52 protein-coding genes, 1 pseudogene and 1 riboswitch (1 of these 54 running past the window's edge) are annotated in these 55778 nt (G+C 74.2%); of the genes and pseudogenes, 23 read left to right on the top strand and 30 right to left on the bottom strand.

Features of this window, described 5'->3' with window-relative positions; all coding sequences use genetic code 11:
* Window positions 1-69: the beginning of a M15 family metallopeptidase gene (locus tag ACFWIS_RS29365; RefSeq protein ID WP_380458322.1), read on the bottom strand. Its footprint begins 585 nt before the window's first position; 69 of the gene's 654 nt are visible here — the first part of the coding sequence; the start codon lies at window positions 67-69; the stop codon falls past the left edge of the window.
* An 85-nt stretch (window positions 70-154) separates the two neighbouring features.
* Window positions 155-3487, bottom strand: a complete 3333-nt coding sequence (locus ACFWIS_RS29360; protein ID WP_380458324.1) for a BTAD domain-containing putative transcriptional regulator — start codon at window positions 3485-3487, stop codon at window positions 155-157.
* A gap of 186 nt (window positions 3488-3673) precedes the next feature.
* On the opposite strand from ACFWIS_RS29360, the gene ACFWIS_RS29355 reads away from it, so the two are divergent.
* The 6 genes from ACFWIS_RS29355 (at window position 3674) to ACFWIS_RS29330 (ending at window position 8384) form a co-directional block, all read left to right on the top strand.
* Complete coding sequence (locus tag ACFWIS_RS29355) at window positions 3674-4075, top strand: hypothetical protein (protein WP_380458326.1); 402 nt, start codon at window positions 3674-3676, stop codon at window positions 4073-4075.
* 125 nt (window positions 4076-4200) lie between these two features.
* Window positions 4201-4662, top strand: a complete 462-nt coding sequence (locus ACFWIS_RS29350) for a hypothetical protein (protein ID WP_380458327.1) — start codon at window positions 4201-4203, stop codon at window positions 4660-4662.
* Window positions 4663-4736: 74 nt separating this feature from the next.
* Window positions 4737-5255, top strand: coding sequence for an RICIN domain-containing protein (locus tag ACFWIS_RS29345; protein ID WP_380458329.1), 519 nt, complete (start codon window positions 4737-4739; stop codon window positions 5253-5255).
* Window positions 5256-5456: 201 nt separating this feature from the next.
* Complete coding sequence (locus ACFWIS_RS29340) at window positions 5457-6191, top strand: leucine-rich repeat domain-containing protein (RefSeq protein ID WP_380458417.1); 735 nt, start codon at window positions 5457-5459, stop codon at window positions 6189-6191.
* Between the two features lie 228 nt (window positions 6192-6419).
* Window positions 6420-7703 carry a threonine--tRNA ligase gene (thrS, locus tag ACFWIS_RS29335; protein WP_380458331.1) on the top strand — a complete coding sequence of 428 codons (1284 nt, stop codon included), beginning with the start codon at window positions 6420-6422 and terminating at the stop codon, window positions 7701-7703.
* A gap of 138 nt (window positions 7704-7841) precedes the next feature.
* Complete coding sequence (locus ACFWIS_RS29330; protein ID WP_380524043.1) at window positions 7842-8384, top strand: hypothetical protein; 543 nt, start codon at window positions 7842-7844, stop codon at window positions 8382-8384.
* Window positions 8385-8483: 99 nt separating this feature from the next.
* Here ACFWIS_RS29330 and ACFWIS_RS29325 read toward each other — a convergent pair whose 3' ends face one another.
* Window positions 8484-8894, bottom strand: a complete 411-nt coding sequence (locus ACFWIS_RS29325; protein WP_380458335.1) for a VOC family protein — start codon at window positions 8892-8894, stop codon at window positions 8484-8486.
* 67 nt (window positions 8895-8961) lie between these two features.
* Here ACFWIS_RS29325 and ACFWIS_RS29320 point away from each other — a divergent pair, with 67 nt between their 5' ends.
* Window positions 8962-9510, top strand: coding sequence for a MarR family winged helix-turn-helix transcriptional regulator (locus ACFWIS_RS29320; RefSeq protein WP_380458337.1), 549 nt, complete (start codon window positions 8962-8964; stop codon window positions 9508-9510).
* Between the two features lie 59 nt (window positions 9511-9569).
* Here the strand turns inward: ACFWIS_RS29320 and ACFWIS_RS29315 are convergent, their stop codons facing one another.
* A complete protein-coding gene (locus tag ACFWIS_RS29315; protein WP_380458339.1) occupies window positions 9570-10232 on the bottom strand; it encodes a C40 family peptidase in 663 nt (220 codons plus the stop codon).
* A gap of 209 nt (window positions 10233-10441) precedes the next feature.
* On the opposite strand from ACFWIS_RS29315, the gene ACFWIS_RS29310 reads away from it, so the two are divergent.
* Window positions 10442-10846 carry a RidA family protein gene (locus ACFWIS_RS29310; RefSeq protein ID WP_380458341.1) on the top strand — a complete coding sequence of 135 codons (405 nt, stop codon included), beginning with the start codon at window positions 10442-10444 and terminating at the stop codon, window positions 10844-10846.
* An 82-nt stretch (window positions 10847-10928) separates the two neighbouring features.
* Here the strand turns inward: ACFWIS_RS29310 and ACFWIS_RS29305 are convergent, their stop codons facing one another.
* The gene (locus tag ACFWIS_RS29305; protein ID WP_380458342.1) at window positions 10929-11423 is read right to left on the bottom strand and encodes an SRPBCC family protein; all 495 of its coding nucleotides are present in this window, start codon (window positions 11421-11423) and stop codon (window positions 10929-10931) included.
* A complete protein-coding gene (locus ACFWIS_RS29300; protein WP_380524041.1) occupies window positions 11423-11914 on the bottom strand; it encodes an ArsR/SmtB family transcription factor in 492 nt (163 codons plus the stop codon). The genes ACFWIS_RS29305 and ACFWIS_RS29300 overlap by 1 nt, the downstream gene beginning before the upstream one ends.
* A 366-nt stretch (window positions 11915-12280) precedes the next feature.
* Here ACFWIS_RS29300 and ACFWIS_RS29295 point away from each other — a divergent pair, with 366 nt between their 5' ends.
* The 3 genes from ACFWIS_RS29295 to ACFWIS_RS29285 all read left to right on the top strand — a co-directional run bounded on the left by ACFWIS_RS29295 (window position 12281) and on the right by ACFWIS_RS29285 (window position 16379).
* Entirely contained in the window at window positions 12281-13003 is a 723-nt protein-coding gene (locus ACFWIS_RS29295) for a ScbR family autoregulator-binding transcription factor (protein WP_380458346.1), read from the top strand.
* A gap of 260 nt (window positions 13004-13263) precedes the next feature.
* Window positions 13264-15348, top strand: a complete 2085-nt coding sequence (gene ligA, locus ACFWIS_RS29290; RefSeq protein ID WP_380458348.1) for an NAD-dependent DNA ligase LigA — start codon at window positions 13264-13266, stop codon at window positions 15346-15348.
* A 239-nt stretch (window positions 15349-15587) separates the two neighbouring features.
* On the top strand, window positions 15588-16379 hold the full coding sequence (locus ACFWIS_RS29285; RefSeq protein ID WP_380458350.1) for a putative protein N(5)-glutamine methyltransferase: 792 nt from the start codon (window positions 15588-15590) through the stop codon (window positions 16377-16379).
* A 120-nt stretch (window positions 16380-16499) separates the two neighbouring features.
* On the opposite strand, the gene ACFWIS_RS29280 is transcribed toward ACFWIS_RS29285, so the two are convergent.
* Entirely contained in the window at window positions 16500-17519 is a 1020-nt protein-coding gene (locus ACFWIS_RS29280; protein ID WP_380458351.1) for an SDR family NAD(P)-dependent oxidoreductase, read from the bottom strand.
* A 98-nt stretch (window positions 17520-17617) separates the two neighbouring features.
* A complete protein-coding gene (locus ACFWIS_RS29275) occupies window positions 17618-18817 on the bottom strand; it encodes a glycosyltransferase (protein ID WP_380458353.1) in 1200 nt (399 codons plus the stop codon).
* 63 nt (window positions 18818-18880) lie between these two features.
* Between ACFWIS_RS29275 and ACFWIS_RS29270 the strand changes: the two genes are divergently transcribed.
* Entirely contained in the window at window positions 18881-19567 is a 687-nt protein-coding gene (locus ACFWIS_RS29270) for a response regulator transcription factor (RefSeq protein ID WP_380458355.1), read from the top strand.
* A gap of 109 nt (window positions 19568-19676) precedes the next feature.
* Window positions 19677-21032 carry a sensor histidine kinase gene (locus tag ACFWIS_RS29265; RefSeq protein ID WP_380458419.1) on the top strand — a complete coding sequence of 452 codons (1356 nt, stop codon included), beginning with the start codon at window positions 19677-19679 and terminating at the stop codon, window positions 21030-21032.
* A gap of 132 nt (window positions 21033-21164) precedes the next feature.
* On the opposite strand, the gene ACFWIS_RS29260 is transcribed toward ACFWIS_RS29265, so the two are convergent.
* Together ACFWIS_RS29260 and ACFWIS_RS29255 are read right to left on the bottom strand one after the other, a co-directional pair.
* Complete coding sequence (locus ACFWIS_RS29260) at window positions 21165-21593, bottom strand: PPOX class F420-dependent oxidoreductase (protein WP_380458357.1); 429 nt, start codon at window positions 21591-21593, stop codon at window positions 21165-21167.
* A gap of 335 nt (window positions 21594-21928) precedes the next feature.
* Window positions 21929-23326, bottom strand: a complete 1398-nt coding sequence (locus ACFWIS_RS29255) for a pyridoxal phosphate-dependent decarboxylase family protein (RefSeq protein ID WP_380458359.1) — start codon at window positions 23324-23326, stop codon at window positions 21929-21931.
* 534 nt (window positions 23327-23860) lie between these two features.
* Between ACFWIS_RS29255 and ACFWIS_RS29250 the strand changes: the two genes are divergently transcribed.
* Complete coding sequence (locus ACFWIS_RS29250; protein ID WP_380458361.1) at window positions 23861-24148, top strand: hypothetical protein; 288 nt, start codon at window positions 23861-23863, stop codon at window positions 24146-24148.
* A gap of 21 nt (window positions 24149-24169) precedes the next feature.
* Here ACFWIS_RS29250 and ACFWIS_RS29245 read toward each other — a convergent pair whose 3' ends face one another.
* From ACFWIS_RS29245 to ACFWIS_RS29180, 14 genes are all read right to left on the bottom strand, one after another.
* A complete protein-coding gene (locus ACFWIS_RS29245) occupies window positions 24170-24574 on the bottom strand; it encodes a hypothetical protein (RefSeq protein WP_380458363.1) in 405 nt (134 codons plus the stop codon).
* A gap of 171 nt (window positions 24575-24745) precedes the next feature.
* On the bottom strand, window positions 24746-27625 hold the full coding sequence (locus tag ACFWIS_RS29240) for a poly(A) polymerase (protein WP_380458365.1): 2880 nt from the start codon (window positions 27623-27625) through the stop codon (window positions 24746-24748).
* The gene (locus ACFWIS_RS29235) at window positions 27625-29367 is read right to left on the bottom strand and encodes an RNA ligase family protein (protein ID WP_380458367.1); all 1743 of its coding nucleotides are present in this window, start codon (window positions 29365-29367) and stop codon (window positions 27625-27627) included. The genes ACFWIS_RS29240 and ACFWIS_RS29235 overlap by 1 nt, the downstream gene beginning before the upstream one ends.
* 88 nt (window positions 29368-29455) lie before the next feature.
* Window positions 29456-30817, bottom strand: coding sequence for a M1 family metallopeptidase (locus ACFWIS_RS29230; RefSeq protein WP_380458369.1), 1362 nt, complete (start codon window positions 30815-30817; stop codon window positions 29456-29458).
* A 54-nt stretch (window positions 30818-30871) separates the two neighbouring features.
* Window positions 30872-31357, bottom strand: a complete 486-nt coding sequence (locus tag ACFWIS_RS29225; protein WP_380458371.1) for a hypothetical protein — start codon at window positions 31355-31357, stop codon at window positions 30872-30874.
* A 5-nt stretch (window positions 31358-31362) separates the two neighbouring features.
* On the bottom strand, window positions 31363-32040 hold the full coding sequence (locus ACFWIS_RS29220) for a class I SAM-dependent methyltransferase (protein WP_380458372.1): 678 nt from the start codon (window positions 32038-32040) through the stop codon (window positions 31363-31365).
* 22 nt (window positions 32041-32062) lie between these two features.
* Window positions 32063-33919: a hypothetical protein gene (locus tag ACFWIS_RS29215; protein ID WP_380458374.1), complete on the bottom strand. Its 1857-nt coding sequence runs from the start codon at window positions 33917-33919 to the stop codon at window positions 32063-32065.
* Between the two features lie 52 nt (window positions 33920-33971).
* A complete protein-coding gene (locus ACFWIS_RS29210) occupies window positions 33972-35327 on the bottom strand; it encodes an MFS transporter (RefSeq protein WP_380458376.1) in 1356 nt (451 codons plus the stop codon).
* The gene (locus tag ACFWIS_RS29205) at window positions 35324-36784 is read right to left on the bottom strand and encodes an ATP-dependent carboxylate-amine ligase (protein ID WP_380458378.1); all 1461 of its coding nucleotides are present in this window, start codon (window positions 36782-36784) and stop codon (window positions 35324-35326) included. The genes ACFWIS_RS29210 and ACFWIS_RS29205 overlap by 4 nt, the downstream gene beginning before the upstream one ends.
* Window positions 36781-37962 carry a DegT/DnrJ/EryC1/StrS family aminotransferase gene (locus tag ACFWIS_RS29200; protein WP_380458380.1) on the bottom strand — a complete coding sequence of 394 codons (1182 nt, stop codon included), beginning with the start codon at window positions 37960-37962 and terminating at the stop codon, window positions 36781-36783. The genes ACFWIS_RS29205 and ACFWIS_RS29200 overlap by 4 nt, the downstream gene beginning before the upstream one ends.
* Window positions 37959-39119, bottom strand: coding sequence for an arginine 2,3-aminomutase (gene blsG / locus ACFWIS_RS29195; protein ID WP_380458382.1), 1161 nt, complete (start codon window positions 39117-39119; stop codon window positions 37959-37961). Before blsG ends, ACFWIS_RS29200 begins: the two co-directional genes overlap by 4 nt.
* 34 nt (window positions 39120-39153) lie before the next feature.
* Window positions 39154-40230, bottom strand: a complete 1077-nt coding sequence (gene blsF / locus ACFWIS_RS29190) for a CGA synthase-related protein (RefSeq protein WP_380458384.1) — start codon at window positions 40228-40230, stop codon at window positions 39154-39156.
* Window positions 40218-41219 carry a cytosylglucuronate decarboxylase gene (blsE, locus tag ACFWIS_RS29185; RefSeq protein ID WP_380458386.1) on the bottom strand — a complete coding sequence of 334 codons (1002 nt, stop codon included), beginning with the start codon at window positions 41217-41219 and terminating at the stop codon, window positions 40218-40220. Before blsE ends, blsF begins: the two co-directional genes overlap by 13 nt.
* Before the next feature lie 55 nt (window positions 41220-41274).
* A complete protein-coding gene (locus ACFWIS_RS29180) occupies window positions 41275-42504 on the bottom strand; it encodes a hydroxymethylcytosylglucuronate/cytosylglucuronate synthase (protein WP_380458388.1) in 1230 nt (409 codons plus the stop codon).
* A 303-nt stretch (window positions 42505-42807) separates the two neighbouring features.
* Between ACFWIS_RS29180 and ACFWIS_RS29175 the strand changes: the two genes are divergently transcribed.
* Window positions 42808-43599 (top strand): class I SAM-dependent methyltransferase, encoded by a 792-nt coding sequence (locus tag ACFWIS_RS29175; RefSeq protein WP_380458390.1) that lies wholly within the window; start codon window positions 42808-42810, stop codon window positions 43597-43599.
* A 70-nt stretch (window positions 43600-43669) separates the two neighbouring features.
* Here ACFWIS_RS29175 and ACFWIS_RS29170 read toward each other — a convergent pair whose 3' ends face one another.
* Window positions 43670-43927, bottom strand: a complete 258-nt coding sequence (locus ACFWIS_RS29170; protein WP_380458392.1) for a hypothetical protein — start codon at window positions 43925-43927, stop codon at window positions 43670-43672.
* Between the two features lie 128 nt (window positions 43928-44055).
* Window positions 44056-44198, top strand: a riboswitch (SAM riboswitch).
* Window positions 44199-44397: 199 nt separating this feature from the next.
* On the opposite strand from ACFWIS_RS29170, the gene ACFWIS_RS29165 reads away from it, so the two are divergent.
* On the top strand, window positions 44398-45111 hold the full coding sequence (locus ACFWIS_RS29165) for an IclR family transcriptional regulator (RefSeq protein WP_380458394.1): 714 nt from the start codon (window positions 44398-44400) through the stop codon (window positions 45109-45111).
* An 81-nt stretch (window positions 45112-45192) separates the two neighbouring features.
* Here ACFWIS_RS29165 and ACFWIS_RS29160 read toward each other — a convergent pair whose 3' ends face one another.
* Entirely contained in the window at window positions 45193-45879 is a 687-nt protein-coding gene (locus tag ACFWIS_RS29160) for a hypothetical protein (RefSeq protein ID WP_380458396.1), read from the bottom strand.
* A 351-nt stretch (window positions 45880-46230) separates the two neighbouring features.
* Here ACFWIS_RS29160 and ACFWIS_RS29155 point away from each other — a divergent pair, with 351 nt between their 5' ends.
* The gene (locus ACFWIS_RS29155; protein WP_380458398.1) at window positions 46231-48261 is read left to right on the top strand and encodes an N-acetylmuramoyl-L-alanine amidase; all 2031 of its coding nucleotides are present in this window, start codon (window positions 46231-46233) and stop codon (window positions 48259-48261) included.
* On the opposite strand, the gene ACFWIS_RS29150 is transcribed toward ACFWIS_RS29155, so the two are convergent.
* The 3 genes from ACFWIS_RS29150 to ACFWIS_RS29140 all read right to left on the bottom strand — a co-directional run bounded on the left by ACFWIS_RS29150 (window position 48171) and on the right by ACFWIS_RS29140 (window position 49589).
* Window positions 48171-48416: a polysaccharide deacetylase family protein gene (locus ACFWIS_RS29150; RefSeq protein WP_380458400.1), complete on the bottom strand. Its 246-nt coding sequence runs from the start codon at window positions 48414-48416 to the stop codon at window positions 48171-48173. The genes ACFWIS_RS29155 and ACFWIS_RS29150 overlap by 91 nt on opposite strands.
* 88 nt (window positions 48417-48504) lie before the next feature.
* The gene (locus ACFWIS_RS29145; protein WP_380458401.1) at window positions 48505-49053 is read right to left on the bottom strand and encodes a hypothetical protein; all 549 of its coding nucleotides are present in this window, start codon (window positions 49051-49053) and stop codon (window positions 48505-48507) included.
* Between the two features lie 29 nt (window positions 49054-49082).
* Window positions 49083-49589, bottom strand: coding sequence for an RNA polymerase sigma factor (locus ACFWIS_RS29140; protein WP_380458403.1), 507 nt, complete (start codon window positions 49587-49589; stop codon window positions 49083-49085).
* A 256-nt stretch (window positions 49590-49845) separates the two neighbouring features.
* Between ACFWIS_RS29140 and ACFWIS_RS29135 the strand changes: the two genes are divergently transcribed.
* Entirely contained in the window at window positions 49846-50346 is a 501-nt protein-coding gene (locus ACFWIS_RS29135; protein WP_380458405.1) for a DUF3995 domain-containing protein, read from the top strand.
* A gap of 72 nt (window positions 50347-50418) precedes the next feature.
* Here ACFWIS_RS29135 and ACFWIS_RS29130 read toward each other — a convergent pair whose 3' ends face one another.
* A complete protein-coding gene (locus tag ACFWIS_RS29130; protein WP_380458407.1) occupies window positions 50419-51990 on the bottom strand; it encodes a sialidase family protein in 1572 nt (523 codons plus the stop codon).
* Between the two features lie 260 nt (window positions 51991-52250).
* Here ACFWIS_RS29130 and ACFWIS_RS29125 point away from each other — a divergent pair.
* The 5 genes and pseudogenes from ACFWIS_RS29125 to ACFWIS_RS29105 all read left to right on the top strand — a co-directional run.
* A pseudogene (locus tag ACFWIS_RS29125) lies at window positions 52251-52433 on the top strand (hypothetical protein); the annotation flags it as partial.
* A gap of 303 nt (window positions 52434-52736) precedes the next feature.
* Window positions 52737-53609 (top strand): SIS domain-containing protein, encoded by an 873-nt coding sequence (locus ACFWIS_RS29120; protein WP_380458409.1) that lies wholly within the window; start codon window positions 52737-52739, stop codon window positions 53607-53609.
* Window positions 53606-54526, top strand: coding sequence for an ROK family protein (locus tag ACFWIS_RS29115; RefSeq protein ID WP_380458411.1), 921 nt, complete (start codon window positions 53606-53608; stop codon window positions 54524-54526). The genes ACFWIS_RS29120 and ACFWIS_RS29115 overlap by 4 nt, the downstream gene beginning before the upstream one ends.
* Window positions 54523-55485, top strand: coding sequence for a 1-phosphofructokinase family hexose kinase (locus tag ACFWIS_RS29110; protein WP_380458413.1), 963 nt, complete (start codon window positions 54523-54525; stop codon window positions 55483-55485). Before ACFWIS_RS29115 ends, ACFWIS_RS29110 begins: the two co-directional genes overlap by 4 nt.
* Complete coding sequence (locus tag ACFWIS_RS29105) at window positions 55473-55706, top strand: hypothetical protein (RefSeq protein ID WP_380458415.1); 234 nt, start codon at window positions 55473-55475, stop codon at window positions 55704-55706. Before ACFWIS_RS29110 ends, ACFWIS_RS29105 begins: the two co-directional genes overlap by 13 nt.
* Window positions 55707-55778 lie beyond the last annotated feature (72 nt).

Raw genomic sequence — 55778 nt, 5'->3', positions numbered from 1 at the left:
CGGCTCCCCGCAGTCGTCCAGCGGGACGGCCGCCACGCGGGGGTCGGCGAGAGTGATGATGTCGGTCACACGACGATGCTCGCCGGGGGCTCTGCAGATTCCCTGTAGATGCTCTGTACGTGCCCAGCGGCTCCCCGGCGGTGCCGGGGGCCGGTCAGTCGCGCTCCTCCCACGCCTCCCGGCTGCCGAAGGCCAGGAAGGCCGAGTGCGCCTGGCGGCGGGCCAGTTCGGCGCCCGGGCGGTCGCCGTGCGCCGCGTGCACCTCGGCCAGGTCCCGCAGGGTGCGGGCCCGCCAGAGCGGCAGGGCGAGCCGTTCCCACAGGGCCAGCGCCTCCCGCAGCGGGGCCTCCGCGGCGTCCGGGTCCCCCGCCGCGAGGTGCCACTCGCCCCGGGTGCGCAGTACCAGGGCCTCGCCGAAGCGGTCCCGGCGCTCCCGGGCCACGGTCAGGCAGCGGTCGAGCCGCTGGTCCGCCGGGTCGAGCAGGCCCTGCCTCAACTCGACCTTGGCCAGAGCCTGTTCGGTGTACATCAGACCGAAGGTGTCGCCGATGGCAGTGAAGACGCGCAGTGCCTCCGTGAGCAGGCCGGTGGCCTCGGTCAGCGCGCCGCGGGCCCGCTCGCACAGGGCGATCGAGCGCAGGGTGATGGCCTCGCCCTGGCGGTCGCCGAGCCGCCGGAACAGCGCCAGGGACCGGCTCAGCACCTCCCGGGCCTGGTCGCCGCGGCCCTGCTCGCGGTGGACGTAGCCGATCCCGTACAGGGTGTGGGCCGTCCCCGCGTCGTCGCCGATCGTCCGGTACCGCTCCAGGGCGGCGGCGAGTGCCTCGGACGCCTCGCCGAACCGGGCCTGTTCGCGGCGGATGGTGCCGATGGCGACCAGGGCGGTGGCGCTGCCCCGCAGGGCGTCGCGCCCGGTGCCGTCCGGGGAGCCGGCGGTGCGGTCCGGGGGTGCGGCGGTGCCGCGCGGGCAGGCGGTGTCGTCCGTGGCCGGCGCCGGTGCGTCGAACAGGCGTCGCGCGCGGTCCAGGAGGGTGTACGCCTCCTCGAACCTGTCCTGCTCGTAGCGGAGTTGACCGAGGCCGAGGAGGAGCCACGGTTCGCCCTCGCCGTCCCCCTCGCGGCGTACCGCGTCCAGGGCGACGGTGTGGGTCTGCGCCCAGACGTCGAAGCGGTTGTAGAGGGCGGCGGAACTGGCGATCAGGGCGCCCGCCAGTTCGCGCGCGTCCCGGGTCATGCCCTGAGCGGCGCAGTGGTGGACGGCCGCGACCAGGCAGCCCTGTTCGGCGGCGAACCAGGCGGCTGGCCGGGGCAGCAGCCGGTCCTGCACCCGGGGATCGAGGCGGTACTCCGGGCGCGGCGGCGGCAGCAGCCAGGAGACCCCGCCCGGTCCCTCGACCGCCGCGCGGTCGGCGAGAGCCAGCCAGCAGGCGACCAACCGCCGCACCGCGCGCCGGCGTTCGGCGGGGGCCTCCTCGGCCAGGCAGCGCTCGCGGGCGTGTTCCCGGACGAGGTCGTGGATCCGGTACCGGTTCTCGCCGGTGCCGTCGGTGCCCACGGCCTCGATGAGGTGGCAGTCGACGAGCCGCTCGACGGCCTCCTCCGCCTCCGCGGTGTCGATGTCGAGGAGCGGCGCGGCGATCCAGGCGGCGAAGTCGGGCAGGTCCATCAGGGCGAGGCGGCGCAGCGCCCGGCGTTCGGGCGGGTCCAGTTCGGCGTAGCCCAGTTCGAGGCTGGCGCGCACCTCCAGGTCGCCGGCGCGGAGTTCGTTGAGGCGCCCGCGCTCGTCGCGCAGCCGCCCGGCGAGCTGCCCGGGGGTCCAGTGCGGTCGGGCGGCGAGCCGGGCGCCCGCGATCCGCAGGGCCAGCGGGAGCTGGCCGCACAGGGAGACGATCTCGTCGAGGTCGCCCGGCCCGGGCTCCGGGCGGGGACGGCCGGCGACCGTGGTCAGCAGGCGCAGTGCCTCCCCGGGATCGGGCACCGACAGGTCGAGCCGGACCGCGCCCTCCAGCGCGGTCAGCCGTCGGCGGCTGGTGATCAGCACGGCCGACCCGGGGCCGGGCGGCACCAGGGGTCGCAGCCGGGCTTCGCTGGGGGCGTTGTCCAGGATCAGCAGGATCCGTCGTCCGGCCAGCCGGGACCGGTAGAGGCCGAGCAGGTCGTCCGGGCCGGCTCCGGCACCGGGGTCGACGCCGAGCGCCCGCAGCAGCCGGGTGAGGGCGTCGGTGGTGGTGAGCGGGGCGGTGTCGGAGGCGCGCAGGTCGAGGAAGAGACGGCCGTCGGGGAAGAGGTGGGCGGCGCGGTGGGCGGCGTGGACGGCGAGCGTGGTCTTGCCCATGCCGGGGCGGCCGGAGATGACCGCGATGGGCGGGGCGGTCCTGGCGGTGTCACGGGCCCGGCCCAGGAGCGTGGTGACCCAGCCGACCTGGCGGGTCCGGCCGACGAAGTCGGCGACGTCCGGCGGGAGGTGGGAGGGCGGGCTGACCGTCCGGCTGCCGACTGCCAGGCTGACCGCGGGGCTGGTGGTCGCGGGGCTGGTGGTCGTGGGGCTGGTGGTCGTGGGGCCGGTGGTCGTGGGGCCGGTGGTCGTGGGGTTGCGGGTCGAGGGGCTGCCGGGACCGGCCGCAGCGGCGGGCGTCGTCACGTGCGAGTCCACCGGGCGCACCGGACCGCGGGGCGTGCGGCCGGGTCCGCCGGTCGTGGCCGCTGCTCCGGTCGCCCCGGCGGGCCCGACGGCGAGCGCGGGGTCGTTGCGCAGTGCGGCGAGGTGGAGCGCGCGCAGTTCGGGGCCGGGGTCGAGACCGAGGTCGGTGCGGAGGATGTCGCAGCCCTCCTGGAAGACCCGCAGCGCGTCGGGCGCCCGGCCGGCCCGTAACAGGGCGGTCATCAGCTGGGCGCGCGGCCGTTCGCGCAGCGGGTGGGCGGCGACGTGGGCGAGCAGCGGGGCGACCACCTCGGTGTCCTGCCGCAGCCGCAGCCGCAGCGCGTAGAGGTGCTCCTGGGTGACCAGGCGCAGTTCGTTCAGACGGGCGGCCTCGATCCGGGCGAACGACTGGGTGAGGCCTTCCAGGGCGTCCTGTCCGTGCCAGAGGGCGAGGGCATCGGTGAACAGGTCGAGCGCCTCGCCGTCGCGGCCCTCGTCCGAGGCCCGCCGCCCGGCCGCCAGCAGCCGTTCGAACCGGCTGGCGTCGACCTGGCCGGGCGCGAGGTCGGCCAGGTAGCCGGGGGCCCGGGTGCGGATCATCGGGGCGGCGCCGGCCGGTGCCAGGGCGCGGCGGACGGCGGCGACGTGGGTGGCGACCAGCGCGCCCGCCGTCGCGGGGGCGCTGTCCTCCCAGACGAGGTCCACCAGCCGAGCGGTGGAGAGGACTTCGCCCAGGTGCACGACCAGCGCGGACAACAGCGCGACGGGTCTCGATCCGCCCAGGGGCAGCCGCCTGCCCTCGTCGTCCCGCACCTCGACCGGGCCCAGCAGGCGTACTTCGATCATCGTTCCCCGTCAAGCAGCTCTCCGCGCGAAAGGTACCTGACAACGATATCCCCCGGGCCGGGCGAGGGCCTCGGGAAATCCCGGGCGGAAGCCCGCCGGCAACGGCGGCTCGCGAACGGTGCTCATACGGAACGTGAGCGCGGCCCGTCGACGGTGTGACGAGGGTTCACCGAGCGAGGAGTCGACATGACGAAATCCCTTCGCACCGCCGCCCGTTCACTGGGGCGCGCGCTCCCGGCCGGCGTCGTCGCGACGGCGGCGACGCTTCCCCTGCTGCTCCCCGGAGCGGCCCACGCGACGACGACGGATGCCCGGTTGTACGTGTGGGCGACCGGCGTGAACGTCCGGGCCTGTGCGGGCACCTCCGCGTCCTGCCCGCCGATCGAGGGCGCGCAGATCGGCCGGCGGTGGGTGACGGCGTTCTGCCAGGGCCAGAGCACCGAGGTCGTCGACGGCCCGTACCGCAACAACTGGTGGGTGCAGGTGGACGCGGGCGGCCCGGTCGGCTGGATCAGCGCGGTGTACGTGCGCGGGGGCGACAACGACCAGCCGGTGCCGGGGCTGTCCCTGGAGTCCGACTGCCACTGACCCGGAGCCACGGCGGTGCGGATGCTCATACGAACGGCCGCCGGACGCCGTCTCCCGGGTGACGCGTCCTGTTCCTCCGTCTTCTTCCGTCTTCTTCCGTCCAACCACCGAGAGGGGCACCCATCGTGTCCGGAAAGTCCACCACCCGCCTGTTCCCGCTGCGAGCGCTGGGGGCCGCCGTGCTCGGCCTGACGGCCGTGCTGGGGGTGACGGCGGCGCCCGCGCAGGCGCAGACGTCCGCGTCCGCGTCCGCGTCCGCGTCGGCGTCGGCGTCGGCCAGTCTCACGAACTCGACCGTCCACATCTGGGCCAGCCAGGTGCGGGTGCGTGAGTGCACGGACACCTCCTGCGGACTGGCCACGCAGGAGCGGCTCACCAACGTCAACGTCCAGGCGTTCTGCCAGCGCTGGGGCGGCAACGTCACCGACGGGTCCTACTACAACCACTACTGGGTCGAGATCGTGACGCCGGGGGGCTGGCTGGGCTGGGTGAGCGCCGTGTACGTCAGCGGCGGCTCCAATGACGGCCCGGTGCCCGGAGTGCCGGTCGAGACCAACTCCAGCCCCGTGTACTGCGAGTACCCGTAGGCGTGCCCTGGGGGCCGGCAGCAGCAAGGCGCACCGAGGAGCGCGGCACCACGCGCCACAGGAAAGGGAACACGATGAACGCACAGAACCCGACGCTCGGACGGCGGTTCCGCCGGACGGCCGTCGTCCTCGTCTCCGCCGCCTGCCTGGGCGCGGCCGTGACCGGCGTCGCCGGGGCTGCGACCGGTGATCCGTCGCCCACGGGGAACCGGGCCGCCGCGTTGGCGGCGGTCGAGCACTTCGGCAACATGGCGACCGGCGGCTGCCTCGACGACAGCTTCGCGTACGGCTTCCGGGGCTTCGGCTGCAACAACAGCGACTTCCAGAACTGGAACGTGCGGATCTGGCAGGAGGACGGCACCCGCCAGTTCCGCAACATCGCCACCAACCGGTGCATCTACGGCGGTGTGGGGGCCGGCGTCCACCCGGACACCCGGGCCTGCGACTCCTCCAAGGAGCAGAGCTGGTGGGTGCACGCCCGGGGCGACCAGGTGAGCTTCGAGAACCAGGCCAACGGCCTGTGCCTCGACGACAGCGAGTACGGCCTGCGCATGATGCCCTGCACCTACAACCGCTACCAGACCTGGCGCTGAGCGCGCGCCGGGGGTCCGGCGCCGGGGGCCCTGGCGACCCCCGGCGCCGGCCCGTACCTCCGGGCACCGTACGGGGATCGGGGCCCGGGGTGCGGCGGGTGCCGGTTTCGGCTCGGCTCGGCTCGGCCCGGCGCGGTTCGGCTCGGCTCGGCCCGGCGCGGTTCGGTTCGGCGGGGGCGGACAATGGCGGACGTGACAGACATGACGCTCAACCTCTGGCGGCAGCCGCTCGGCCCGGTGGCCGCCGAGGCGCTCACCCTGGCGTGGGAGCACACCGAGTTGACCGTGCTCATCCTCGCCGAAGGCGCGCTCTCCGAACTCCCGCCCGGCATCAGCAGATTGATGCGACTGCGGACCCTCGACCTCGGACACAACCTGTTCACCGAGGTGCCCGCCGAACTGACCCGGCTCACCTGGCTCCGGGACTTCCTCTACCTGCACGACAACCAGCTGACCAGTCTGCCGGACGGCCTCGGCCTGCTCACCCGGCTGCGCTACCTCAACGTCGGCGAGAACCGGCTCACCGAACTCCCCTTCTCCATCGGCAAGATGGCCGAGCTGGTCGAACTGCGTGCCCAGCACAACCGGCTCACCGCCCTGCCGGAGTCCATCGGCGCCCTCGGTGAACTGCGCGAACTGTGGCTGCGTGGCAATGAGTTGACCGCCCTGCCGGCCTCTTTCAAGCTGCTCTCCGAACTGCGCGAGCTGGAACTGCGGGAGAACGCCCTCGGCGAACTGCCCGCCGTGCTCGCCGGGCTGCCGAAGCTGCGCCGGATCGACCTCCGCACCAACGGGATCACCGAACTGCCCGACTGGCTGGCCGATCCGGCGGCGCTGCCCGCGCTGGAGAAGCTCGACCTGCGGTGGAACGACGTGCAGGTGCCGGACCACCTGATGGAGGCGCTCACCGAGCGTGGCTGCATGGTCCTGATGTGAGCCGGCCTGATGTGAGCCGGCCCGTGAAGATCAACGCGGATAAAGATCAACGCGGGCGCAGGCGAGCTGCTAGCGTGGAAGGCATGAAGCGCGCTGCACTCGCCACGACGACGCCGGAAAGAGTCCCGGCGCGCTGACTGCTGACCAAGTCCGAAGCCCCGGGGCGAGTGCCCCGGGGCTTCGTCGTTCCCGGCTCCACTCGCCCACCCGTCCCGAGTGGAGACCACCATGAACGCGCAGCCCGTCCAGCCCGTCCAGGACCGGCCCGTCAACGACCGGCCCGCAAACGACCACCGCAGGCTCGGCCGCGAGCTGGACCTGTTCGACACCGACCCGCTGATGGGCTCCGGCCTGCCGTACTGGCTGCCCGACGGCGCCGCGATCCGGCACACCCTGGAGGAGTTCATCCGTGGCCGGGAGCGCCGGGCCGGCTACCGCCACGTCTACTCGCCGGTGCTCGGCAAGCGCGAGCTGTACGAGATCTCCGGCCACTGGGACCACTACCGCGAGGACATGTTCCCACCGATGGAACTCGGCTCGGAGGAGATGGTGCTGCGGCCCAGCCTGTGTCCGCACCATGCGCTGATCTTCCGCTCCCGCCCGCACAGCTACCGGGAACTGCCGCTGAGGATGGCCGAGTTGGGCGGCATGTACCGCTCCGAGCTGTCCGGCGTGCTCGGCGGGCTGACCAGGGTCCGGGCGATCCAGCTGAACGACGCCCACGTCTTCTGCACCCCGGAGCAGGCCGCCGACGAGGCGGTCGCCGCCCTGGAGCTGATCGGCGAGGCGCACCGCGCGCTCGGCATCGTGCCGGTCCGCTACCGGCTCTCGCTGCCAGGCGAGGGCGGCAAGTACGTCGCCGACCCGGAACTGTGGCGCCGGGCCACCGCACTGCTGACCGATGTGCTGGAGCGCTCCGGGGTGCCGTTCGAGGCGGCCGAGGGCGAGGCCGCGTTCTACGGGCCCAAGATCGACGTGCAGATCGCCGACGGCGCCGGGCGCGAGTTCACCCTCTCCACCGTGCAGATCGACTTTCACCAGCCCGAGCGCTTCAACCTGCACTACATCGGCCCGGACGGCGCCAAGCACCGCCCGGTGATGGTGCACCGCAGCGTGATCGGCAGCGTCGAACGGGTGGTCGCCCATCTGATCGAGCTGTACGGCGGGGCGTTCCCGGCCTGGCTGGCACCGGCCCAGGTGGTGCTGGTGCCGATCTCCGAGGCCGAGGTTCCGCAGGCCGAGCGGCTGCGGCAGCGCTGCCTGGACCTCGGGCTGCGGGCCGAGGTCGCCGGGCCCGAGCACGGCACCCTCGGCGCCCGGATCCGGGAGGCCCGGCTGGTGCCCTACCAGGCGGTGATCGGCGCCATGGAGGCGGCGGACGACCGGGTCGCGCTGCGGCTACGGGACGGCCGCCGGCTGGAGCCGATGCCGGCCGAGGAGGCCTGGAGCCGGATCGGCGCGCTGGTCGCCGATTGCAGCGCCGAGCTGTGGCGGCACGCTGCGGCCCGGTGAGCCGGGAGCATACGTACGACTAGTGCGGTGAGCGGTGTGTCGGCGGGGCCGGGGGCGGCGGCCGCCCGTCGAATGGGTGCGGCGGGCCGGTCCACGGCCGCCGCCGTCCCCGTGCGTCCCATCGTTCCGGAGGTGTCCATGCGCGGCTCGCGCAGGTTCGTCGCTCCCGTCCTCACCGTCTGTCTCGCCCTCGCCGGTGCCGTCGCAGCGGCCTCGCCGAGCTCGGCCGGGCTCCGCCCGCTGCCGATCCCGGAGGTCCAGTACTGCGCCGCCGTGCTCGGGCATCTGCCCGGTGTCGGCGGCGCCTCCCCGGTGCTCGGCCGGGCCTGCTCGTCGGACTCCCGCGCCGACGCGCTCGCCCGGGCCGACGGCCGCACCCGCACGGCCGAGGAGCCGGCCGACCGGACGCTGCTGCTGGAGGAGTTCAAGGACGTCGACTACGGTGGCGGCGTCATCTACTCCTTCTTCGGCGACGCCGGCGGCTGCGACGGCACCGGCTACCACCTGGTCAACTACTTCGACGTGGCGCTGAGCGTCTCCTCGATGAAGGGCTACAACAACTGCAACGCCGTCCACCTCTGGTCGACCCTCAGTGTGGAGAAGACCATGGACCTTCCGGCGGCCCAGCTGGGCGCGAACTTCAACGACGCGGTCCGTGAGCTGCAGGTCTTCCACCGCTGAGGCTCCGACCGCGATCGCGGCGATGGCCGTGGCCGTCCGTGGCCGTCCGTGGACGGCCACGGTCCCGGTGGTCCCGGTGGTCCCGACGGCCCCGTACGGTCAGTAGGACTGCAGCTCGATCAAGTGGCCCTCGGGGTCGCGCAGATGGGCGCTGCGCAGGCCGGGGCCCCATTCGGGGCGGTCGGCGGCCGGGGCGGCCAGGGTGCCACCGTGGGCGAGGCAGAGGGCGAGGGCCGCGTCGACGTCCTCGACCCGCAGGACCAGCATCGCAGAGTCCTGGACGGGGGCCTCGGGGCGGGCGGGCAGGCCGGTGGTGCCGAGGACGGCGGCCATCGAGGCGCGGTCGAAGAGGGTCAGCACGGCCTGCTCGTCGACGTCCCAGTTGGCGTACGGGCCTTCGGGCGTGCCCTTGACCAGGGTGGCGCCGGTGAGCGCGGGGAGCACGGCGCGGTAGAAGCCGAAGCAGTCGGCGAAACGGGTGACGAGCAGTCGGGGGTAGAGGGCGTCCACGGGTGAACTCCTGAGCCGGGAATAGTGGGTCGGCGCCCACTGTAGGGAGTGGCCATAGAATGTCGCCATGGCCTCCGAGCACCCCGAGCACCCCGAGCGTCCAGAGCACTCCGAGCGTCCAGAGCACTCCGAGCTTTCCGAGAACCCCGGGTACCCCGCCCCGAGCGACGCACTGCCGCCGACCCTGGTGGACCTCAGCACCTTCCTGCTGGCCCGGATCGGCCGGACGGCGCGCGGCCGGCTCGCCGAGCAGCTCGCCGAACGCGGGCTGCGGCTCTGGGACATGGCCGTGCTGGCCGCGCTCGCCGACTTCGGGCCGCATGCCCAGCGGGACTTGGTGCGGCGACTCGGCGTCGACCCGAGCGACCTCGCGAAGGTCGCCGACCAGCTCGGCGCGGCCGGGTACGTCGAACGCACCCGGGACCAGGCGGACCGGCGGCGGGTCTCCGTCTCGGTCACGGACACCGGGCGGGCGCTGCTGGCCGAACTGGAGGCGCAGGCACGGTGGGTGCAGGACGAGGTGCTGGCGCCGCTGGTCCCGGCGGAGCGGCTGCTGCTGCAGGAACTGTTGCTGAAGGTGAGCCAGGGGCCGGCGTTGCGGCGCGGCGCGGTGTGACCCCGAGGGCGGGGCGCGCTCCTCGGGGCCGCGCGTACTCCACGGGCCGCGCGTACTCCTCAGCCGGAGGCCGCCCCGGGGCGGCGGGCGCCCGCGAACTCGCCCGCCCAGCGCGGGAGGTCGAGCACCTTCTCGAGCCGGGCCACCAGGGTGCCGGTGCGCTCGGCGTGGATCATCGCGCCGTCGCCCGCGTAGATGCCGACGTGGTGCAGCGGCGCGTCCGGGCGGGAGAAGAACAGCAGGTCGCCGGGGGCGAGCGCGTCGCGTTCGACCGGGGCGCTCCGGTTGAACTGGGCCACCGTGTAGTGCCCGAGTTCGACGGTGCCGTGGCTGGCGCGGTACCAGCAGTACAGGGACAGCCCGCTGCAGTCGAAGCCGACCGTGCTCTCGCCCTGGCACACGCCGTTGAGGTAGCCGTTCTCCTCGTCGCAGAAGCCGAGGCTCGGGCCCAGCCGGTCGCCGCCGCCCCAGGCGTACGGGATGCCGACCTGCGCCTCGGCGACGTCGGCGACCAGGCGGCCGAGGGTGGCGGCGGTGAGTGGGTCCGCGGCGGAGCCGGACGCGCCTGCGGCGAGGGCGGATTGGGCCCCGGCGGGTTGAGCCCCGGCGGGTTGGGCCCCGGCGGCGAGGGCCGGAGCGAGGCCCGCACCGAGGGCGAGGCCGAGCATGCGGCGGCGGGCGACTCCGGAGGCCTGGTCGTGGCCGGGCGGTCGGGATTCCATTGGTCGGCTCTCCTGGGCTGGTCGCGGGAAATGGGCACGGGCCGCACCAGGATCGCGGTCCGGCGGCATCGTCCGCCATCACCCGTAACGGTGAATCGTGGTCACACGGGCCTTGGCGGGAGCGGGAGTTCACCGGAAAACGGTTTGACGGTCGTTCGGGAGGGACCAACGATGGGCGCGAACGTTCGGTGACGATCCTCGGAGGCCTCATGAACAACGTCGTCAAGCTGGTCCGCAATACCCGGCTGACCCAGGCCGTCGACTACGCCTACGCGGCGGTGGTCGACGCCCCGACGCGCTCGCTCTGGCTGGCCGGGGCCTGCCCGCTGGACGAGGAGGGGCGCACCGTCGCCGTCGGGGACTACGAGGGCCAGGCCCACCAGGTGATGCGCAATCTGATAACCGTGCTGGAGGACGCGGGTGCGGGAGTCACGGACATCGCCCGGACCACCGTGTACGTCGCCTCCGGCGATCAGGCGGACTTGGTGAAGGTCTGGAACGTGTACCGGGAGTACCTGGGGGCGCATGACGCCCCCAGCACTCTGGTCGGCGTTTCGGTGCTCGGCTACCACGACCAGCTGGTGGAGGTGGAGGCGGTGGCCGTGCTGCCCTGACGGGCCCGGGGGGTCGGGGCTCAGGAGCTCGGGGGCTCCGTCGGTCCCGGCTGGGTCGGTCCTGGCTCGGTCGGTCCCGGGCTCAGGAGGAGGCTGCGGCGAGCAGGGCGTCCAGCTTCCGGTAGCCCTCTACCACGCCGCGCTCCATGCCGCTGGCCAGGATCGCGTCCCGGGCCGCCAGGCTGTCGACCACCGACAGGATGGTGACGCGGGTGCGGCCCTCACCGACGGGTTCGAAGACGGCGGTGTCCAGCGAGACGCCGTCCGGCACGCCCTCGAAGGTGAAGGTCTGGACGAGCCGGGTGGCCGGCCGGACTTCGTGGAAGGAGCCGTAGAAGGCGGCGACCGGTCGGCCCTCGCGGTGCATGGAGTAGCGGTAGTGGCCGCCGGTGCGGGGCTCCCAGTCGTCGATCTTCATGTCGAGGTCGTCGGGGCCGAGCCACTGGGCGACCAGCTGGGGCTCGATCCAGGCCCGGAACACCCGATCCTGCGGGGCGTCGAACTCGCGGACGATCCGGATGGTGGGCAGCGTCGGGTCCGCCTCGATGCGGGTCTGGTGACCGGTGGTGGAGGTCATCACGGGGCTCCTTCGGTGTGCCGGGGACGGTCGGGGTGGCTGGAGGTGTCCGGGGCGTGCGGACCGGCCGGCTTCGGTTCCGCGCCGGTGCCGGCCCTGGTGTACGCGCCGGTGTCCGGGCCGGGTTCCGCGTCGACCTCCGGGTCGGCTTCGGCCATGGCCGCGAGGACGGCATCCAGGCGGCCGAAGCGGGCCTCGGCCTGGCGGCGGTAGCGCTCGATCCAGCCCGTCATCAAGTCGAACACCTGCGGCTCCAGGTGGCACGGCCGCCGCTGGGCGTCCCGGCTGCGGCTGACCAGTCCGGCCTCCTCCAGCACCTTGAGGTGCTTGGAGACGGCCTGCACGGACATCGCGTAGGACTCCGCCAGTTCACCCACGGTCGCGTCCCGGACCGAGAGCCGGGCCACGATGTCGCGCCGGGTGGGATCGGCCAGGGCGACGAACGCCCGGGAGAGCTGGTCGACGGCCACCGCACACCTCTGTTCATCCACAACCGATTGGTTGAGGACAACGCTACTCCGGCCCGTCCCCTTCCTCAACCGTTTGGTTGCGGAAGGGGTGGAGGTGGGTTTCAGGTGGAAGTAGTTCACAGGAAGAAAACCGATCGTTCGGTTTCTGGGTGATAGCGCCGGGCGGTAGCCGTGTTCGTCGGCGGATCTCCGGTGAGGTGGAGGTGTGACTTCCGGTTGTCCGGTCGGGATCTGACGGACTGTAGGAGAGGGCATGTGGGACGAGTGGGGAAGGAGAGAAGGAGTCGGCTGATTCCTCGACATCGTCTTGTCGCCCGTAGGTGGCCCATAGCTAAGATACGGGGTGTTTGGTTTTGTTTTTCCGGAACTCAGGGCGGGGTGGTCGCGGTGGTACGGCAGGAACGGGCGCTCCGGACCCGTCGGCTGATCCTGGAGGCCGCGGCGTCGGTGTTCGACGAGTTCGGCTACGAGGGTGCCACCATCGGGGAGGTGGTCTCCCGGGCGGGTGTGACGCGAGGTGCGGTGTATTTCCACTTCGCCTCGAAGCGGGATCTCGCGCACGGCGTCGTCGAGGAGCAGTTCGTCCAGGACGGAGTGCCCGAACGCAGCTGCAAACTCCAGGAGTTCGTGGATACCGGAATGGTGGTCGCGCATCTGATGCCGCGTGACCCGCTGCTCAGTGCGGGCGCCCGGCTCACGCTCGGCCAGGACGTGTTCGAGGACCTCGGCGGCGGTGCGATCCCCGGTTGGATCAGCCGGATGGAGGCGCTGCTGGTGGCCGCCGGCGAGCGCGGCGAATTGCTGCCGCACGTCGTCCCAGCCGACACGGCATGGCTGATCACCGCGGCCTGGACGGGAGTTCAGATCCAGTCGCAGAAGCTCTCCGCTCGGGCCGACCTGGAACTCCGGGTGTCCGGCCTGTTCCAGCACCTGATGCCGAGCGTCGCGGTGCCCGGGGTGCTGGGCTCGCTGCAGATGGGGCCGGACCGTGGCGCCCAGGTGGTCGCCGAGGTCGCGGCGGCCGGGCGGGCGGAGGAGGGCGGCGACGGCCGGCCGGTGCAGTCGGGAGCCGAGGTCGGGGCGGTCGCGGGCGGGGTCGGCGTGGGCTGACCGGACCGGCGGGCGAATTGGCGGCGGCGCGGGATCCACGGGGGTCCGACGCCGCCTTCGGTGTGCCCCGGCGTGGTCGCGGTGGGTGACGATTCGCTGGCGGTGGGCGCCCTGGGGGCCTTGCTGCTGCCCTGCCTCGTGCCGCCGGGTACCTCGGGCGGGTACCTCGGGCGGCCGCTGGTGCCCAGCCGGCCTCAGGCCGTCCGCGGCCGTCCGCGGCCGAGGGGTCGAATGTCAGTGCGGCTCGCCATGATGGCGGTATGAAGGACGCAGCCGCCACGGCCACCACCCCTGCCGCTCCAGCCACTCCTGCCGCTCCCGCAACGTCGGAGGCCTACGCCGACGCCGTCGCCACCGCCGTACGGGCGGCCGCGGCGTACTACGCCGACGGCTCCACGCCGCTGGGGGACGACGAGTACGACGCGCTGGTCCGGGCGATCGAGGCCTACGAGCGCGAGCACCCCGACCAGGTGCTGCCGGAGTCGCCCACCGGCAAGGTGGCCGGCGGCGCGGCCGTCGGCGACGTCCCGCACAGCACGCCGATGCTCTCGCTCGACAACGTCTTCTCGGCCGAGGAGCTGGAGTCCTGGGCCGCAGGGCTGGAGCGCAGACTCGGCCGACCGGTCGCCGCCTGGTGCGTCGAGCCCAAGCTGGACGGCCTAGCCGTCGCCGCCCGCTACCGGGCCGGCCGGCTCACCCAGGTGCTCACCCGCGGCGACGGCCTGGCCGGGGAGGACATCACCCACGCGGCGGACGCCGTGCTCGGCCTGCCCGCCCGGCTGGCCGAACCACTCGACGTCGAACTGCGCGGCGAGGTGCTGCTCACCCACGAACAGTTCGAACAGGCCAACGCCGTCCGCACCGCCCACGGCGCCACCCCGTTCGCCCACCCGCGCAGCGGCGCCGCCGGCACCCTGCGCGCCAAGGACCGCCCCTACCGGGTAGAACTCACCTTCTTCGGCTACGACGCCCACGGCCTGCCCGGACTCGGCCACGCCGAGTTGCTCGCCCGCGTCGCCGAACTCGGCGCCAACACCGCCGCCACCACCCAGGCCGCGCCCCGCCGCTGCGCGACCCTCGCCGAGGCCGAGCAGCGGGTCGAGGAGATCGCAGCCCTGCGCGCCGCGCTGCCGTTCGGCATCGACGGTGTGGTCGTCAAGGCGGACGCGGTCGCCGACCAGGAGCAGGCCGGCTCCGGCTCCCGGGCGCCGCGCTGGGCCGTTGCCCGCAAGCTCCAGGCCCAGCACAAGGTCACCCGGCTGCTCGGGGTGGAGTGGAACGTCGGACGCACCGGGATCATCGCGCCCCGGGCAGTGCTCGACCCGGTGGTCATCGACGGCGTCACCGTCACCTACGCGACCCTGCACAACCCCGCCGACATCGAGCGCCGCGGGCTGATGATCGGCGACCAGGTGTTCGTCTACCGCGCCGGGGACGTCATCCCGCGGGTGGAGGCGCCGCTGGTCGACGAGCGCACCGGCGCCGAGCAGCCGATCGCCTTCCCCGAGGTCTGCCCGCGCTGCGGCGACGCCATCGACCGGGCCGAGCAGCGCTGGCGCTGCGTGCGCGGCCGGGGCTGCCAGGCCGTCGCCTCGGTGATCTACGCGGCCGGGCGCGACCAGCTCGACATCGAGGGCCTCGGTGGCACCCGGGCCGTCCAACTGGTCGAGTCCGGGCTGGTCGCCGACCTCGCCGACCTCTTCACCCTGACCAAGGAGCAACTGCTCACCCTGGAGCGGATGGGCGAGACCAGCGCCGACAACCTGCTCGCCGCCGTCGAGACCGCCCGCACCCGCCCGCTGAACCGGGTGTTCTGCGCGCTCGGCATCCGCGGCACCGGTCGGACGATGTCCCGCCGGATCGCCGCGCACTTCGGCAGCATGGCCGCGATCCGGGCCGCCGACGCCGAGGCGCTGGCGGGTGTGGACGGCATCGGGGCGGAGAAGGCGGCCGTGATCGTGGCCGAACTCGCCGAGGTGGCGGCGCTGTTGGACCGGCTGACGGAGCAGGGCGTGGGGACGGAGGTCACCGAGCCGGTGGTCGCGGTGGCGGCAGCGGCGGCTGCGGGCCCGGCGGCGGAGGGGGCGGCGGCCGGCCCGCTGGCAGGGCAGAGCGTGGTGGTGACCGGCAGCATGACCGGCGCCCTCGCCGACCTCTCCCGCAACGAGATGAACGAGCTGATCGAACGCGCGGGCGGCAAGGCCTCCTCCTCGGTGTCCAAGCGCACCAGCCTGCTGGTCGCGGGCGAGAAGGCGGGCTCCAAGCGTGCCAAGGCGGAGGAGCTCGGGGTGCCGGTCGCCACCCCGGAGGAGTTCGCCGTCCTGGTGGCCGACTTCCTGGGGTGAGGCCGTCGGCCGGAGGCCCGATCATGGTCGGTGCGGGTGCGGTAGGGTGACCGACGCTGAACACGATTGCGAACCAGGGAGGTGAGACCCATTACCGGTATGTCCGAGCGGGTGCTCCCGGAGCGCGGCCGTGCGGGCGCACCGCGCGGATAGCGCGGGCGCGCCGACGCGGCGTCGGCCCTGGCGGGAGCCCTGACGGAGTCCTCCGTTCTCCTCCTGTTCTGCCCAAGGGGTTCCCTTTGCCGATCTTCGCCTCCGCTGCTCTCCGTTCCTCCGTCGTCTCCCGACTGCGCACCGCCGGTTGTGTGTTCGCCGAGGACGAGGCGCGGATCCTGCTCTCCGCCGCCGCCACACCCGCCGAACTGGCCGTCATGGTCCGAGCCCGCGCCCAGGGTCGGCCGCTCGAGCACGTCGTCGGCTGGGCCGAGTTCGCCGGGCTGCGGATCGCCGTCGACTCCGGCGTGTTCGTGCCGCGCCGGCGCAGCGAGTTCCTGGCCGCCGAGGCCGCCCGACTGGCCGGGCCCGGCGCCGTGGTGGTCGACCTGTGCTGCGGCAGCGGCGCCCTCGGCGCCGCCGTGGCGGCCGGCGCCGGACACCCCGTCGAGCTGTACGCCGCCGACCTGGACCGGTCCGCCGTCCACTGCGCCCGCCGCAACCTGGCCGGCACGGGCGCCCGGGTCTTCGAGGGCGACCTGTTCGACGCGCTGCCCGACGCGCTGCGCGGGCGGGTGGCGGTGCTGATCGCCAACGTCCCGTACGTACCGACCGGCGACCTCGAACTGCTGCCGCCCGAGGCCCGGTTGCACGAGGCGAGGCCCGCGCTGGACGGCGGGGCGGACGGATTGGACGTGCTGCGCCGGGTGGCCGTGGCGGCGCCGGGGTGGCTGGCGGCGGGTGGGGCGCTGCTCTTCGAGACCAGTGAGCGCCAGGCAGTCGCCGCCCTGGCGGTGGTCCGGGCGGCGGGCCTGGCGGCGGAGGTGAGGCGCGAGGAGGAACTGGACGCCACCGTGGTCATGGCGACGAGGAGCTGACCAGTCGGCCGCCCGCGCCGGCCCGTAGCCGGTGCCTCCCGTAGCGGGCGCAGCCCGGGCCGGTGCCGGGTCGGGCCCGCCGGGTAGCACCCCGGCGGGCCCGGGCACGGTGTTGCGCCGTCAGACCTGGTAGCGGTTCGGGGCGAGCAGGTGCAGGTGCTCGGCGACCCAGTCGGAGGTGCGCCGCAGCCCCTCGTCCAGGCCCACCAGCGGCTGCCAGCCCGCCAGTTCGCGCGCCTTGCGGTTGTCGGACAGCAGCCGCTCGACCTCGCTGCCGCCCGGGCGCAGCCGGCTCGGGTCGACGACGATCTCGGCGTCCCGGCCGGAGGCGACGATCAGGGCCTTGGCGAGGTCGCCGATGGACACCTCGCTGCCGGTGCCGAGGTTGACGACCTCGCCGAGCGCGCGGTCGGCCCGGGCGACGGCCAGGAAGCCCTCGGCGGTGTCGGTCGCGTAGGTGAAGTCGCGGGTCGGGGTGGTCGAGCCGAGCCTGACCTCCCGTGCGCCTGAGTGGAGTTGGGCCAGCACGGTGGGGATCACCGCGCGGGCGGACTGCCGCGGGCCGTAGGTGTTGAACGGGCGGACCACCGCGACCGGCAGCTCGAAGGTGTGCCAGTAGGACAGCGCCATCATGTCCGCGCCGATCTTCGAGGCGGAGTAGGGGGACTGCGGCTGGAGCGGGTGCCGCTCGTCGATCGGCGCGGTGATCGCCGTCCCGTACACCTCGCTGGTGGAGGTGTGGACCAGTCGGGCGCCGTGCCGCAGGCAGGCGGCGGCGACGTTGTGGGTGCCGACGACGTTGGTCTGCACGTACGCCTCGGGCGCCTGGTAGCTGTAGGGGATGCCGATCAGCGCGGCGAGGTGGAAGACGGTGTCGCAGCCGGCGACCGCGTCCAGGACCCGGCCGTAGTCCCGGACGTCACCGGCGTACATCTCCACGGAGGGGTCCGGCTGGGCCAGGTAGTGGGCCAGGTACCCGCGCTCGGCGTACGGCTTGTAGTGCACCAGGGCCCGGACGCGGGCGCCGCGGGCGACCAGCAGGTCGACCAGGGTGCTGCCGATGAAGCCCTCGGCGCCGGTGACGAGGACGCTCCGCCCGCTCCAGTCCTGTGCCACGTCGGGGGTGTCGAAGTCGGTCATGGGGGTTCCTCCGTAGGGTGTTCGGAATCGACCGGGCGTCGATCGGCCGGGTGTCGATCGGCCGGGTGTCGATCGGCCGGGTGTCGATCGGTCGGGAGTCAGTGGACGGACGGGGTGGTGACGGAAGGCTGCTCGGGCTCGGGCGCCGGCGTGCGGCCGATGACGCGCAGCACCTTGGCCGCCAGCAGGTCGGCGGCCCGGGCGTGGTCGCCCGGATCGGCCGCCCGCTCCATCGCGGCCAGTCGGGCCGGGTCGGCGAGCAGCGGCTCCACCAGCGCGGCCAGTCGGTCGCCGGTGCACTCGCCGTCCGCCAGCAGCAGGCCGGCGCCCGCGTCGGAGAGGACGCGCGCGTTGTGGGTCTGGTGGTCGTGCGGCGCGTGCGGATAGGGCACCAGCACGGCGGGGATCCGGAGGCTGGACAGTTCGGCGACGGTGGCCGCGCCGGAGCGGCACACCATGAGGTCGGCCGCCGCGTAGGCGAGGTCCATCCGGTCCAGGTACGCGACCGCGTGCGCCGTCGGGTTCCCCGCCAGCGCGGCCGTCACCTGCGCCAGCGCGGCCGGGCCGGTCTTGATCAGCAGCCGTCGGTCGGTGCGGTGGCGCCAGCGCGCGGCCAGCTCGACGGCGGCCGCGGTGAGCCGGGCGGCGCCGAGGCTGCCGCCGTTGAAGACCAGCAGCCGCACGTCGTCCGGAACGCCGAAGTGCCGCCGGGCCTCGGCCCGCAACGCCGCCCGGTCGAGCCGGGCGACGGCGCCGACCAGCGGCATTCCGACGGTCTGCGCCGACCGGCCGGCGGGCAGGTGCTCGCGGGTGCGGTCGAAGGCGAGCGCGATGTGCGGGGTGAGCCGGGCGGCGAAGCGGTTGGCCCGGCCGGGCACCGCGTTCGACTCGTGCACCACGCTGGGCAGCCCGGCCATCCGGGCACCGACGATCACCGGCGCGCTCGGGTAGCCGCCCATGCCGACCGCCACCTGCGCGCCCTGCGCCCGCAGGATCTCGCGGCAGTCCCGGCCGGAGCGCAGCAGCGCCGCGGGCAGCAGGTAGCGGCGCGGGCCGAGGGAGGCGTCGAAGGGGATCATGTCGACGGTGTGCAGCCGGTAGCCGGCCTGCGGGATCAGGGTGGTCTCCAGCCCGCGCTCGGTGCCCACGAAGGAGATCACCGCCCGGGGGTCGGCCCTGCGCAGTGCCTCGGCCAGCGCGAGGCCGGGGTAGATGTGCCCGCCGGTGCCGCCGGCGCCGATCACCACCGACAGGGGGCGGTCGTTCTGGTGGCCGTGACGGCCGTGTTCTGTCCGCATGCCGTAAACCCTGCTGAGGCCGTCTAAGAGACTTCTCAGAGTCGTTTTGAGAGGGTTGTCCGCATGAGCAACGGGCAGAGGGTGTTGGTCGTCGACGACGATCCCGAGGTGCGCGCCGCGGTCGAGGACGGGCTGACGGTCGAGGGCTACCAGGTGCGCGGCGCCGCCGACGGGCTGGCGGCGCTGAGCGAGGTGGCCGGCTGGCAGCCCGACGCGATGGTGCTGGATCTGCTGATGCCCGTCCTCGACGGTCTGGCGGTCTGCCGCCGACTGCGGGCGCTCGGCGACCGGATCCCGATCCTGGTGCTGACCGCGCGCGACTCGGTGAGCGACCGCGTCGACGGCCTCGACGCGGGTGCCGACGACTACCTGGTCAAGCCCTTCGCCCTGGACGAACTGACCGCCCGGCTGCGCGCCCTGCTGCGGCGCAGCGCTCCGCCGGTCGAGGAGCCCGGCTACCGCTTCGCCGACCTGGAGGTCGACCCGGTCACCCGGACCGGGAACCGGGCCGGGCGGCCGCTGGAGTTCTCGCGCACCGAGTTCGCCCTGCTGGAGGCCCTGCTGCGGCACCCCGGACAGGTGCTCCCGCGCGAGATGATCATGGAGCGGGTGTGGGGCGCCGACTTCGGCCCGGACTCCAACTCGCTGGCCGTGTACGTCGGATACCTGCGCCGCAAGCTGGAAGCCGGCGGCGAACCGAGACTGGTGCACACCGTGCACGGGGTCGGCTACCGACTGGACCGGGCCTGAGGTGCGGGCGGACAGCTCCGGGGCACGGGCACGGGCAGGGGCGAGGGCGAGGGCGCGGGCGAGGGGAGCGGGTTCGCGGGCGCACGCCCGCTGGCGGCGCCGGCGGCCGCTGCGCACCCGGCTCGCACTCGCCTGCACCGCCGCGGTCGCCGTGGCCACGCTGGGCATCAGCGCGGCCGCGTTCAGCATCGTGCGCTACGAACTGAACCACCAGCTCGACCAGCACCTCACCCAGCAGGCCACCCAGGTGCAGCAGCAGTACCGCAACCAGGGCCCGCAGGTCGTCTACGGCGAGTGCAACTACCTCGCCGCCCCGGCCTGCACGCAGATCGTCTCCGGTGACCCCGCGAAGGCGCCGAACGAGCCGTACCTGCTGCCCGTCACCCAGGCCACCCGGCAGGTCGCCGAGCGGCAGCGGGCCGGCTACTTCACCGACCTGACGATCGGCGGCCATCCGGCCCGGATGCTCACCACGCCGATGATCGCGGCGCCGCCCGGCACCCGGCAGGCCGTCCAGGTCGCGCTGCGCACCGACAGCGTCCAGGAGGCGGTGCGGCAGGCCGCGGAGCTGATGGCGGCCGTCGCGGCGGCCGGTGTGCTGCTGGCCGCCGCGCTCGGGCTCACGGTGGCCCGCACGGCCCTCGCCCCGGTGGCCCGGCTGACCCGCACCGCCGAGCGGATCGCCGCCACCCGGGACGCGGGGCTTCGGATCGAGCTGCCGCCGGGGCGCCGGGAGGACGAACTGACCAGACTGGCCGGCAGTTTCAACACCATGCTCGGCGAACTGGAGCAGTCGGTGGCCGCCCAGCGCAGGCTGGTCGCCGACGCCTCGCACGAACTCCGCACCCCGCTGACCGCGCTCCGCACCAACGCCGAACTCCTGTCGCGCGCCGACCGGTTGACCGACAGCCAGCGCGACCGGGCGGCGGCCGCACTGCACCGCCAACTGCGAGAGGTGACCGGGCTGGTGAACGACCTCATCGAACTGGCCCGCGACGAGGAGCCGCTGCCGCTGCTCGAACAGGTCGCGTTCGGCCAGCTCGTCGCCCACTGCGTGGACACCGCCCGCGACCACTGGCCGGCGACCGTCTTCGCCCTGGACGACGACTCCGCCGAGCGCACCGTCGCGGGCGTACCGGCCCGGCTGGTCCGGCTGTGCTCCAACCTGCTGGACAACGCGGCCAAGTTCAGCCCCCCGGGCGCCGCCGTCGAGGTCCGCCTCGGCCACGGGCACGACCGGCTGGAACTGACCGTCCGCGACCACGGCCCCGGCATCGCCCCCGAAGACCTCCCGTACGTCTTCGACCGCTTCTACCGGGCCTCCGCGGCCCGCGCCCTCCCCGGCTCCGGCCTGGGCCTCGCGATGGCCCGCCAGATCGCCCACGCCCACGGTGCCACCCTCACCGCCGAGTCCGCCCCGGGCGGTGGCGCGCTGTTCCGGCTGCGCCTGCCGGCCGGCTCCTGAGGCTGTATGAAGCCGGGGTCCTGGGGCCGTACGAAGTCGGATCCCGAGCCCGAACGAAGCCAGGTCCTGGGACCGTACGAAGGAGGGCCGCCCCGGCCACCGCACCCCCGTCGCGGTGCCCGGGGCGGTGGCTCAGAGCGCGGCGCCGTACACGTGGTCGACCGGGACGGTGAGCAGCACCCGGCGGTCGGCGACCATCGCCGCACGGTACTCCGCCCAGTCGGGGTGCTCCCCGGCGGCGCGGCGGTAGTAGTCGACCAGGGCCTCGACCTCCGGTCCGTCCGGGTCGGTGCCCGGGCCGGTGAGGGTGGCGACGCCCTCGGCGGTGGCCCAGGAGCGGCCGTCCGGCCCGGTCACCTCCAGGCTGACCCGCGGGTCCCGGCGGAGGTTCGCGGTCTTCGCCAGGCCGTCCCGGGTGGAGATCAGGATGGCGTTCGCGGATCGGTCGTAGAACGGCAGAACGGGGGAGAGCTGGGGCCGCCCGTCCGCCTTGATGGTGGCCAGGATGCCGAGGCGGCTCTGTGCGAGCAGGGCGTACGGGTCGTGAGCAGTGGCGGTCATGGGAGCATCATCGGGCCTCACACCGGTGTGAAGGTCAAGGCGCGGCATACGTGTTGCGGTGCCGGCGCGGGATTGACCCCGAAAGATGAGGAATCGCGGAATCGCCGGTGGCGGGCGCCGCCCGGGGTCCAGGGTCGGGAGGCGACAGGATGTGACGATCCGTCACCGAGCGCTGATCCGGGCGCTGGGCGCAGCGCCGGTCCGACCCGAGGGAGCACTGCACGATGGCTGCCGACTACCGGCCCCGGGAACTGCTGGAGTTCTCCGACGACCTGCACCACGAGGGCGTCCCCGCGTGGTCGGGAGCGCCCCGCGTGGTCGGACCGGGGCGGTGGTCAGGTGGGTTCCGGGGTGCGGACGGCCGCGGCGAGCACGGCGGCCGTCCGCCGGACATCCGCCTCCGTGGTGCGCCAGTTGCTGAACGCCGCGCGCAGGGCGGGCCGGCCGGCGTAGCGGGTCGGGGTGAGGAAGGCCTGGCCGGAGATCCGGGCGGCGAGGGCGGCCAGCCGTTCGGGCGTGGGGTCCGCGGCGAGGGTGAAGCAGACGACGTTGAGGCGCACCGGGGCGAGCAGGCGCAGGCCGTCGATCGCGCTGATCGCCTCGCCCAGCGCCCGGGCGCCGGCGGTGCAGCGCTCCACGATCTCCCGGTGCCCGGCCCGGCCGTAGGCGCGCAGGGTGAACCAGGCGGCCAGGGCGCGCAGCCGGTGGGAGTTCTCCGGCGTCAGGTGCACCAGGTCCGGGTGGTCGCCGACCGGGCCGAGGTAGGCGGCGGCGTTCTGGAAGACCCGGGCCTGGAGGTCGCGGCGGCGGGTGAACTGCACGGCGCTGTCGTACGGGACGTTGAGCCACTTGTGCAGGTCCACGCAGACCGAGTCGGCGAGGTCCAGCCCGGCCACCAGCTCCGCGTGCTGAGGGGAGAGCGCGGCGAAGGCGCCGAAGGCGGCGTCCACGTGCAGCCAGAACCGGTAGCGCTCGCGGAGCGCGGCGATCGCCCGTAGGTCGTCGAAGTCGACGGTGTTCACGGTGCCCGCGTTGGCGACCACGACGCACGGGCCGTCGACCTCGGCGAGCGCCCGCTCCAGCGCGGCCACGTCCACCGCCTCCCGGCCGGGCAGGGCGGGGACGGTGGTCAGCGCGGTACGGCCCAGGCCCAGGACGGACAGGGCCTTGGACACGCTGGAGTGCGCGCCGCCCGACAGCACCCGCACCCGGCCCAGCGCGGCGACCCCGTCCTCGGCCACGTCCACCCCGAGCCGTTCGCCCAGCCACTCCCGGGCGATCGCCAGGCCGACCGTGTTGGACATGGTGGCGCCGCTGACGAAGGTGCCGCTGTGCGCGGGGGAGAGCCCGAACAGCGCGCGCAGCCAGCCGACCGTCTCGCGCTCCAGGTGCTGGCCGGCCGGGTCGAGCGAGGAGTTGGAGTTCTGGTCGGCGGTCGCGGTGAGCCAGTCGCCCACCAGGGCGGCCGGGGTCGCCCCGCCCGTCACGAAGCCGAAGTAGCGCGGCCCGGCACTGGCCGACAGCCTCGGCTCCCAGCGTTCGCCGAACTCCGCCAGGGCCGCCCGCAGTCCGCCGCCGTCCTCGGGCAGCGGCCCGGACGGAGTCGGGTGGCCGGCCGACGGCGGGATCACCGGGCGGTCGTCGAGGCCGGCCAGGAAGCCGACGGCCCGCTGCCGGGCCTCCTCCAGCAGGGCGGGCAACCGGTCGAGGTCGGCGGCGAGTTCGGGGTGCACGATGGTTCTCCGTTGATCGGTGGTCAGGCCGAGGCTAGTGCCGGACGGAGCGGGTGTCGCAGGCCAATCCGGTGCCGGTGGCCTGGGCGGGTTGCGGGTTGCGGGTTGCGGGTTGCGGGTTGCGGGTGGCGGGTGGCGGGTGGCGGGTGACGGGTTCGCGGTGGCGCCGCAGCCGAGCGCCAGGCGGACCCGGCAGCCGTTCTGCGAGGGCGGGGCGAGCCCGTGCCGGCCGCGATCGTCAGCCCGTCGAGGACCAGGCGAGCTTCGGCCTTGGTACGGCGGACAGACGCCCGCCCAGCGGCGAGGCCGGCATCATCGGGTGCGGATTGCCGGGAGTGACTTCGTTGGTCAAGCGGCGAGTCGGTAGCGGGCCCGGTGGTCGCGCTGGTGGTCCTGGCCCGGCTGGTAGGTCCAGTAGCGGTCGGAGTCGCCAACTGGCGAGCACTGCCCGGAGTTTCAGGACGACTTCGGTGCCGGCGCTCCGCCTGCTGGACCTGGTGGGGCCGCTCGCAGACCCCGGAGACCAGCGGAGGCGTGGCCCGGCACCAGATCCAGGAGATCGCCGTCCACACCTACGACGTCCAGCTCACCCAGGGGGCCTCCCGGCCGCTGCCGACGGACGTCGCGGTCGAGGGCGTCGACGAGTTCCTGACGACCGTTTCGGCGACGACCGTCTCCAAGGCCGAGTACCGTGATCACCATGCGGTGGAGTGCGGGATCAAGCGCCTGAAGCGCCACCGTGCCGTAGCGACCCGGTACGACAAGCTCGCGGTCCGATATGAGGCGACGGCGCTGGTCGCGGTCATCGACGAATGGCTGTGACCAGCACCGTCGCCGCCGAGCCTAGTCCCACACCACGGACCATACAGTCGCCCCGTGCGGCACTTCCGGAATGTCACGGTAGACATCCACCAGCTCCGGGATCACACCGCTGGCCTCGAACCCCTCGATCCACGCAGCACAGACACTCTCCTCCGCTGTGGTGCAGACAGCGACGGCCTCCCCGGCGAGTTCCTCCATCTCCAGTGTCTCCGGGTGCAGTTGCACCCGGACCCATACAACGTCTTCGCGCCGCTCGATGACGCGGAGGCGCTCGACCAGTTCCGAGAGGGTAGGCCGCCCGTAGCCCCACTGGTTCGGCGCGATGCTTTCTTCGTTGTCGTTGCCGTCGAAGAACTCGGTCAGGGTGATCAACGGCATCACGCCTTCGTCACCAGCGCGGTTGATCACTTGCTCAGCGGAGATCATGGCCAGGAATCCTCGCATGACAGAGTGACAGCCCACATGCCCAGATCGCTCGACGGGCAAGCAAGTGATCAGGACCAGCACGACCTCCTGGTCTTCGTGCGGGGCCCTCCGCGCCCCTGCTCCGGTCCCCGGTGCCGCACCCGCATCGCGCCACCAAGAGGCGGACGGACGTCAGCGGGGCAGGGTCGGGACGGCGCCGCACTCGACGTGTTCGACGTGGACGCCGGGCAGGCCGCGGGACCAGCTGGTGGCGACGGGGGTGAGCCGGGCGCGGGGGAGTGGCGTGGTGCCGAGGCCGATCGGGAAGTGGGTCCGGTTGTCGCGGGTGCGGTAGGGCTGGGGCCAGGCGTGGAGGCGGGTGGCGCCGGCTTCTTCGAGCGCGCTGAGCAGGGCGCGCAGGCGGCCGCGGGCGGGGCCGACGGAGTCCGGGTCGGCGGTGACCACGGCCCAGGCGGCGTGCCGGCGGTGCAGCGGGGGTGGGGTGAGCAGGGCGGGCCACGGGTCGGGGCTCGTGGTGGTGAGCTCCCAGGCGCGGTAGAGCTCTTCGGTGAGCAGGTCGCGGGTGTCCGGGCCGACCTGGGTGGTGCAGCTGCGGACGGGGGCGGAGGGGGTGAGGACGGTCAGCGGGGCCGGCTGCTGATCGCCGGACTCGCCGGTGAGGCTGACGGGTTGGCGCCAGTCCCAGGAGGCCCAGGTCGCGGTGAAGCGCTGGAACAGATCGTCCCCGGCGGCGGTGTCGGGGGCGGTGTCGGGGGCGTCGAGGACGGTCCGGGCGGCGAGTACCGACCAGGCCAGCGACGGCAGTTGGCCGAAGGGCGCGCCGTCCAGGCCGCGCGCTCGGGCCCAGGACTTGACCTGCCGGGCCAGCCGGACGAAGCGGGCGTGCCGCTCCCCGGGCGTCGAGTCCCCGGGCGTGGAGTCCCCGGGCGTGGAGTCCGCGAGCGTCGAGAGGATCGCCTCGGCGTCCGTGACGGCGCTCAGTGCGATGGCCGCCGCCTCGCCCAACTCGGCGCGTCGGGGCACCGCTTGGGCGGGGTCGAGGGCGCCGGTGAAGACCACGACCAAGTCGACCGTCAGCCCGTCCACCTCGAACCGCAGCCCCGGCACCCGGGCGCCGCGCACCTCGCGCAGTCGGCGGGCCTGTGGCAGGGCGGCCGCGACCCGGGCCAGCACCCCGGGCAGGTCGGCCGGGCCGGGCAGGGCCGCCACCAAGTCCAGGTCGCCGCCGTCCAGTTGACAGCCCAAGCGGCGTGAGCCGACGGTGTGCACCGCCCCCTCCGGCAGTGTCGAGGCGACCAGCCGGGCCAACTCGGCGGCGCGGGCGGTACGTTCGGCCGACTCGGGGCGCGGCGGCGCCGGAGGCTCCTCCGGCAGCTCCCGCACCTCGCCCGTCCCCAGGGTGACCACCGCACGCGGGCGCATCGGCTCGTCGCCCCGCCGGGAGAGCACCACCAGCTCGCCGACCCGGGCGTCCAGGCCGCTCAGCCGGGCGGCGCAGTCGGCGGCCACCCGCTGGGGGTCGTCGCTGCGCCCGAGGCTCAGGTGCGGGGTGTAGCCCTCGGCGCGGCCGCGGCCGCGGCAGCGGGGGAAGCGGCGTTCCAGGGCGTGCCGCAGTGCGGCCCAGGATTCGGGCGTGGCGGCGGCCGGGTCCAGCCAGATGGTGGCGTCCTCGCGGTGGCCGAAGGTGTGGACGCCTTCCAGCCGGGCGGTGAACGGCGCGACCTCGGCGGCGGCCGCGCCGAGCAGCGGCAGGGCGCGGTCGAACTCGGACTCCGGCACGAAGCCGAACAGCACGTTGACGTGCGGGGGCCAGCGGTGCAGCTGGGGGTCGTACGCGGCGCGCAGCCGCTGGATCGGCGGCCACAGCTCCTCGGGCGGCAGCCAGGCGACGGCGGTGCGGGCGGTGGGCGCGGCGTCGAGGGTCTGCGGGGCGTGGGTGCCGCCGAGGGCGAGGTCGACGGCCAGGCCGTAGTGGTCGGAGGGGTGGAGGCCGTCGGTGGTCGGCTGGTCGCCGAGCAGGACGGCGGCGGTGGCGCGGGCCCGGTCGGAGCGGTTCAGGACGCGGTCGATCCGGCCGGGCCGGCCGGTGAGCGAGGAGACGGCGGCGAGCGGGTTGACCGTCGGGTCGAAGGTGGGGGTGTCGTCGGCCGGGCCGTGCACCTCGCTCCAGGCGTCGCGCAGTCCGAGGGCGGCGGCGGGGCCGGCCGGCCCGGAGCGGGCGTCGTTGAAGTCGCCGAGCAGCAGCAGTTCGCCCTCGACGCCGGCCAGTCCCTCGGCCAGTCGGGCGAGTTCGGCCTGCCGACGGGCGGAGCCGTCCGTCGAGTGGTCGCTGCTCAGGTGGACGGCGGCGACGGTGAGCAGCGTGTTGTCGGCGGTCCGGAGGGTGACGGCGGTGACGGCCTTGTGCGGGCCCAGCACGTGCCGGCCGGCCTCCAGCACCGGGAGGCGGCTGAGCAGCAGCAGGCCGTACTCGGGCACGTCGCGGCCGGCCGGGTCGGCGCCGAGGGTGTAGCCCTCGCGGACCCAGGGCTGGGCCAGCAACTGGACGACCAGGGTCGGCTCGACCTCCTGGAGCGCGATGACGTCGGCGTCGGCGGCCGCCAGCTCGGCGAGCAGCAGTGGCCGGCGGCGGGCGGTGTCGATCCGGTCGCCGTCGTAACGGTCCCAGAGGGTGTTCCAGGTGACCACGCGCAGGGTGTCCCCGACAGCGGCGGTGGTGTCGGCCGCACCGGGCCCCCAGCCGACGTCCGGCCGCCAGGCGTACGGGGTGGTGGCGGTGAAGAAGGGCGAGGGCAGTCGGCGCGGTTCGGTGCGGTGCCCGGCCGTGGTGGTGTCCAGGAGGTCCACGCCGGTGGTGCGGTCCCACACCACGACGCCGTCGGCCTCGACCCAGTGCACCCGGTGCCAGGGGATCTCGCCGGAGGCGGTGAAGACCTCCAGGGGGACGCGCTTGGTGCGGTCGTCGCGCTGGCGCACGCCCAGGGTGAACCGGGCCGGGTCGAAGCGCGCGTCCCAGCGGATGCGCTGGCAGATCTGCTCGATGGGGCGCATCACTCCTCCTCGGAGTCGAGCATGCCCGCGGTGTCCTCCACGGTGCCACCCGGGCCGACGTACCAGGTGCGGTGCGCCTGGCCGGGGCGGGGCGGGCGGTAGCGGTGCACTTGGGCGGTGAGCACCTCGGGGGGTACCGGGTGCGGGCGGACGGCGTTGCGGCGCAGCAGCTCCGGCTCGCCGACCAGCAGCACCACCTGGGTGAGCAGGGCGTCACGGCGCCGGGCGATGGCATGGACGTGGGAACGCTGCTCGGGGTTGAGCGAGGTGGCGTCCCAGACCACGGTGGCGGCGGGGTCGGCCAGGGCGGTGTCCAGCCGGGCCAGGCCGGTGCGCAGCACCTCGGGGTTGTGGCGCTGGTCGGCGCGGGAGCCGTTGGCGGCGCGCAGGTCGTCCAGGCTGATCCGGGCGGAGACGCCGGACAGGGTGGCGGCGAAGGTGCTCTTGCCGCTGCCGGACGGGCCGCTCAGGTGGACCAGCCGGGGGAAGCGGCCGTCCCGCCAGCGCCAGGTGGCGGCGACGGCCTCCTCGACGGTGCTGATCCGGCCGAGTGCGTAGGCCTCGCGGGCCTGGGCCCAGCAGCGGTCGGCGACGACGGGGTCGAGGTCGGTGAGGGCCTCGCGCAGGCCGGTGCGCAGCCAGGCCAGCGGGTCGGCTTCGAGCAGTCCGGCGTCCTCGGCGTGCAGGGCGGACCAGGCGACCTGTTCGCGCTCGGCCCGCCCGGGGGCGGCGGCCGCGGCCACCGCGTGCAGCACGCCGAGGTCGGCGGCGCCGGCGAGCCGGACCAGTCCGGTGCGGCGCTCCTCGTCCGGGTACGGCTGGTGGAGGCCGGGGTGGAGGCCGACCAGGTCGGCGACCCGGCGGGCCAGCGGCAGGCCGAGCCGGTCGGCGAGTCGGGGTGCGAGCTGGGGTGCCAGCGGGTCCCGGGGGGTGGTGCGCAGCGCGGCGGCGAGGACGCCGGCCAGCCGGGCGTCGCCGGTGCGGCCGAGTTCGTCCAGCCGCGCCGAGACCTCGGCCAACTCCTCCGGTCTGGCGTCGAGTTCGTCCGCACTCAGGCCCAGGGCTCCGGCCAGCAGCGGGAGGTCCGTCGATCGGCCCGAACGGACGTCCCAGAGCGGGGCGTTGGGGCCGAGACCGTTCTCCACCACGGCGGCGTGCATCCAGTGGGTGTCGGTGCGGACGTGCTGGGGGCGGACCCACTTGGCGATCCGCTCGCCGAACTCGGCCCGGGGGAAGCCCCGGACGGTCCGTACGACGTAGCCCTCCTGCTGGTCGAGGTCCAACCGCAGGGCGCGCAGGGCCCGTTCGTCGTAGCGGCCGCGCCAGAGCACCCGGGGTGCGGGGACGCCGAGGCGGCGCAGGAAGCGGACGGTGTCGTCCCAGCCCAGGCAGTGGTCCTGGTCCGTCCAGACCGAGAAGCCGTAGAACCAGTTGTCCAGGGCGGTGTACGGGATGGAGTGCCGGGCGAACAGGTTCTCGCCGCAGATCCGCCAGCCGGCCGGGATCCGGGCGCCGATCCGGTGCTGCAGGCCCTTGACCCAGGCCCGGGACGGGTGGTGGGCGGAGTCCAGCGAGCGGGCGTGCAGGCCGTCGGCGTAGAGCGTGGTGTTCTCGCCGTCCAGCTTCTCGGTGACGACGACCTCGGCCCCGGCCAGGCCGGAGACGTCCCCGGTCCGTACGTCGTCCGCCGCCGCCCCCGGCGACCAGGGGAGATGCGGCGTCCGGGGGTAGTGCACACGCATGTCCGGCTCCCTGAACGTCCTTGATCCGGCGGACACTGTAGGAGCCGGGGAACGGGCCTGGCCACCGATTAACGGAGTGGGGGCGGGTTCAGTCGATGCGGTGCTCGCGCCAGAACGGGGTCAGGTCGACGCGGGTCGCGGCCTGGGCGGCGGCCTTGAACTCGGTGGTGGTGGAGACGCCGTACCAGTGCGTCCGGGCGTAGTCGTGCAGCAGGGCGGACATCGTCTCCGGGCCGATCAGGCGGCGCAGTTCGTGCAGGGCGCAGGAGCCGCGGTCGTAGATGACGGCCTCGTAGCGGTCGGGGTGGGTGTCCCAGTAGCTCATCGGGTCGGTGAGGCGCTCGTCGGCGCTCTGGAAGGGGGTGGCGGCGGTGCATCCCTCCTTGGTCCTGCCCAGTTCCACGTCCATGGCGTACTCGGCGAAGGACTCGTCCAGCCAGGGGGCGTGGTACTGGTCGTCGCCGACGATGCCGTACCACCACTGGTGTGCCAGTTCGTGGACCACCGCGGAGGGGCGGATCCGGTCCAGGACGAGCCCCGGGTACTCCATGCCGCCGAACTCGAAGGCGTCGTCGAGGACCGTCGCGATGTCTCCGTACGGGTAGGCGCCGTAGCGGGCGGAGTGGTCGTCGATGGTGTGCAGGGAGAGGTCCAGCATCGCGCGGGCGTCGTCCGTGGTGACGTTGGCGACGGAGTAGACGGAGACCCGGACGCCGTCCGCGGAGCGGCTCTCGATCCGGTGGAACGGCCCTGCGGCCCAGGCGAATTCGCGGACCTTCCGGGCGCCGATCCGGGTGCTGGTGCGGCCCGGCTCGCCGGGGGTGTCGACGGCCGTGCCGGTGGCGGGGACCAGCACGTCGGTGGGGTGGTCCAGGGTGACGGCGAAGTCGGAGGCGAGGCCGTAGAAGGACTCGCCGAGCCGGCTGTACGGGTCCAGGTGCCAGCCCGCCTCGTCGCGGACGGCGAGGACGGGCAGGGCGTTGCCGACGAAGCTGTAGGCGCCGTCCCGGCCGAACCGGTCGATGCCGTCCGGGACGTCGATGGCGAGGTCGAACTCGACCGTGGCGGTGGCGCCTTGGGCCAGCGGACGGGCCAGTGGCACGCGCAGGGCGGTGCAGTCGACCTCGGGGGAGCCGTCCAGCCCGGTGATCCGGATGGACGGGGTCGCGCAGCCGCCGCGGAAGTTGTCCCACAGTCGCAGGTACAGCTCCTGGAGGGGGTCGGGCGAGGTGTTGGTGAAGGTGATCCGCTCATGGCCGCGCCAGCGGGCGCCGGTGGCGTCACTGCGCAGGTCGACGGTGTAGACGGGGGCGCCGGGGGTGCGGGCGGGGTCGGCGGCGAGGCCGGGCGGCACCGGGATCACCGGAGCGGCCGGGGCCGCCGCTACCGGGGCGGCGGCCACCGACAGGAGCACGGCGAGCACGGCGAAGAGCGGGAGGGGGCGTCGCACGCCGTGAACTCCTGTCGGTGGTGGGGCGGTCGGGGCCGGGGTGGATCGGTGGGGTCAGCCGCGGTGCCGGGCCAGTACCCGCTGGACCGCCCGGTCGACGGCGGGCAACGCGGTGGCGAGGTCGGTGTAGACCACCTCCTCGACCGTCGCCACCGTGTGCAGGCCCTGGACCAGGAAGGTGTACTCCCGGCCGCGCTCCAGCAGCAGCACGATGGGCTTGCCGAAGGCGCTGGCCCAGCCGATCTCGATGTGGGTGCCGGGTGAGGCCGGGGAGCCGGGCAGGGCGACGAACACTTCGGCCTTGCGGATCTCGTCCTGGTCGAGCGGGGTGCACTGCTCGGGCCGCATCAGCTCGGCGCCCCAGGCCTCCCGCCGGTGGGCGTTGTGGACGGCGATGTCCTGGGCCTCGAAGTGCTTGATCAGCAGGTCGAAGGGGGCCCGGGCGTCGGCTGGCATCTCGCCGGTGGCCGGGTCGAGCAACTGGATGAAGGGGCCGGCCAGGAAGAGGGAGCGCGGGGTGGCGCCGGTGCGTCGGGTCATGGCGTTCAGTCCTTCAGGAAGCACTGGATGTAGGCGTCGCCGCTGGTGCCGTAGGTGTACTCGGTGGTGTCGTACGCGGTGTACTGGTGGCGCTCCACCCGGATCCGGCGGAAGTGCGGGGTGTACTGCCAGCGCAGTTCGGGCTTGGTGCTGAAGAACGGGATGAACACGCCGCCGGGGCGCAGCACCCGGACCACCTCGGGCATGGTGCGGGCCCACAGCTCGGTGTCGGTCCACACCTCCATGTCCAGGGCGGGGTCGAAGAACATGCCGTCGACGCTCTCCGAGGGCAGCTCGAAGATCCGGCGGAAGAAGTCGCCGCGCTCGATGGCCAGGTTGGCGGGCAGCTCGGGGTGCTGGGCCCGGAACAACTCCTCGACCTCGTCGAAGAGTTCGAGCACGGTGTGGCTGCGGGTGCCCGGGTTCCCGGCGATCCGCAGGGCGGACAGCCCGAGGCCGAGGCCGACCTCGTAGAAGTCCTGCCCGTACTCGCACAGCAGGTCGGCGCTGGCCCACATCAGGTCGCGCTCCCAGGCCTGCATGGCCTGCTCGCCACCGATGCTGAGGGTCACCTCGCCGTGCTGCTCGATGAGTCGGATCTCCGGCTTGCCGGTGGGGGCGGCGGGAGTGGTGGGGGTGGCGGGGGTGGTGGGAGTGGTAGGAGTGGCGGGGGTGGTGGTCATGGCACTGTCCTCGGGTCGGGGGTCAGCGGGGCAGTACGCCGAAGTGGCGCCGGGCCGTGGAGACGGCGAGGTCCTGGACGGCGAAGACGGTGAAGTAGTACGCCTGCGGGGCGGTGTCCGGGGCGAAGCGGATCCGGAAGCCGACGTCCTGCGGCTGGCCGCCGACCGCCCGCACCTTCGCCAATTCCGGCTCCACGGTGGCCTCCTCGCGCAGGTAGCTCGGGACGAACAGGCCGAGCCGGACCGGCCCACCGCGAGGGGCGGTGAGGACGGCGCGCACCTCCAGCACCTCGCCCTGCCGGACCTCGTCCGCGCCGTACGCGAGCAGGGCGGGCGCCTCGGGCAGCCGGAAGGTGACGTCCCCGCAGCGCATGCAGACCGCGCAGGTGGTGTCGAGCACGTTCGGCAGCAGGCCGCGCCGGGTGAACTCCTGGGAGGGCCGGCCGCAGTGGCAGGCCACCTCGCGGACCTCGGGATCGAGCGAGCTGCGGTCGCCGAAGTGCGCCGGGTAGTTCATCAGCTCGTCCTCGGGGTTCGCCGCGACCTGCCCGGCGATCACGTGGTCGAGCGACTGGAGGTCGGCGGTGAGCGAGCTGCGGACCTCCTCGGCGGACTGGTCGGCGAGGTGCGTCGGGCGCGCCACCCAGAGGTCCACCTTGCGGGCCAGTTTGGTCAGGCGCGGCCGCAACGCGTGGTTGTGCGGCAGCAGTTCGGAGCCGAGCAGGGCGGTCAGCCGGCGCCCGACCGTGAGCAGCAGCGGATCGGGGCGGTGCTCGGTGAAGGCGGGCGGGGCTGCCGCCGGTGCCCGGTCCGGGAGCCCGAAGCGCAGAAAGGCCGGGTACGGGTGCGAGCCGGCCAGGCTGGCGTTCAGGGTGTCCACGGTGTCGCCGCCGGCCAGCGCCGAACGCATCCAGGCGACGTTCTCCGGCCGGTCGGAATCGTGCACCGAGACCGCCGCGACGACGGTACGGGCCGGGCCGTCCAGCGCGTTGAGCAGCAGTTGGTACTTGGGATCGTAGAGCGCGAGATCGGCCAGCGGCCCGCTGTTGCAGGCGCTCAGCACCACCTCGACGGCCGGCACCCGGTACAGCGGGACGAGCTTGTCCTCCGGCTTGTAGCAGGGCAGCCCGTACGCGCAGCGCGGGCCCAGCAGGCCGGGCCGGGCGGGCGCGGCCGGGTTGAGGCCGCAGATGGTGAACTCGCCCAGGTTGACGCTGTCGTCCTTGCCGTGGCCCTGGAAGGCGACCTTGCGCCAGCGGCTGCCGAGGATCGCGGACTGGATGTCCACCCGTTCGAAGTCCCGGTCGTCGAAGACCTGCACTCCGGGCAGGTGCGGCGGCCGGTCGGTGTCGGTGAACAGGCCCAGCGCCGCCACCTCCGGGTCCGGAACGGCGTACTGCTTGGCGATGCTCCAGGCCAGTGAGGCGGCGTCGCGCCCGCTGAGCAGGGTCAGCGCGTGGGTGCGGGTGCGGTAGGTGGCCAGCAGCAGCGAGCGCACCGGGTCGAGGGTGAGTCGGTCGTAGCAGCCGACCAGCAGCAGTCCGCCCGGGTGGTCGCGCAGGAAGGCCGGGGCGTCGGCGAGCTGCTCCTCGGCCAGCCAGTTGTCGGCGAGCGGGCGGAGCAGGTCGGCGAGGCCGTCCGGGAGCTTCTCCGCGCCGAGGAGGACTCCGTGGTCGAGGGGGCGGGGGCGCTGGAGCGCCGTGTAGAGGCGGGCGGCGAGTTCGACGCTCTGCGCGAGGTCGTCCCGGCCCTCGACCGGGACGGGGACCTGTGCATCGTCGGGTACGTCGCGGAACTCGAGGAGTTCGAGGAACTCCTTGACGGCGGTGGGGAACTGGGCGAACTTGACCGGCCGGAACAGCGGGCCTGCGGACTTCATCGTCGGTGACCTCGGGGACCTCGGGGACGGGCGGGGCGGGTGGCTCGCATGGTCAGGTGGTGTGCTCCGGCTCGGGGGCGGCTCCCACCGGGGCGGGTGCGGCGGCGTCGGCGGCCCCGGCGGTGGTGGCGGTGGTGGTGGCGGTCGTGGCGGTCGTGCGGGAGAGCAGCGGGCGGCAGGCGAAGGCCAGGACGGCCGCCGCCAGCGCCGTGCCGAAGGCGACCGCGAACACCCCGCGCGGCCCGAGGGGCTCCACCAGTAGCCCCCCGGTCTGCTGGCCCGCCGCGTCGCCCAGCACGGTGGCCAGTGAGGCCCAGGTGAAGGCCTCCGCCAGCGAACGGCCGTCCGCCACCGCGCCGACCAGGGTCATCTCGACCGCCGACACCAGCGCGATCGGCGCGCCGCCGACCGCCAGCGCCAGCGCCAGGAGCGGCTGGGAGGTGGCGGCCAGGGTCAGACCGGTGCCGAGTGCGTACGCCAGCACCAGGCGCGGGAAGCGCACCGGCGCCGGGACGTCGGACTGGGAGCGGCCCAGCCAGACGGCGCCCAGCGCACTGCCCACGCCCCAGCAGGCGTACACCGCGCCGGTGCCGCCGGGGGACCCGTGGGCGGAGACGAAGGCCGGGATGGCCAGGGTGAGCAGCCCGATCGGCACCGCGCAGGCCGCCATCACGGCGGTCAGCGCCAGCATGGCCGGGCTGCGCAGCGGGCCGAGCAGGTCGCGGCGCCCGGAGGAGGGCGCGGGGTCCGTCCCGCTGGGCAGCCGGACCAGGGCCAGGCCGAGCGCGCCGGTGCCGCCGAGCGCCGCCACGACGGTCAACGCCAGCGCGGCGGATCCGGCCAGCATCAGCGCGGCCAGCATCAGTGGCGCGCCGATCACCAGCACCTCGGCGAGGACCGCCTCCCACAGGTAGGCGGTGTCCCGCTCGGTGTCGGCCAGCGGGAGGCGGGCCCAGAGCGAGCGCATGCAGGCGTTGGCGGGCGGCAGGGCGATCCCGGCCAGGACGACGACGACCAGCTGGGCCCAACTGCCCGGCCTGGTGGCCCAGGCGAACGCGGTGAGGGCCGTCGGGTAGAGCAGGCCGGTGGCGAGCAGTACGGGCCGGCGCCCGGTGCGGTCCAGCCGCCGGGCGACCAGCGGACCGCCGGCCGCCATCCCGGCGGTGTACAGCGCGCTGGTCAGCCCTGCCTGGGCGAAACTGCCGCCCTGCTCGCGCACCACCAGGACGGTGGCCAGCGACATCAGGTAGACCGGCAGCCGGGACACCACGCTCCACCCGGCCACGGCCGGGACGTGCGGGCGGTGCAGCAGGGCGCCGAGGCGGCGGGCCAGGGTGTCGCCCGCCGGGGCCGGCTGGCTCGGCGGGGTGGGAGTGGGTGCGGTCCCGTCGGTCGGAGTGTCGCTCACCGGGCGCCTTCCATCGCCGGGCTCCCGGCTGCGCCGCCGCCCGGGACCGCGTCGCCGTCGGCTGTGCCGCTTCGGGCCGGGCGCTCGGCCGTAGCGCCCTCGGCCGCCGGGTCGTCGGCCGCCGGGTCGTCGGCCGCCGGGTCGTCGGCCGCCGGGTCGTCAGTCGTCCGGCCGTCCGTCGCCGGGCCGAGCTCGATGGTGAACGCGCCGAGCACCTCGCGCATCCGCCGTTCCACCTCCTCGATCGAGGCGCCGACCACGTGGACGTACCCCGAGGCGTTGTGTGAGGCCCGCCGGGCGGACACCGCGTCGCCGACACCGACCTTGAGAACGGCCTCGACCACCCCGGGGACACGCAGCAGTTCCTCCGTCGGAGTGATCCGCCGGACCGTCCCGGAGCCCGGTAGCGGCAGCAGGAGGTCCCCGGCACACTGGCGGCGGCGGTACTCGAGGGCCGGGCGGATGCCCCGGTAGACGTCCAGGGTGGCGCCGAAGACGTCGAAGCCGTACGCGTGCCCGTGGTTGGCCGGGATCTCGCACCCGGCCAGCCGCAGGCCGATCTCCCCGGCGTAGAGCCGGCCGTCGATCAGGAAGAACTCCATGTGCGCGTAGCCGTGGTCGATGCCCATGCCGGTGACGATCCGCTGCACCAGGGCGCGCAGGTCGACCGGCGGGGCCTCGTCCGTGCCGACGCTGATGTTGGCGTTCATCGCGCCGTCCACGATGTCCAGCGGGCGGCAGGGCATGGCGCTCGGCCAGGCGTCCAGCACCTCGCCCCGGTGGATGATCGCGCAGACCTCCCACTCGGTGCCCCTGAGGAACTGCTCGACCATCCAGTCCCGGGCGGTGAGGTCGATGCCGACCAGTGACCCGGGGCCGTCCAGCCGGTGGGTGTCCACGCAGGCGAAGGAGTCCACCGGCTTGAGCACCAGCGGCCAGCCGTGCGTGGTGGCGAACCAGTTGATCTCGGCGGCCGTCCGGACCCGCGTGAACTCGGCGGTGCGCAGGCCCAGTTCACGGAAGCGCTGCTTCATCTCGGCCTTGTCGCGCACCCAGGTGACCTGCCGGCTGCTCAGGTGCGGCAGGCCGGCCAGCTCGGCGAAGCGGTGGGCGAGGGCCTGGCGGGGCTCGCTCGGGTTGCAGAAGGTGCTCGGCGCTACGGGCAGTCCGTCCGCCCACGCGCGGTAGCGCGCCGCCTCCCGGGCCAGGGGCACGTCGGCGCGCACCCAGAAGGCGGGCAGGTGCGCGGTGCGGCGCAGGTGGTCCTCGGAGAGGTCGCCGCGCAGCTCCTCGAAGCGGAGCAGCACCAGATGCTCCGGGAGGGTGCGGGCCGCGTACCGGGTGAAGGAGGACGGTCGGTCGTCCACCAGGAGCAGCACCGGAGCCTCGGACGGGGCGCCGCGTGCGGAGGGAGCTGTGGTCGCTGCGGTCGCGGGGTTCGCGGGGTTCGCGTTCACACCGCCTCCAGCACGCGCCGGATCGCCTTGACCGCCACGGCCTGCTGCTCCTGGGGCAGTTCGGGGGACAGCGGCACGCACAGGGTGCGCTCCAGCAGGTCGTGGGTGCGGGCGAAGCCGTCCCGGCTGAGCGCCAGCGGCCGGCCCTCGGGGGCGAGGTTCCACGGGAAGCCGTCGGCGTACAGCGAGCGGCGGCCGGTCAGCACCGGGTGCTCGGGCAGCAGGTACTTGCCGAGCGTCCAGTTGGCGATGCCCTCGGCGGTGAGGGCGGCCACCGCGGCGTCGCGCAGTTCCCGGGACTCGCAGCGGAACCGCAGGCTGACCTTGACGTCGCCCCGGGCGCGCGGGAGCACCTGGAGGTCGGTGCGGTTGGGCAGGGCCTCCATGGCCAGGCCGTACATCCGCTCCAGGCCGGCCAGCACCTCGTCCAGGTGCCGGAACTGCTGGCACTGGATCGCGGCGACCTCCTCGCTGGTGACGAAGTTCTCGCCGTAGTAGGCGTCCTGGTCCCAGGTCGGGTAGCGGCCGGGAACGCGCGCCGAGCCGTGGTCGTGGTAGCAGCGCATCGCCGCCCAGGCCTGCTCGTCGTCGCTGACCACCAGCCCGCCCTCGCCGGAGGTGAGCACCTTGTTGTGGTGGAAGCTGTACACCCCGGCGTAGCCCGCCGTGCCGGCCTCCCGGCCGTCGGGGAAGCGCCCGCCGAGGGTCTGCGCGCAGTCCTCGATGACGTACGGCACGTTCTCGGGAAGGGCGGCGACCGAGCCCTCCATGTGGGCCACGACGACCCGCCGGGCGTCCGCCGGGAGGAGGGTGCGGTCCATCGACAACGACTCGTCGGCGTCCACCAGGACCGGGATCAGCCCGCAGGAGAGCACCGCGCCGGCCACCGCGACGAAGGTGACCGCCGGGATGTACACCAGGTCGCCGACCGAGGGGCGGGTGGAGATCAGTGCCAGCCGCAGCGCCTCGGTGCAGTTGTGCACGGCCAGGGTGCGGGCGACGCCGAGGCGTTCGCTCACCAGACGCTCCAGCCGGGAGGCCATGCTCTCCTGCTCGGTCTGGTAGCGGAACAGCACCTGGTGGTCGATCACCTCCCGCAGCTCCGCCATGTCCTGCCAGTCGAGGTAGTTGGCGCCGTACGGGAGGAAGCGCTGGCCTTGGCGGTCGTGGAGCGTCATCGGGCGTCGGTCTCCGTGATCGGGTGCGTGGCGGCGTCGACGCGCAGCTGCTGGCCGCGGAAGTTGTGCAGCAGCAGCCCGCCGTCGGGCGTCTCGGTGAAGGAGGGACGGGAGACCGGGATCTTGCCGATCTTCGTGGTCAGGACGTACTGCGGCACGCCGAATCCGGTGATGTGGCCCAGGAGGCCGTCCATGATCTCCCAGCCCTTCTCGACGGAGGTCATGAAGTGCGCGACACCGGTGACGTTGTCGCAGTGGTACAGGTAGTACGGCCGCACCCGGATCCGCAGCAGCTCGGTCATCAGCCTGCGCATGGTGGGCACGTCGTCGTTGATGCCGCGCAGGAGCACGGTCTGGTTGCCGACCGGGATGCCGTGGCGCAGCAGCCGGTCGACGGCCGCGGCGGACTCGGGGGTGATCTCCTTGGGGTGGTTGAAGTGGGTGTTCAGCCAGACCGGGTGGTAGCGGGCGAGCATGGTGCACAGCTCGTCGGTGATCCGCTGGGGGAGCAGGACGGGGAAGCGGGAGCCGATCCGGATGATCTCGACGCTGGGGATCGCCCGCAGGCCGGCGATGATCTCCTCCAGCCGGCCGTCCTGGTAGGAGAGCGGGTCCCCGCCGGTGAGCAGCACGTCCCGGATCTCCGGGTGCTCGGCGATGTAGCGCAGGTCCTCGTCGTAGGCGCCGCCCTCGTCGTCGCGGAAGTAGCTGCCCTCGAGGTCGGTGGTGTGGAACTTGCGGGTGCAGTGCCGGCAGTAGACCGGGCAGGCCTCGGTGACCAGCAGGACCACCCTGTCCGGGTACTTGTGCACCACCCGGTTGGTCCGCCGGTAGAGGGTGTCGCCGACCGGGTCCACCTCGGCGCCCGGGAACTCCAGCAGCTCCTCGGCGGCCGGGACGGCCTGCTGGCGGACCGGGCAGAGCGGGTCGTCCCGGTCCATCAGGGAGGCGTAGTACGGGGTGATGCTCCAGCGGTAGCGGCCGGCCACCCCGGCGATGGCGCGCTCCTCGTCGGCGGTCAGATTGATCCACCGCCGGGCCTTCTCGGCGGTGTTGATGCGCTTGCGCATGTGCCAGCGCCAGTCGTCCCACTCGGCGGGGGTGGGCTGGGGCTCGACGGTGCTGAGGTTTCGTTCGGTTCGGGCGGTGTGGGACACGGTGGCTCCGTACGGGGCGGCGGGTGTCGGGCGACTAGAGCGGCGCGAGTAGCAGTTGGCGGACGGTACGGGCGACGGCCTGGGCGCCGCGCAGGTCGTCCAGCTCCGGGCCGAGCGGGGCCCACTGGACCTCGGGTGAGGGCGGCAGCCAGACGGCGGGATCGACCGGGTGGGCGGGTCCGGCCGGGTGGGCGGGTCCGGCCGGGGCGGCCGGTGTCGTTGAGGTGGCCGGTGCCGTTGGGCCGACCGGTGCCGTTGAGCTGGTCCGGCCGACTGGGTTCACCAGGTCTGCTGGGCTCACCAGGTCGGCTGGGGCCGTCGGGCCCGCAGGGGGCGTCGGGGGCGGCGGTGCCGTCAGGCCCGTCTGGTCGAGGGTCGGGATAGGGACGAGCCGGGCGAGCTGCCCGGCCAGGGCCCGCTGGGCGGGGCCGAGCGGGGGCAGGAAGGAGAGCGGGGCGCGGCGGGCGCGGGCCAGCGCCAGCGCGGCCATGGTGGGGGAGGCGAGAAGGAGTTCGGATTCGGCGTGCCGGGCGTCGACGTTGGTGTCGGCGGCGCGGGCGACGCTCGCCCCGGGCCGGCCGGCGGCCGCGGCGCGGACCAGGTCGAGCGCGGTGTCGCAGACGACGGTGCAGCAGCCGGTGCGGCGGACGGCTTCGTCGATCAGGGCCGGCAGCCGGTCGGCGGTGAAGGATTCCGCCTCCGCCACGGGGACGCCCCAGAGCGAGAGCAGCAGCAGGGCACCGCGCCGGTCGCGGTTGCGGGTCAGCCTGGTCGGGGCGAGCAGGCCGGTCGGGCGGACGCCGGGCGGGCGGTCCAGCCAGTCGGGCCAGTGGGCGCGGGCGAGGGCACCGGGCGGGCCGGCGGCGGTGAACGGGGCCGAGGACACGTGCAGCACCGGCACCCCGAGGCGGACGAGGTGGGCGGTGGCCGCCTCGTCGTCGCAGACCAAGGCGGCACCCGGCCGCCGGGCTTCGGGCCGCCGGGCGTCCTCGCGCCCGAGTCGGGGGAGGTCCCCGAGGTGGGCGGCGATCCGGCGCAGCGCGAGCAGGGAGTCCAGCTGCTCATCGCGGCAGGTGAGCAGGACGGCGCGGCCGCCGGTCAGTACTGCCACGGCGTCACCGTCCCCAGCCGGGCGACGTCGTCGCTGTAGCCGGCCGCCGTGGTCGAACAGCCGCTGCACACCTGCGGGCCGCGGTCGCGGAAGTGGTCCGCGTGGGCCCGGAAGGCGGGGGTGTCCAGCAGGATGACCCCGCCCTCGCGCAGCGGTGCGCCGCCCAGGCCGTCGCCGTCGTCCCGGTGCGGGATGCAGCTGCAGGCGTGCATCCGGCCGCGCTTGCCGTCGATGTAGATCACGTCGTCGGTGACGTGGCAGAGCGGCAGCGAGGCCCGGGGCGGGGTGGAGTCCTCGAAGTACTGCCACTGCTCCTCGGGGGTGTCCCCGTAGAAGCGCTTGCCCATCGGGACCAGGACGGCCGCCGGGTCGGCCCGGTACAGCGGGTCGCAGACGGCGCGCACGTGGTCCGGGTCGGGGTAGCGGATGGTGCGGTCCAGCTTGAGCGCCGACAGCTCCCACTGGCGGACCCCGGCCTCCGTCAACACCCGCTGGAGGGCTGGCATTTCGGTGTAGTTGTGCGGCCCGACCACGGTGTTGACGCGGGGCAGCACGCCGAGTTCGGCGGCCAGCCGCAGCCCGCGCAGTCCGGCCTCGAACATGCCGGGGGAGCGGCGGTAGGTGTCATGGGTCTCGGCCGAGGAGCCGTCCAGGCTGACGATCACCTGGGCCAGCCCGGCCGCCGCGAGGTCCTTGGCGTGCTTGGGGAGGAGGGAGCCGTTGGTGATGACCGACATCTTCATCCCGGCCTCGGTGCCGGCCCGGACCAGCGCTACCACCTCCGGGTGCATCAGCGGTTCGCCGCCGGTGAACCGGATGTACGCGACTCCGGCCGCGCGGGCTTTCGGCAGCAGTTCGGCGAAGTCGGTGGAGGAGAAGCGGAAGGTGTCGCGGGAGAGTGCGAAGTCGCACATGAAGCAGTCGGCGTTGCAGGCTTCGAGGATGCGGATGAACAGGTAGCGCGGGCGCGGATGCGTGGTGGGGGACACGAGGACACCTGGGGCCTTTCCGTCTGGGATCGATTCCGTCGGTGGCACGGGCACATCAGCGGACCGGATCGGCGGCCCCCGGGGGCCGTTCGGCCAGCAGTCGGACCAGGGCGTCGGCGACCTGCTCCGCGCCGGCCGTGCCGACCGCGCTGGTCAGCGCCGTCCAGTCGGTGCCGGGATGGTCGGTGGCCAGGCGCCCGAGCTGCTCGACCAGGGCCTCCCGTACGGGCGCCGCCGCCCGGTGGCGGCCGAGGTCTGCGGCGCGGGCGATGCCGCCGTAGATCAGGTCGAGGGCCTTGCCCTCGCCGTGGGCGCGCAGTGCCAGCGCCTCGTCCTCGTCGAACACCTCCTTCGGCCAGCGCACGCGGGTGTCGGTGCCCAGCGCTTGGCTGTGGAAGCGGCCGTTGAAGATCTGGCTGAGGTTCTGCGGGGGCAGACAGATGGTGGGTGTCCCGAGCCGGCCCGCCTCCAGCAGCGTGGTGAGGCCGGGGGAGGTGAGCAGGACGTCGCACTCGGCGAGGCGGCGTAGGAACTCCTCGTGGGGCAGGGCACCGACGGTGGTGGTGGCCGGGTGGGCGCAGGAGTCCACCAACTGCGCGGCCAGCCAGGCGGGCAGGTTGCCCGCGATGTGCACCTCGCTGACCCCGCTCGCGGTGAGCGCCTCCAGGGCCGCGGGCAGCACGAGCTGGGGATAGCTGGCCCAGTCGGTGAGTTGGGGTGCGCGCAGCCCGCCGAGGCTGAGCAGGGCGCGCCGGGGGTGGGGTGTCGGCGGGCTGCCGCGGGCGGCTCCGCCGTCGGCGATCACGGCGTCCACCCAGCGGAGCCGGTGGACATCGGCCAGCACCCGGGCACCCTCCGGCGGCAGCGCCACGCACCGCTGGGCGCAGTAGACCTCGGTGTCCAGCGGGAGGTCGGGGCGGTCGCCGTCCGTCCAGAGGAACGGCAGGCTGTCCACGAACACCACCGGGACCCCGCAGGCCCGAAGCGCCTTCGCCAGGCCGCCGTCCAGCACCACCAGCGCCGCCTGCACGCGCTGCGTCCGGACGATCCGGGTCAGTTCCTCCGCCGACCGGTGCTCCGGCAGGTCGAACCAGCGCTCCACCGGGTGCTCGGCGAGCACCGGCCTGCCCAGCCCCGAGGCCAGCCCGATGAATCTCAGCCGGTCGCCGTCGCGTCCCCGGAGGGCGGACAGCACCGCGCTCAGCTTGCCGGAACTGCCCCAGCCGAACTCGACCCCGGCCACGGCGACCGTCCGGGTCTCCGTCCTCGCCGTCGTTGACGTCATTCTCGTCGTCACCCGTACCAACTCCCCCGCCCGTTCCGGATTTCCGGTCGCCATTTCCTGTCGTTCCGTATTCGTACCAGGCCTGAGATCGTGGGGCGGTTCGACTACCTACGGAAAAACGAAAGCTAACCACCTAACTAGGTGAAATTGGCCTTCGATGAATTGACGACGGGCAGTCAATCTGATGTACGAGCAACACGCGGGCAGGAACGTGCCTGCGCCCGACGGCCGAGGCGGCGGGCTGCAATGGGCGCCCATCCAAATCCGCACCCCAGCCGTATCGATCCCCAGGAGGGCCACCAGATGGAACAGTTGGCGGACGACACCGATCCGGTCCGCGTGCTGGAGACCTCCGGCGCCGACTACCGGCGGGCCTTCGACCTCTTCCTCGCCGGCACCGACGAGAAGCCCCGCACCCACGCCAGGCTGACCGAGGTCGCCACCGGTCTCCCGCACCGCCGGGTCCTGCTGGACCTCGGCGCCGGCGACGGCCGCACCACCGCCCACCTGGCCCGGTACTTCGACCGCACGATCGCCGTGGAACCGAGCGCCGCCATGCGGGAGGAGCTCGGCGCCGCCTGCCCGGGCGCCGTCGTCCTCCCCGAACCGCTGGACCGCGCCGAGCCGTCCGAGCCGGCCGACCTGGTCCACCTCTCCCACGTGCTCTACTACGTCCCGGAGCCCGACTGGCTCCCCACCGTCACCCGCGCCATCGAGTGGACGGCCCCCGGCGGCACCCTGCTGGTCGTCCTGCAGAACCCCGAGAGCCCCTGCATGAGGATGGCCGCCCACTTCACCGGCGTGCGCTACGACCTGAGCGCCCTCCTCGACGGCTTGCGCGCCCACCGCCCGGCCCACAGCTACGCCTTGGAGACCCTCGACCTCCACTACCGCACGCCCCACCTCGCCGAGGCCGTCGACGTCGCCGAGTTCATGGTCAACGTCGCCGACCTCGCCGCCCTGGACCCCCTCCCCACCCGGGCCGCCCTCACCGCCTACGTCCGGGAGCACTTCGCCCAGCCCGACGGCAGCTACTTGATCGGCCACACCCAGGACATGCTCACCGTTCGGCGCGCGTCGGGCGCCCGGCCCTGAGCCCCCGGGTCCGGCGGGCCCAGAGACCGGTGTCGCTCGGCCGGATGGCGGTCACCGGGCCCGGCAGGGTCTACCGGCCCGGCGCGGCGTCCTCGATGGCGGCGAGCAGGCGGGTGTGCACGGCGGTGGCGGCCGCGCGGGTGGCCGGGTCGGGGTCCTGCAGCTGAGGGGCGATCAGCTCGGCGGCCGCGGCGAGGACCGGAACCGGCACGGTCGCCTCGCGCAGGTGCAGGAGTTGGGAAGCGGCCCGTTCGCCGGGCGTGGCCCTGGCGCGGGCGTCGGGGATCAGGGCGGTGAGGCCCCGGGGAGGCGGCTGAGTGCTGGTCACCCGTCGTATTCTTCCGCGCCCCGGCCACCCCGCCGACCGGTCCCGGTGTGTCGGCCCCTGGGGTTCCGGGGGTGGAGGTGCGGGAAAGGTTTGGCGGGATGCCCCGGAAATCTTGTATGGTTCTCCGCGAATCATCCAGAGGGGTGGAGGGACCGGCCCTACGAAGCCCCGGCAACTCCCCGTTCGACTCGGCGTCCGAAGTACGCGCCGTGCCGTCCGGGGTCAGTGCCAACTCCGGCCTGTCGCCAACGTGGCGCGGGGAAGATGAGGAGACACGGTGCTCTCTGTGCTGTCCTTCGTCCGGGCGCTTCCCGCCCCGGCCCTTTCGCGTACCCATCTCGTGTCCGGCGCAGGCAATCGGCCCGCTTCGCAGGCCCGTCCTCGCTGACCGCCCCGCTCCCACCCCCATCGGAGCGCCCGTGAGCCGAACCCACCCACGGCCACGGGATCTGAGACTGGAGTACCCGTCCATGGAGAACACGAGCGGTGTCGGCGTGCTCGACAAGATCACCTCGATCCTCGGCACCCTGGAGGCCGGACCGGCCACCCTGGCCGGCCTGGTCGACGCCACCGGCCTGGCCCGGCCGACCGCCCACCGGATCGCCGTCGCGCTGGAACACCACCGCCTGCTCGGGCGTGACCTGCAGGGCCGGTTCGTCCTCGGGCCGCGGCTCACCGAGCTGTCGGTGGCCGCGGGTGAGGACCACCTGCTGACCGCCGCCGGCCCGATCCTCACCCAGCTGCGCGACGTCACCGGTGAGACCGCCCAGCTCTACCGCCGGCAGGGCGAGGTCCGGGTCTGCGTGGCGGCGGCCGAGCGCCTCTTCGGCCTGCGCGACACCGTTCCGGTCGGTCTGGCCCTGCCGATGAAGGCCGGGTCCGCCGCCCAGGTGCTGCTCGCCTGGGAGGAGCCCGAGCGCCTCCACCGGGGGCTCCAGGGCGCCCGTTTCACCGCCACCGCCCTCAGCGGGGTCCGGCGCCGGGGCTGGGCCCAGGCCGTCGGCGAACGCGAGCCCGGCGTCGCCTCCGTCGCCGCGCCCGTGCGCGGTCCGGGCGGGCGGGTGGTGGCCGCCGTCTCCGTCTCGGGCCCGATCGAACGGGTCACCCGGCACCCCGGCGCCCGCCTCTCCCAGGCGGTGGTCGAGGCGGCCGGCCAGCTGAGCGAGGCGCTGCGCCGATCCTGATCCGCCGGCCTGCGACAGTGCGACGGTGCGCCGTGGTCCCGCACTGCGGTGCACCGCTCCGCCGCGGCGGTCAGGCGGGTGTCAGGAGTCGCCGGGGACGGTGAACCGGTAGCCGGCCGTGCGGAGCCGCGGCAGGTAGCGGTGGACGGCTTCGGCGGTCTGGGAGCGGTCGGCCGGTCCGCCCGGGGCCGGGACGAACCCGGGTGTGAGGCAGCCGTCGTGGTTGAGGACGATCGAGCCGGTCCGGGCCCCGGTGAGCACCCGGTCCACGCCGATCCGCGCCCGCTCCCGCAGCCCTTCGTCACCGGTCTCGGCCATGCCCTCGTCGTCCAGGTCGAGGCCGTCGTACCCGGCGCTCCCGGCGATCCCCATGCGCGCGTCGACGTGGGCGGCGCGGCGGGCCGGGTCGCTCAGGAGTTCTGCCATGGCCGTGGCGTCGGGGGTTTCGATGACGGTGGGCACGACCCCGGTCCGCTTCTCGTGCAGCCGGTCCACCGTGCGCCGGTCGCCCGCGCCGGAGCAGCCGCCGATGGCGGTGTCGGAGCTGGCCTCGTACCAGAAGGGACTGACGGTGTGGAGTTGGGAAGCGTGCCGCAGCGCGTCCTCCAGGACAGCCTCCCCGCCCCACCACGGCAGCCAGGCCGATGCGGTCCGGGCGGGGCGGTAGGTGCCGGCGGCGCTCCCGGAGGTGGCGGGGCGAGCGACCAGGGCGAGGGCGGCGAGGACGGTACCCGCGGCGCGGACGGGTGAGGGGAGCGCGATCGTCATGGCGGTCACCCTCCACAGCCGGTGCGGAGAGTGCGCCCGTTCCCGCCGACCCGACGCGGAAGGCGACCGAACGGCACACCGGGGCTGTCGTCCAGGACCGACACGCGGGGACGCTGCGGACCTCCGCGGGGCGCGGCCGCGTGTTAGAACTCTGGGGGCCACCGGAGCGCGGGTGAGGTCAGCCCCCGGCGCCCGGCCGGGGCCGGCACACTGGGCGTCCTCGCCCGCGGAACCGACTGCACGACCGGGCGGACTGCGCCCATCAGACCCTCGTCCTGGGCCCGGGCGGCGAGCGCTACGACGTGCTGCGCAGCTTCAGGGTCCGCTGAAACCGGAGTGGTGACTGTCATCGTGAGACCCGTCCTGGGCGTCCTGTCCGCCTTGCTCGCCGCTGTCTGCGCGGCCCCGCAGGTCGCATCGGGCGCGGCCCTCGAAGCGCCGGGCGACGGCCGACAGATCCGATTGCAGGAGCAATTCGCCTCGGCGGCAGCGGAGTTCGGAGTGCCGGTGGGGGTGCTCCTGGCGCTGGCCTACCAGGAGAGCCGCTGGGAGTCCCACCGGGGCAGGCCGAGCACCACGGGGAACTACGGGGTCCTGGGCCTGACCGACGTCGACCTCGCGGCAGCCCGCGGCAAGGACTCGCCCGCGCTGCACACGCTGCGCGCCGCGGCCGCGCTGATCGGCCGCCCGGCCGAGGAGTTGAGGCGCGACACCCTGCAGAACCTCCGCGGCGGCGCCGCCCTGCTGGCGTCGTACCGGCGTACCAGCGCGGGCTCGGCGGGCGGCAGGCCGGGCGACTGGTACGGGGCGGTGACGGCCTTCGGGAGGGGTGCCCCGGCCGACGGGGGAGCGGACGGCGGCGACGACGGCGGTCTGCTCGCGGACCGGGTGTTCGAGACCCTGCGCACGGGCGCGGCGCGGACCACCGCCGAGGGCGCCCGGATGCGACTGGCCGCCGACCCGGACCTCGTGCCGCCGGACCGGCCCCGACCGCCGTCGCGCCGAGCCGCCGGGCCGGCCGCCGAGTGCCCCGAACACCTCGACTGCGCGTTCGTGCCCGCCGCGTACGCGCTGATCGATCCCAAGGACCCTTCCTCGTACGGGAATTACAACCCGGTCGACCGGCCGGCGGACGGTCTGCAGATCCGCCACATCGTGGTGCACGACACCGAGGGCAGCTACACCTCGGCGGTGGACACCTTCCAGGACCCGCGCGAGCAGGTCAGCGCGCACTACCTCGTGCGCGCCTCCGACGGCCATGTCGCGCAGCTGGTGCGCACGCGGGACATCGCCTGGCACTCGGGCAACAAGACCGTCAACATGCACAGCATCGGGATCGAGCACGAGGGCTTCGCACTCCCCACCGACCGCCCGACCTGGTACTCGGAGCAGCTCTACCGCTCCTCCGCTGAGCTGGTGCGCTACCTGGCGGAGCGGTTCGGTATCCCGCTGGACCGGCAGCACGTCATCGGCCACGAGGAGGTTCCGGCGCCGACCCAGGAGGCGGTGTCCGGCATGCACACGGACCCGGGCCCCTTCTGGGACTGGGACCACTACCTGGAGTTGCTCGGCGTGGCGCTCCCGACGAGCCCCGACCAGGGTCCGCCGCGCCCTGGCGACACCGTGACCATCGCCTCGGCCACCGAGGAGGCCGGCCGACCGTCCGCACCGGGCACACCCGGCGCACCGTCCGCACCGGGCACACCCGGCACACCGTCCGCACCGGGCACACCCGGCGCACCGTCCGCACCCGGCGCACCGTCCGCACCGGTCGCGAACGGCGAGCCGCGCACCATCGTCCGGCTGCACACGGGACCGTCCGCCGACGCCCCGCTGGTCAACGGCGGGAGCACCGCGCTCGACGACTGGAGCGACACGGCGGTCACCGGCGCCCGCTACGTGGTCGCCGACCGGACGGGGGACTGGACGGCGATCTGGTACGACGGGCAGAAGTGCTGGTTCCTCGACCCGGGAGGCCGCCGGACCCGCCGCGACCGGTGGCCCGCCGCGCCGTCCGACCCCGGGGGAACGGCCGTTCGAACGCTGCTCGCGCCGAGACCGGGGCTGGAGACGGTCCCGGTGTACGGCCGTGCCTACCCCGAGGCATCCGCGTACGCCCCGTACCCGGGCATCGAGCCGCTTCCGGTGGTGGCGCTGCGGGCGTCCATCGCCGCCGGTCAGGCGTACGTCGCGGTCGACGGCACGCCCCGGCCCGCCGACTTCTTCCAGCAACGCACCATCGACGGGAGCGTGCCGAACGACCGGACCCTGGTGGTCGGTCAGGACACCTACTACACCATCCGCTTCAACCACCGGCTCGCGTTCCTGCGGGCCGCCGACGTCCAGGTGCTCCCGCCCGCTGCGGGGGTGGTGTCGCCGTAGGGGAAGCGGAAGAACGGCAGCGGCTCCGCACCGGCGGCGGCGCGGATCGCCCGGTCGGCGCGTTCGACCCCTTCCCGGCGCTCCTGGCCGGTCAGGGCGGCGAACGGCGGGTGGCTGTAGGAGTGGTTGGCGACAGCGCGCCCGGCCGCCACCATCGACCGGACGGCGGTGGGGTGGCGCTCGGCGAACTGGCCCAGAGAGGTGCGACGAGTCGCGGGGCCGGTCCGGTGCTCGTGATGCGTGTTACGCCCCGGCTTCCTCCTCCAGCAGGGCGGCGAACCGGGCGAGCGGATCCCCGGTGAACGGGCGCAGCGCGGGGGCGAGCAGGCGCGCCCCGGGGAAGGTCAGGCCGCCGAGGAAGGCGAAGCGGGTGGTGCGGTCGGACTCCGGGTGGGCCGCCATCCCGCCGAGGACCAGGCGGCTCTGCATCAGGCACCAGCCGGGGGCGAGGTCGATGCCGAAGGTGGCCCGGAGGCGGGAGTGGCCGTGGATCCGGGCTTGCAGCGAGGCGGTTCGGAGCAGCGCGCCGTCGGCCGGCTCGGAAGCGGAGAGCCGTACCGTGCGGACGTCCGGGATCCAGAGCGGCATCGTGCGCTCCAGGTCCTGGGCGAGGGCCCAGACCCGTTCGAACGGCGCGTCCAGGACGGCCTCGCCGATCCGCGCCGATCCGGGCGCGGTCGCGGCGATCACGTGCAGCCGCCGGACCGGGTCGAAGTCGGCAACGGGCCACCGGGGCTCCCGGGGCTCCCGGGGCTCCTGGGGCTCCATCGGCTCTTGCGGCACCGGAGGCATCTGCGGCTCCTGCGGCGTCGGGGTATCGGTCACTGCTGCCACGCCTTTCGGAAACTGAGCCGGGCCCTGGAGAGCCGGGACTTGACCGTCCCGGGAGCGACCGCGAGCAGCGCCGCGGTCTGTCGTTCGTCGAGGCCCTCCAGGTCGCGCATCAGCAGCACCGCGCGGTGCTCGGGGGAGAGCCGGGACAGCACGTCGCGGATGTCCGCGCCGAGTTGGGGGTCGCCGGGCGCGGGCACCTCGCCGAGTTCGGCGGGCCGCGAGCGCGCCGCCCGGGTGGCGTACCGCACGGCCTCCCGGACGGCGATGGCCCGCACCCAGCCGAACAGGGCGGCCGGTTCCTCCAGTTGGCGCAGCTTGCGGAAGACCACGATGAGCGCCTCCTGGGTCGCGTCCGCGCCGTCCTCCAGGGCGATCGGGCCGCAGAGCCGGCGGACGTACGGGGTGACCAGGTCCAGCAGCCGGCCGACCGCGAGTTGGTCGCCGCCCTGGGCGGCCCGGACCAGCTCGGCAAGGCCGGGCGGTGGCTCCTGCATGGTGCGCTCTCCGCTCTCTCCGTCGACGGGCAAACGAGGGGGTCCGTGGAGGGAGGCCGCGGGAGGGCGAAAGGTTCCACGCTGTTTCCGTCCGGCGGCAGTGTTCCTCGTCACAGGAACGGATCGGCGGGCGGGGGGCTCCTCCGGGTGTCCAAGCGCCCTGACACTCCACGAGGTGACGGCAATGAAGGCTGGGATGAAGACGGCGATGAAGGCGGCGATGAAGACGGAAACGAAGACGGAAACGAAGACGGCAATGACGCAGTCGACGAGGAACCGCGGCAGGGCCACCGCGGTCGGCGCGGTGCTGGCGGTGGACGGTCTGGTCCACCTCTACTGGGCCACCGGACGGACCTGGCCGGTGGACGGCACCGTCCGGCTCTCGCAGCTGGTGCTCAACGCCCAGGTGCCGTTCACCCCGCAGGTCCTGGTGCCGCTCGCCGGGACGCTCCTCTCCGGCGCCGCGCTGGTGCTGGCTCAGGGCGGACGGCTGCCGGCCCTGGCCGCCCGGCTGCCCGCCGTCCTGCCGCGCTGGGCGAGCCGGGTGGTGGCCGCCGGACTGCTCGCCCGCGGCGCGGCCGGACTCGTCTGGGTGACCGGTGCCTGGGCGGACCCGGGGGACACCTTCTACTGGCTCAACCTGCTGGTGTACACCCCGCTCTGCCTGCTGCTCGGCCGGGCCGCCTGGCAGCTCTCGGCGGCGGACCCGGCGGCGGTGGTCGCCCCCGTGGACCGGCCCCGGACGGTGCGGGCCTGACCTCCCGAACGAGGACGGCGCCCCGCGGCTCCCCGAGCCGCAGGACACCGTCCGTCCGCCGGGTGCGGCGGCTCAGCGCCGCAGGTGCTGGACGGCGCGCGCGGTGGTGGTGGGCGCCGCGGCGTGCGCGTCCGGTGCGCTCGGCACGCCGGCGGCCGGGCTGCGCAGGGTGCCGGGCTGGAACCGGCCGCTGTACACGTCGGTGGAGTTCAGCGGGGCGGCGCTGTTGGCGGTCACCAGCACCGGGCGCACCTGGCGGCCATCGTTGATCAGCGCCTCGTAGTCACCGAGGAAGTGCCCCCCGGCGTCGGGCGCCTGGAGCCAGTCGAAGACCGGTGTGATCTGCCGCTCGACCGGGCTGTCCTCGCCGCCGCGCGGGAAGCTGAGCAGCCAGGCGGCGGTGGGCAGGGTGGTGGTGTTGCCCGGGGTGAGGTAGCGCAGGTCGTAGTAGCTGACGGCGACGGTGCCGTCGGCGGTCACGGTGACGGACGGGGTGAACGCCGGGGAGCCGGGGGCCTGGTTGAGCCGGGTCGGACCGCTCCAGGTCCGGCCGCCGTCCGTGGAGTGCACCAGCTGGATCGCGTCGTACCGGCCGCCGGTGAACTCCGAGCCCTCGTAGGCGAGGTAGAGCTCGCCGGACGTCGGGTCGATGGCCACGCTCGGCAGGCCGGCGCCGGCCCGGAGGGACTTGGAGGCGTCGGCCGGCGCGTTCGGGTCGACCTCGGGGACGGAGGTGTCGGCGGCCACCCGGACCGGTCGGCTCCAAGTGCGGCCCTGGTCGGTGGAGCTGACCATGCCGAAGTGCACATCGCTGACCGTCGTGGCGGTGGCGTCGGTGAAGGTGATCCAGTCGAAGAAGTCGTAGAGGGTGTCGGTCCGCGGATCGACCACGATCTGGTTGCCGATGGTCTGGGTGTTCGGCGTCGTGCCGGTGATCACGAAGGGCTTCGCCGGGGACCAGGTGCGGCCGTGGTCACGGGTGACGGAGAGGTAGCCCGGTCCGTCGAAGACCGGCGTCGGGCCGGCGGCCTGGTCCACCCGGTCCCAGACCTGGTAGGCGACGCCCGGGTGCACCGGGTCGGCGGTGACGGCGTTCTTGTCGTCGGTGATCGCCGGGTCGTCGTCGGCGATCAGCTCGGTGACGTGCTGCCAGCTGCGCCCGCCGTCGGTCGAGGTGGCGGCGGCCACGGCACCGCGCGGTGTGGTGGCGTCGAAGACCAGGGCGCTGGCGTAGGCGGTGCCGTCCGGGCCGAAGCTCACCCAGCCGTCGGAGGCCCGCTGGTAGGCCAGCCCGCCCGGCGCGCAGTGGGTGAACGGCAGAGCGGTCTGGGTGAAGTGCACGCCGTCCGTGGTGTAGCTCGAACTCAGGCCCCGGGCACCGCCGTTGGACCATCGGTCCTGCTGGTAGATGGTGATCGCGTTGGCCGGGTCGAGCGGGTTGGCGGCGGCGTACGGTTCGTCCTCGGCCGCCGGGGAGTTGGTGCCGGGCCCGTCGGCGGCGAGGTTGCAGGCGGCGTACGGATCCCCGGGTGAGATCAGGGCGAGCGGCGCGCCGGCGGTGGTCGCGCGGGCCGGGGTGCCGCCGGTGAGGGCGGCGAGGACGAGGGCCGCGGTGGCGAGTGACGTCCTGGTGCGGAACTGCATGGAGACCCCCATGGTCGTCGGCGGGAGGTGCCTGGTGTCCGGGGTGGTGTGGCGTCGCTCCGGTGCCGGACGGGAGCTGACGTCCGGTCGGGCGGGCGAGTCTATCCAGCCTCGGGGGGCGCGCCAACGATCCGCGCGCGCTCCTTACCCTGTCCGCACCATTGGCCATCACCAGGTCGCTGACCTGCGGTGATCCCCTCGCCGTCGGATTGCCGCCCAGTCGTTCGACCGTTCAGCCGCCGCCCGCGCGGATATTCGGTCTGCGGTGTCGCCCCCCGTTCCAGGGTGCTCCCGACACGAACTGGGAGAGTCCGTTGAGTCGAACCTTTCGCGTCGACCTGCGCGGAATCGTCGACCTCCTGGGCCGCCACCTCTGCACCGGCCCGCAGGTGTACGTCCGCGAGCTGCTGCAGAACGCCGTGGACGCGATCACGGCCCGGCGACGGCTCACTGACCATCAGCGCCAACGGCATCGGCCTCGACGAGGCGATCGGTGCCCCCACCACGACGTCCCGGCCGACACGGCCCTCCCGACGGCGGCCCGTGACGTGGCCGCCGACCTGGACCGCGGAGCGCCCAGGGCGGGGGCGGTGGAGCCGGAGGCGCTCGCCGAGGAAGCCGATCGTGCTGCCGTCGGTCGGTCATGCCTCCCGGCCAGCCGAGGGCGTGTGTTCATTTCTGATTGATTGGTCTATGTTGTGCTCATCTTCAAGCAGAACACTGCAACTTTTTGCGCAGGAGTTTTCATGTCACACGTCGCCGTGGAGATCGCCAGCCAGCCCGCATGCTGGTCGCGGGCACTGGAAGCGAAGCCCGAAGGCCTGCCCCGCCCCGGTGAGCGGGTAGCCGTCCTGGGCTGCGGCACCTCCCTCTACATCGCGCAGTCCTACGCGGCCCTGCGCGAGGACGCCGGTTTCGGAGAGACCGACGCCTTCGCCGCCTCCGCCTTCCCGCGGGCCCGCCGCTACGACCGGGTGCTCGCGATCACCCGCTCCGGCACCACGACCGAGGTGCTGGACGCCCTCAGGCGCACCTCGGAAACCCCGACGACCGCGATCACCGGCGACCTCGACACCCCGGTCACCGGCGCGGCCGACACGATCGTCGACCTCTCCTTCGCGGACGAGAAGTCCGTGGTGCAGACCCGGTTCGCCACCACCTCCCTCGCCCTGCTGCGCGGCCACCTCGGCCTCGCCACCGCCGAACTGCCCGAGCAGGCCCGGCTCGCGCTCCGCCACGACCTGCCCGAGGGCGTGGTCACCGCCGAGCAGTTCACCTTCCTCGGCACCGGCTGGACCACCGGCCTCGCCCACGAGGCGGCCCTCAAGGTCCGCGAGGCGTCGGGCAGTTGGACCGAGTCCTACGCGGCCATGGAGTACCGGCACGGCCCGGTCAGCATCAGCGCCCCCGGCCGGGTCGTCTGGTTCCTCGGCGAGCCGCCGGCCGGACTGCTCGACCAGGTCCGGGCGACCGGAGCGACCGTCGTGCACTCCGACCTGGACCCGCTGGCCGAACTGATCCGCGCCCAGCGGCTCGCCGTCGCGCTGGCCGACGCCCGGGGCGTCGACCCCGACCGGCCGCGCAACCTGACCCGCTCGATCGTCCTCACCCAGCCGTGACCGTCATCGCCCTGGACGTCGGCGGCACCGAGATCAAGGGCGCCGTCGTGGCCGAGGACGGTGCCGTGCTCCGGTCCGAACGCTGGCTCACCCGCGCCGACCGGGGCCCCGGAGCCGTCATCGACACCGTCCTCGACTGCGCCGGCGAACTGGCCGACGCCGCCCGCCGGGCGGACACCCCGCCGGTGGCGGCCGGGATCGTCGTCCCCGGAGTGGTCGACGAGCGCACCGGGACGGTCCTGCGCGCCGTCAACCTGGGCTGGCACGACGTCCCGGTTCGTTCCTGGCTGACCGAACACCTCGGCCTGCCGGTCGCGTTCGGGCACGACGTCCGGGCCGGTGGCGTGGCGGAGGCACTGCTCGGGGCTGGCCGCGACAGCGACTCCTTCCTCTTCGTCCCGGTCGGCACCGGCATCGCCGCCGCCGTCCTGCACCAGGGCCGGCCCGTCACCGGCGCAGTCGGCGCGGCCGGGGAACTCGGCCACCTGGTCGTCCGGCCCGGCGGTGAGCACTGCGCCTGCGGCAACCGGGGCTGCCTGGAGACCGTCGCCTCGGCCGCCGCCGTCGCCCGCCGGTACGCCCGCCGCACGGGCCGTCCCACGGCCACCGCCCAGGACGTGCACCGGGGGCTGCGCGCCGGCGAGGAGGCGGCCGTACGGGTCTGGGCCGAGGCGGTCGACGCGCTCGCCGACGGACTGGCCGCCGCCACCGCCCTGCTGGACCCGGAACGGATCGTCGTCGGCGGCGGCCTGACCCGGGCCGGCGAGGACCTGCTCGGCCCGCTCCGCCGGGCACTCGCCGAGCGGCTGACCTTCCGGCCCCCGCCGAGCCTGGTACGGGCCGAACTCGGCCACCGGGCCGGCAGCCTGGGCGCCGCGCTGCTCGCCCTCGACCTCGCCCCCGGAGGTGCCCGGTGATCTTCACCGTCACGCTCAACGCGGCCGTCGACACCACCTACCACCTGGACCGGGTGGCCCGGCACGGCAGCAACCGGGTCACGACGGTGGCCGAGCGGGCCGGCGGCAAGGGGGTGAACGTCGCTCGGGTGCTCGCCGCTCTCGGCCACGACGCCGTCGCCACCGGCTTCGCGGGCGGTGCCACCGGGCACCTGCTGCGGGCCGACCTGGCCGGGGCCGGGCTGCGCGAGGAGTTCGTCCCGATCGGGGGGACGACCCGGCGCACCGTGACGGTCGTCGAGGAGTCGGCCGGCGACGCGACCGTCTTCCTGGAACCGGGGCCCGTCGTCAGCAGTGACGAATGGTCCCAGTTCACTGTCCGGTACCGCCGACTGCTGCGCACCGCGGAGGCGGTCGTGCTGTCCGGCTCGCTGCCCCCCGGCGTCCCGCCGGACGCGTACGGGACCCTCGTCGCCCTCGCGGTCGACGCGGGCGTCCCCGCCGTGCTGGACGCGGAGGGCCCGGCGCTGCTCGCGGGGCTGGCCGCCGGTCCGGCGCTCGTCAAGCCCAACGCGGCCGAACTCGTCGCCACCGCGGGCCCGGTCGCCCCGCTCGCCGGGGCCCGCAAGCTGCGTGCGGCCGGCGCCCGGGCCGTGGCCGTCTCCCTCGGCCCCGGCGGGCTGCTGCTCAGCAGCCCCGAGGGCGACTGGCGGGCCCGGCCCCCGCAGCGGGTGCGCGGCAACCCGACCGGGGCCGGCGACTCCGTCGTCGCGGCCCTCACCGCGGGCCTGGTGGCCGGCACCCCCTGGCCCGAACGCCTCGCCCACGCCGTGGCCCTGGCCGCGGCGACCGTCCTCGCCCCGCTCGCCGGCAGCTTCGCCCCGGCCGACCACCAGCGGCTGCTGGGCGAGGTGACGGTCCGGCCGGTGTACCCGGCACCCCCGCCCTCCTCCGCTCAAGGAGCACCATGCCCCTCGTAGCCACCGGCCCGATCGTCGGACCGGCCGCCCTCGGCCGGCACGGCGTCGGCGCCTTCAACGTCATCCAGCCGGAACACGCCGAGGCGATCGTCGCCGGGGCGGAGCGCGCCCGCCTGGACGCCCGGCGGGACCTGGTGGACGCCCGTCGCTACCTCGGCGCGGGCCGCGACTCGGTCGCCGCCGAGGTCACCCGCCTGCTCGGGGTCCTCCGGGCGGCCTGAGGCCGCCCGGAGGGATGGGCGCGCGGGGGCGCGGGCCCCCCCCCCGCGGGGCACCCCCCGCCGCACGGAAAC

The organism is Kitasatospora sp. NPDC127060, from assembly GCF_042724935.1.
Taxonomy (GTDB): Bacteria; Actinomycetota; Actinomycetes; order Streptomycetales; family Streptomycetaceae; genus Kitasatospora.
Note: the sequence above shows the minus strand (reverse complement) of the source record. Positions and strands in the feature narration are given on the sequence as shown.

Bases quoted from the DNA above. Each gene is read 5' to 3' on its own strand.
- ACFWIS_RS29360 (WP_380458324.1), bottom strand. From the start codon at position 3,487: ATGATCGAAGTACGCCTGCTGGGCCCGGTCGAGGTGCGGGACGACGAG.
- ACFWIS_RS29355 (WP_380458326.1), top strand. From the start codon at position 3,674: ATGACGAAATCCCTTCGCACCGCCGCCCGTTCACTGGGGCGCGCGCTC.
- ACFWIS_RS29345 (WP_380458329.1), top strand. From the start codon at position 4,737: ATGAACGCACAGAACCCGACGCTCGGACGGCGGTTCCGCCGGACGGCC.
- ACFWIS_RS29340 (WP_380458417.1), top strand. From the start codon at position 5,457: ATGACGCTCAACCTCTGGCGGCAGCCGCTCGGCCCGGTGGCCGCCGAG.
- thrS (WP_380458331.1), top strand. From the start codon at position 6,420: ATGAACGCGCAGCCCGTCCAGCCCGTCCAGGACCGGCCCGTCAACGAC.
- ACFWIS_RS29330 (WP_380524043.1), top strand. From the start codon at position 7,842: ATGCGCGGCTCGCGCAGGTTCGTCGCTCCCGTCCTCACCGTCTGTCTC.
- ACFWIS_RS29320 (WP_380458337.1), top strand. From the start codon at position 8,962: ATGGCCTCCGAGCACCCCGAGCACCCCGAGCGTCCAGAGCACTCCGAG.
- ACFWIS_RS29315 (WP_380458339.1), bottom strand. From the start codon at position 10,232: ATGGAATCCCGACCGCCCGGCCACGACCAGGCCTCCGGAGTCGCCCGC.
- ACFWIS_RS29310 (WP_380458341.1), top strand. From the start codon at position 10,442: ATGAACAACGTCGTCAAGCTGGTCCGCAATACCCGGCTGACCCAGGCC.
- ACFWIS_RS29305 (WP_380458342.1), bottom strand. From the start codon at position 11,423: ATGACCTCCACCACCGGTCACCAGACCCGCATCGAGGCGGACCCGACG.
- ligA (WP_380458348.1), top strand. From the start codon at position 13,264: ATGAAGGACGCAGCCGCCACGGCCACCACCCCTGCCGCTCCAGCCACT.
- ACFWIS_RS29280 (WP_380458351.1), bottom strand. From the start codon at position 17,519: ATGACCGACTTCGACACCCCCGACGTGGCACAGGACTGGAGCGGGCGG.
- ACFWIS_RS29275 (WP_380458353.1), bottom strand. From the start codon at position 18,817: ATGCGGACAGAACACGGCCGTCACGGCCACCAGAACGACCGCCCCCTG.
- ACFWIS_RS29270 (WP_380458355.1), top strand. From the start codon at position 18,881: ATGAGCAACGGGCAGAGGGTGTTGGTCGTCGACGACGATCCCGAGGTG.
- ACFWIS_RS29260 (WP_380458357.1), bottom strand. From the start codon at position 21,593: ATGACCGCCACTGCTCACGACCCGTACGCCCTGCTCGCACAGAGCCGC.
- ACFWIS_RS29245 (WP_380458363.1), bottom strand. From the start codon at position 24,574: ATGATCTCCGCTGAGCAAGTGATCAACCGCGCTGGTGACGAAGGCGTG.
- ACFWIS_RS29240 (WP_380458365.1), bottom strand. From the start codon at position 27,625: ATGCGCCCCATCGAGCAGATCTGCCAGCGCATCCGCTGGGACGCGCGC.
- ACFWIS_RS29235 (WP_380458367.1), bottom strand. From the start codon at position 29,367: ATGCGTGTGCACTACCCCCGGACGCCGCATCTCCCCTGGTCGCCGGGG.
- ACFWIS_RS29225 (WP_380458371.1), bottom strand. From the start codon at position 31,357: ATGACCCGACGCACCGGCGCCACCCCGCGCTCCCTCTTCCTGGCCGGC.
- ACFWIS_RS29220 (WP_380458372.1), bottom strand. From the start codon at position 32,040: ATGACCACCACCCCCGCCACTCCTACCACTCCCACCACCCCCGCCACC.
- ACFWIS_RS29215 (WP_380458374.1), bottom strand. From the start codon at position 33,919: ATGAAGTCCGCAGGCCCGCTGTTCCGGCCGGTCAAGTTCGCCCAGTTC.
- ACFWIS_RS29200 (WP_380458380.1), bottom strand. From the start codon at position 37,962: ATGACGCTCCACGACCGCCAAGGCCAGCGCTTCCTCCCGTACGGCGCC.
- ACFWIS_RS29180 (WP_380458388.1), bottom strand. From the start codon at position 42,504: ATGACGTCAACGACGGCGAGGACGGAGACCCGGACGGTCGCCGTGGCC.
- ACFWIS_RS29175 (WP_380458390.1), top strand. From the start codon at position 42,808: ATGGAACAGTTGGCGGACGACACCGATCCGGTCCGCGTGCTGGAGACC.
- ACFWIS_RS29165 (WP_380458394.1), top strand. From the start codon at position 44,398: ATGGAGAACACGAGCGGTGTCGGCGTGCTCGACAAGATCACCTCGATC.
- ACFWIS_RS29160 (WP_380458396.1), bottom strand. From the start codon at position 45,879: ATGACGATCGCGCTCCCCTCACCCGTCCGCGCCGCGGGTACCGTCCTC.
- ACFWIS_RS29150 (WP_380458400.1), bottom strand. From the start codon at position 48,416: ATGGTGGCGGCCGGGCGCGCTGTCGCCAACCACTCCTACAGCCACCCG.
- ACFWIS_RS29145 (WP_380458401.1), bottom strand. From the start codon at position 49,053: ATGCCTCCGGTGCCGCAAGAGCCGATGGAGCCCCAGGAGCCCCGGGAG.
- ACFWIS_RS29140 (WP_380458403.1), bottom strand. From the start codon at position 49,589: ATGCAGGAGCCACCGCCCGGCCTTGCCGAGCTGGTCCGGGCCGCCCAG.
- ACFWIS_RS29135 (WP_380458405.1), top strand. From the start codon at position 49,846: ATGACGCAGTCGACGAGGAACCGCGGCAGGGCCACCGCGGTCGGCGCG.
- ACFWIS_RS29130 (WP_380458407.1), bottom strand. From the start codon at position 51,990: ATGCAGTTCCGCACCAGGACGTCACTCGCCACCGCGGCCCTCGTCCTC.
- ACFWIS_RS29120 (WP_380458409.1), top strand. From the start codon at position 52,737: ATGTCACACGTCGCCGTGGAGATCGCCAGCCAGCCCGCATGCTGGTCG.
- ACFWIS_RS29105 (WP_380458415.1), top strand. From the start codon at position 55,473: ATGCCCCTCGTAGCCACCGGCCCGATCGTCGGACCGGCCGCCCTCGGC.